Raw genomic sequence first — 57,671 nt, forward strand, 5'->3', positions numbered from 1 at the left:
AGCAGCGACTGGGTGTTGCGGGCGATGCGGCGGGCGAAGTCGTCGGGGAGGCCCAGCGCGGAGTCGAACGGGCGGACGGTCACCGCATCGGCGCCGCCGGTGCCCGCGCCGAAGCAGGCCAGGGTGGTGCGCAGCATGTTCACGTAGGGGTCGCGGCGGGTCATCATGGCCGCCGCCGTGACCGCGTGCTGGCGCATGCCGCGCTGCTCGGCGGGCAGCCCGCACACTTCGGTGACGCGGGCCCACATGGCACGTGCCGCGCGGAGCTTGGCGATGGTGGCGAACTGGTCGGCGGTGGCGGAGTAGCGGAACTCCAGTCGGGCCGCGGCGTCCTGAAGGTCGAGCCCGGCCTCGGTCAGGGCGCGCAGGTAGGCGACGCCGACCGCCATGGTCGCGCCGAGCTCCTGGGCGTCGGAGCCCCCGGCGTCCGTGTAGGGGGTGCCGTCGACGGTGATGAGCCGCAGCGCCGGGTGGCGGGCGGCGTACCCGGCCGCGGTGCGGGCCGCGGCCGCGGTCTCGGCTGCGGCGGAGGCGGAGTCGGCGGGGGTGCCGGTGCGGGCGATGCGGCCGATCGGGTCGATGCCCAGAGAGCCGGTGACGGCGGTGTCGGGGATGTCGCGGTCGGACCAGGCGGTCAGGAGTGCGTCGGCCGCCGCCCGGTAGTCGGCCCCGGGCTCCAGGATGACGGGGGCCAGGTCCAGGTGGACGTCGGTGAGCGCTTCGGCGATGCCCGACGCGGGCACGCCGTGCTCCCCGGCGACCAGCCACAGCGAGGTGACGCCGTTCTCCAGGTCGGCCAGCACGGCCTTGCGGGCGGCGGCCGGGTCGGGGCCGAGGTGCTGCTGGCGGATGTCCCAGCCGGTGCCGACCGCGCCCTCGGGACGGCGGCCCCGGGTGAACGGCGCCAGCCCGGGGAACCCGGCCCCCCGCCCGGCGGCGCCGTCGTCCTCGTCCTCTTCGACGTAGAGCGGGCCGATGGTGAACCCGTCGTAGGTGGCGGAGGCCAGCGACTCCTCGGGGGCGTGTGCCGAGCGGTCGACGTCGACCCCGCTCTTGGCCAGCACTCCGGCCACCAGCTCGCGCCACCGCTCTCGCGTGGCGGCGGGGAATCCGGCGCCCAGGGCGGGGCCCTCCGGGCCCGCGGCCCCACTCTCCGGCATGTTCATACTTTGAGATCGTAGAGAACCGGTCATCGGATCCGCAGCAGCGGGGCACCGGGAAATGTGATCCGCGCCGCCCCTGCCCACCCCTACTCGGCCGTTTCCGCAGCTAACTCCGGTGCGCCGCGGTCCGGGTGTCAGTCGTCGCCGTCCCGGGGCGGGGGCGGTGATCCGTCCGGGCCGCCATCGGCCGGGGCGAAGACGAAGCGCTGGCGGTCCTGGACGACGATGGCGTGGCCGTCGTCGGTGACGGCCTCGACGTAGGCGTCGAGGTCCTCGGCGACGGTCCGCTTCGTCACGGCGTCGAGGACCACCTGGGTGCCCCCGGCCTGGCCGCGGGCGTCGCCGTAGATGTGGCCGTCGAGGGCGAACGCCGGGGAGATGGAGCGTTCGGCGCCGTCGGCGAACTCCCAGCGGATCTCGCCGGTGAGCAGGTCGACCGCGATCATCGGGGTCGCGCCGCTGTCCTGCGGCAGCAGCAGGGTGCCGGTCGCGGCGTCGTGGACGGTGCCGGGGAGGTGCCCCGATGCGAAGTCGCGGCCGCCGGGGTTGGCGCCGGGCTCGGTGCGGGTCCACAGGACGTCACCGTCGTGCAGGTCGTGCAAGGAGAGGACCGAGCGGGCGTCGGGCAGCCACCAGCGGACCAGCACGGTCTCGCGGGGAGCGGCGGCCTTGCCGTCCTCGGCCTCGTCGGCGCCACCGCTTCCGCCCCTGTCCCCGGCCCCGCCACCGCCGTCCCCGTCGGCACCGTCCCCGTCGGCACCGCGTCGGTCCTGGTCGGTGTCGGGGCTCGGGGTCCCGTCCGTGTCGTCGGCCGGGGTGTCCGCGGCGTCCGGGTCCTCGGGCAGCGGGTAGAACCCGACGAGCCGAGGGCGGGGGCGGGGCACCGCGGTCGAGCGGCCGAGTTCGGCGTCGTCACCGGCCATGCCCCACAGCAGGTCTCCGGAGGCGGCACCGGTGCCGCCTCCGCCGATGCCACGGGCCTGCAGAGCGCCGGTGCCGTCGTCGAGCAGCAGCACGTCACCGTGGGCGCCCACGGGCACGCCGAACCGGTCGGGGTCGGCCTCGACGTCGGCACCGTCGTCGACGGCGCCCGAACCGCCGTCGTCCGGCTCGGCGAAGGCAAAGGTCCACAGTTCGTCGCCCTCGGTGTCCAGAACGGTGAAGCGCCCGTAGGGGTCGGCGGCGGTCCACTCCACCGGACGCCGCACCACCACGCCGCCGACGAACACCTCGCGCGGATCCGCGCCGCTCCAGACGGTGGTGCCGGTGTCGTCGACGACCGCGGTCGCGTCGCGCTCGGCGGCGGCCAGGAACAGCACGGGCGAGCCGTCGCGCGCGGCGCCGAAGCCGTCGATACGCCGGTCCCCCTCCCACAGCGCCGCACCGTCGGCTGGGCGCTGCAGGGCGTGCTTCTCCTCGCTGTTGGAGCTGATCAGGAAGGCGTCGCCGAGCGCTTCGATGCGCACGCCCATCTCGTCGTCGAGGATCTCGGGGGTTGCGGCTCCAGGGCCGTGCAGGTAGCGGATCGGCTCGCCGGCCAGACCGGGCGGGGGATCACCCGTGAAGGCGGTGGGCAGCGGGCGGGGCGACCGCTCCTCGGGGGGCGGGACGGGCTCGTCCGGCGTGCAGGCGGCGGTGGCCATGAGCAGAAAGGCACCGGTGGCCAGGGCCATCGATGCCCGTGCCCGCCACCAGGTGCGCATGGCCGCTCACTCCCTCGGACTTCGCCGCCTCCCCGCAAATCCTAGAACGCGCCGACCGCCCCGCATACGGCTGTCATGCCCCGGCGATGCCCCGAGCACGACCCGCGGTCCGCGCCGTTCCGGGACGTGCCGGCGCCGGTCACGCCTCCGGCCCCGGCTCGACCTCGATCGTGGTGGTGCCCTGGACCTCGCACAGCGCCTGCCCGCCGGTGGCCTCGGCCAACCAGGCCTCGAATTCGGGCAGGTCATCCACTGCGAGCGCGACGTCGATCTGCACGTCGGTGCCGTACTCGACGCCGCGCACGTGGTGGCGGGAGTCGCGCAGGTCGCTCTCCAGCCGCCCGGCCTGCAGGTAGTCGACGATCACCGCCACCACCGGCAGGGTGCGCCGTTCCAGCACCCCGAACTCGTCGACGGCGGCGGACACGGCGCCGCCGTAGGCGCGGATCAGGCCACCCGCCCCGAGTTTGGTGCCGCCGAAATAGCGGGTCACCACGGCCGCGGTGTCGGTGAGCCCGCGGTGCCGCAGCACTTCCAGCATGGGCACCCCGGCGGTCCCCGACGGCTCCCCGTCGTCGCTCGACCGCTGCACCCCGCCGTCGGGGCCGACCACATAGGCGGTGCAGTTGTGCGTGGCGCCCCAGTGCTCCTTGCGCCGCTCGGCGATGAACGCACGCGCCTCGTCCTCATCGGCCACCCGCGCCAGCGCGCAGATGAACCGCGACTTCCTGATCTCGACCTCGTGCTCGCCGCCGCGTTTGATGGTTCTCATCGTCGCTTCGATCGTACGCGCCGCCCCACCCCGCCCCCGACCGGTGGCTGCCGCACGCCGCAGGCCGTCGGCGGCGCCGCACTCGGGCGTGCTCCGGTGGAGCCGGGCGGAGGGTGACGGAGTCCTGCCGTGGGGTGGCACCAGAATGGGGGCATGACCGAATCCGGGATCGACGCCGTGGGTGTGCTGGCCGATCCGCTGCGGCGGCGGCTGTATGAGTTCGTGGTGGACAGCGGCGGCGAGGTGAGTCGCGCCGAGGCGGCGCAGGCCGTGGGGGCGCAGCGGACGCTCGTGGCGTTCCACCTGGACAAGTTGGCCGCGGCCGGGCTGCTGGACGTGGCCCGGCGGAAGCTGTCGGGGCGCGACGGGCCCGGGTCGGGGCGGCCGGCGAAGCTGTACCGGCGGGCCGACCGGCAGCTCAGCGTTCAGCTGCCGCCCCGCGATTACGAGACCGCGGCGCGTGTGCTCGCCGAGGCGGTGCAGGCGCACGGGGCCGAGGAGGCACTGCACGCCGCGGCGCACGAGGAGGGGGTGCGGCGCGGGGCCGAACTCCGGTCGGCGGACGGCGGATCCGGCGCGCTGCCCCTGGGCGACCTCACTCGGCGGTTGGAACGGCTGGGCTACGAGCCGACGCCGGATCCCGACGACGCGGAGGCGGTGCGGCTGCGCAACTGCCCGTTCCACACCCTCGCCCTGGACTTCCCGCCGCTGGCCTGCGGAATGAACCTGGAGCTGCTGCGCGGCCTGCTGGAGGGGGCGGGGGCGGAGGGGTACACCGCGCGGATGGCCCCGCTGCGGGAGGGGTGCTGTGTCCGGATTTCTAAAAATAAATCTCATTGACTTAGAAGCTCCGCGCCCGCCATGCTGAACGTCATGTCCGACCACCATCTCGCCCAACTGAACGTGGGCATCCTCAACGCCCCCCTCGACGATGCCTCCATGGCGGGGTTCGCCGACGGCCTCGCCCCCGTCAACGCCCTGGCCGACGCCAGCCCCGGGTTCGTCTGGCGCTACACCGACGAGGGCAGCGACGACGCCACCGCGGCCCGCCCCTTCGGCGACGACCTCCTCGTCAACCTCTCGGTGTGGGAGTCGCCGGAGGCGCTGTGGGACTTCACCTACCGCAGCGACCACATCGACTTCCTCCGCCGCAGGCGGGAGTGGTTCCAGCACATCCGCGAGGCCACATCGGTGTTGTGGTGGGTCCCCGCCGGGCACATCCCGACGCTGGAGGAGGCGGGCGAGCGGCTGGGGCTGCTGCGCCGCCACGGCCCCACCGCCGAGGCGTTCACACTCAAGGACTCCTTCGGCCCGCCCGAAACACCGGCGTCTTCCACAACCGGCACCACTCGCCTGTGAGACGGCGGACACATTCGGTAGCGTCTCTTGCGCAGTCCAGCACGCCGACTTGAACCGAGGAGTCACCCGTGCCCATGACCCGCACCCTTGTCGGAGCCGCACTGTTCTCACTGCTGCTCACCGGCTGCGGACCGACCGCACCCAACGACGACGACACCACCGACAACGGCGACGACGCCGTCGAGACCCCGGCCGACGGCGGCCAGGAGGCGATGGAACCGATCCAGGTCTCCGGCTCCTGGGAGCCCTACGCGGCGGACGCCACCGCCGTCACCTACGACGAGGCGGTCCCCGAAGGGGGCACGGTCGACGTCGACATCCGGTCGGAGGGCCCCGAGGGCACACGCGTCACCCTCAAGGCGACCGGCCTGGAGCCCGACCGCGACTACGGGGCCCACGTCCACACCAGGCCCTGCGGCGAGGAGCCCGGCGACTCCGGGCCGCACTACCAGGACGAGGTCGACCCGGCGGCGACGGACGAGGAGCCGTCCACCGACCCCGCCTTCGCCAACCCCGACAACGAGTTCTGGCTCGACTTCACCACCGACGACGAGGGCGCCGGCGAGGCCACGGCGACCGTCGACTTCCGGGTGCGCCCGGGCGAGGCGAACTCGGTGGTGATCCACGAGGAGCACACCAAGACCGAGCACGGCGAGGCCGGCACGGCCGGGGACCGGCTGGGCTGCGTGAACGTGCCGATGTAGCGCGTCGGCGCCCACAAGCTGGGTGCGGGCGGTGCCCGACCGCCCGCACCCCTCCCTCCTCAGCCTGCTGCCCGACATCCTCCGGCGCGGCGCCGGAGGACAGGCCGCCACCGGGTCGGCGCCCGAGGCGGCGCCCGCCTCGGCCCACCCCGCGGACACGGCCGCGGAGCACGCGTCCTGCCCCGGCACCCGCTGAACGGCGGGGCGGGGGCCGTCCTCCCCCGCCCCGCCGTCATCCACCGGCGCTAACCGGTGATCAGGTGGCGCAGCGCCAGCCGTTCGGCCACCGTCCAGGCGGTGGTCGTGGCCAGGTACAGCCCCGCCGCCAGCGGCACGAACGCGGCGATCGCCACCGTGCCGAACGACAGGTAGGACATCGCCTGTGCCCCCGGAAGGACCGGGGCACCGGACGCGGCGCTCGCGGTGAGCGCGGGCAGGGCCAGCCACCGCCGCGACGCCCAGGCGACACCGGTGAGCACGACCAGCAGCACCGCGAAGACCGCCGACTGCGGGCCGGAACCGACAGCGAGGACATCGCCGAGCGTGGCGCCCAGCGGGACTCCGCCGAGGGTGTGGGTGAGCAGCCCGTTGGGCGCGCCGGAGATGGTGGCGCTGGTGAACAGCCCGTAGAGCACGATGAAGACGGGCATCTGGGCGAGCATCGGCAGGCACCCGGCCAGCGGCGAGGTGCCCTCTTCGGTGTAGACCCGCTGCTGCTCGGCGACCAGCCGCTGCGGGTTCTCGGCGTGCTTCTCGCGCAGGGCGAGCAGCCTGGGGGCGAGCCGCGCCCGCGCCTTCTCGCCGCGGACCTGGGCGACGGACAGCGGGAGGACGGCCACCCGCACGATGGCCGTCAGGCACACGATGGCGGCGGCCGCTCCGGCGGCGCCCGCCAGCGGGGTGAGGACGGTGGTGAGTGCGGTGAGGACGGTGGAAGCGAAGGCGATCGCGGCGGCGATCGGACCGAAGGTGTACATGGGTGAACGAAGGCCCCTCGTCTGGTGAGTGCGGTGGACGCAGGCGAGGTGGCCGCGCGGCAGGGCGCGCGTACGAGGCGCGGGAACGCGGGAACGCGGAGATCGGGAATCGGCGCGGGCACCCCCGCACGAAGGGGGGACCGGCCGGAACGGCGCGGCACGGGTGCCGCCGTTCGCCGCCCTGGGGCTACACGGCCACCGGGACCGCTCCGGGTGCCCGGGGGCGGGGCTTTCCGGGGGCATCGGGGTCGCGCAACGGCGGCGGATCGAGTCCCTCGGAGCGCCGAAGCATGGACCGGGAACGGCCGACCTCGCCGTCGAAGGGCGGCCACGCGCGCAGCCCGCGTACGGCGATCCAGCTCAGGGCGGCGCCGACGGCGACGATGGCCAGCAGGGCGAGCGCCCCGGCCGGGGCGGCGGTGGCCATGAGCGACCACAGCTCGTCGAATCCGGCGAACAGCACGTGGAACAGGGCGTAGATGGCGGCCACGGCCGTCCTCCCTTCCGGACTCGGTGCGGCGCCGCCACGGCGGCGCTCCACTCACCCTAACCGCTGCCCCCGGGTGCCGGGCCGGCCGTCCCGCCCGCCGACTTCCGCTCCTCCGCGCACATCCGGCCGCGACACACCCCTCGGCATCCCCGGTTCGACGTACCGATGGAGGTAAATGACAGGGAGTAGTGATCATCCCGATCCGTAGAGGGAAGGCAACCGTGCCGATCCGCCCAGCGAACCTCGCCACCATGTCCGCCACCATCGCCGGGGCGCTGGCCGGTCTGTCCGGCCCCGAGCATCGGGCCCGTCCGGTGACGGTCACCTTCGAATCGGGACACCGGCAGGTGGTGGAGGGGGGCGGGTGCCGGGTCCTCGACTCCGAACAGGGCGGTGTGGTGTCGATCGGCACCGAGGTGCCGACCCGGTACGCGCTTTTCGCGGGAACGTCCTGCCAGGGCGGCCAGGCGATCGCCACCGGCAGCGGCTCGGTCACATTCGGGGACCCGGTCCTGGCCGGGGCGATCGTCGTGGGATGAGCGCGGCCACGGCGTACAGGCATTCGGAGTTCGACCTGCGAGGCCCGCCATGAGATGCGCGGCTGGCGGAAACCGGAAACACGTCACCCGCGATTCTCCGGGGCCGCCGGCCGTCCTTCCTCCTCGATCATCGAGAACGGCACGAACGGCCGCAACCACAGCGCGCACGCGAAAGTCCCGGACCCGGCCGATGGCAGTGGCCGGGTCCGGGTTCATCGTCCGCGGTTCGACGGACGAACATTGCCCGCGGCCCACCTCCGTGTTCGCCAGAAACCCGCTATCCGGCGTACACGGGTCACACGGCGATGGGCTGCGGGTGGTTCTTCGGAATGGACCTCCCGGGAACCGTCACTCGTCAGGTGATTCGGCGCGCCCCGACGAAGTAGCGGTCGAAGTAGGTGGACATCTTGGTGACCTGCACGTTCCGTCCGGAGCGGGGTGCGTGCACCATGCGGCCGTTGCCGACGTACACGCCGACGTGCCCCGGCCCGCGAAAGAAGAACACGAGGTCGCCCTTGCGCAGGGATGAGCGGGAAACCGCCCGGCCCTGCCGGAATTGGGCGTAGGTGGTGCGTGCGGTGGACTTTCCGGCCTTGCGGTAGGACCACTGCACCAGACCCGAGCAGTCGAACGACCGCGGACCGGCGGCGCCATACCGGTAGGGCTTGCCCACCTGGTTCATGGCGTGGGACGCCGCTGCGGAGGCGACACCCGTGGCGTGGGCAGCCGCCAGAGCAGGGCCCTGAACAGCGGCGTTACTCGCGGGGGCCGGAGCCAGCGCGGCGATCAGCACCACCGCGGCGACGGTGGCCGCCACCCGCGTCGCGGGCCGGACCGCCCCCTCCCGTGCGGATCGCCATCCCTTTCCCACACGACCCATCGATTCCTCCCTCCAAAACCCCGAAGGGCATGCTGCCGAAAATGCACAGAGGATGGATGATCAAAAGCGCAGCCCGGCTGAACGCCGATGGTCGAATCACCGATCAGCGCATGACACAGCTTTTTTTGGCGCGCACTCATTAACGGGCGTGGCGCCCGTGGTGGCCATGGATTGTTTTCGCTCCTCCACGCCTTACCGTTCCGGCCCTTTGCGGCAGAACCGGAGCACGGCCGAGGCCTCCTGCGCGCACTTCACGCCAGAAGCAGGTATAAGCGGTCCGCACGGCGGCGGCAGCCAAGACTCTCCCAGCCACGAGAACCGCGAAATCCAGCGACGACAGGGGGATGGCCGATGGACGCATCCGCGGTCCGTGTTCCGCGGCCCTCCCTCCCTACCACCGGCGAATCCCCGTGTGATATGGGATGAGAGGGACCGAAAGCCCAGACGGCCGACGCTGGAACACACCCACCCGCTGGACGGGCGGCGAGCCCCGCGTGCCGCTGACTTCTCCGCACCCCTGCCGAAGGAGCTGACCGATGTGGGACAGGAGGCGCGGAACCCAACATTGCACCTGAAATCCACTATAAGCAGTCGTCGGCAAATGGGAAAGACCGCGGCGAAAAGAATTTCCGGGAAATCTGCGGAGCTTCACCTGGATCTTCAGCCGAGAGGAGATGCGCGGCGCAGACCGCACCTCCATAAGCCGCTCTTATCGATTCCGAGATCAGCCTCGATTCTTCAGCGGGGTGAGGCCAGTGATCGGTCCGGCACTTCGCCCGTTATGTCCTCGGCCGGTGGAGGACGGGCCGTCGCGTGACGCCGCGGGGTGCGCCGGGTTCCACGGGCCCGGGATCGCGAGGTTGTCCTCCTTCCTGCTTCCCATCGGGGTCGGGCCCGCCGTCAGCCGGCGGCGGGCAGGCCTCTGAGTCTCATCCAGCAGGTGGCGAACGCCTCCGCCCAGGGCCAGGTGCGCTCCAGGCGCAGCAAGCGGCGGCGGGCGTGGCGGGCCAGCCGGGCGGGCAGGTGGTAGAGGCGAAACCGCATGGCCTCCGGCTCCGCGCGGGCGAGGTCGTCGTGGTCGTGCAGGGTGAGCAGGCGCAGCCAGGCGTCCAGGTCGCAGGCGATGTTCGCGGCCAGCATCCAGGCGGTGTTGATGTCCCATGAACGGGAGGGGAGGTTGGCCAGGCCCATCGCCTTGTTGGTGCGCACCCGGTCCTCGACCCCGGCGTGGTCGCGGTGCAGAGCGTCGAGGAACTGCACCTGGTGGGACCCGGGAATCCCCCACATGCGTCCGATGTTGGTCGCGGTGACCGAGTAGCGCCACCCGGTGCGCTTCTCGAAGGCGGTCAGGTTCTTGGCGTGGCGTTTGGAGGGGCGGACCCGGCGCGCGATCAGCCGCAGCCCGTGCGGCCAGCCCTGCCGGGTGTTGAGCCCGGTCAGTTCGGCCACCTCATAGCCCTCCTGCACCTCTCCCTCCTGGGTGAGGGAGGTCTGCCAGGCGTGTTCGGGCAGGCGGGCGATCGCGGACTCGTCCTCGGGCGTGATCTTCCAGCCCACGGTGTAGCGCACCGTGCGCCGGGTAGTGGCCAGCGCTTCGAGGTGATTGAGCAGGCCGTGGGTGGCCCCGGCCCCGTCGGCGCGGATGAGCAGCTTGGCCGCCGAGGAGCCGGGGATCTGGTCCAGGGCGGCCCTCAGCACACCGATGTGGTCGTCGACGGTGTTCGCGCCGGCGTTGCCCGGCCGCAGCTGCATCGCCAGGCACTCGCCGGTGTTGGCGCACCAGGCGCCCAGGGGGTGGAATCCGAAGGTGCCCTTGAACGTGGGTGCGGCCCCGTGCTTCTTGGAGGCGCTGGTGATGACGGTGGCGTCCAGGTCGACGGTGATCCACCCCTTGAGTTCCCGCCCGGCCACACTCAGGTGCGGGAAGCCGCCCGGCCGCAGGTGGAGCAGCGTCCACACGTGGCGGCGGATGTGCTTGCGCGCCTTGGTGATGGCCGCGAGGGTGGGTTCGTCGAGGGCTTCCAGCAGGCGGCGCAGGGTGGAGTCGGAGGCCGGTGGGCCGAAGATGTGCTGGTGGTGCAGGCCGAGCCGTTCGGCTTCCAGCAGGCTGCGCGCTCCGAGTGCGATCGCGATCGCGAGGTGGACGAGGGCTGTGGCCCGTTCCTTCCAGCCGTTGGCGGTGCTGGAGGGGAGCACGTCGGTGAGGGCGCGGGTCAGGCCGGTGCGGTCGGCGAGCTTGCGCAGCAGTACTGCTCCGGCGTGTCCGACCAGGTGTTTTCCGTCGGTTGTGACGGACAGGCCGCGGTCCCAGCGTGTAGGCTCGCTCACCAGAAAGGTGCTCCTGATACTGCGCTTGATGCTTCCTCGACAGTCGCATCCTTGCAGTTCAGAGCACCTTTCGTGCTGTTAACGGGGCAGAAGCTTCAATTCCGCTGAATAGCTGGGGTCAGTGCGGACCGGACGATGACCGGCTCGGCGCGCCGGGCGCGGCCGGGAACGCCATCCGGAACACGGTGCCGCCACCGGGCGCGGGCTCGGCGCGCAGTTCGGCCCCGTGGCCGCCGGCGACCTGGCGCACGATCGCCAGGCCGAGCCCCGAACCGGGCAGGCCGCGGGCGGTCCGGGCCCGGTAGAACCGGTCGAAGACGTGCGGCAGGTCGTCCGGGTCGATTCCGGGCCCGTGGTCGCGCACCGTCAGCTCGCCGGCGGCCAGGCGCACCTCCACTTCCCCGCCCTCGGGGCTGAACTTGGCGGCGTTGTCGAGCAGGTTGGTGACCGCCCGGGCCAGCCGGTCGGGCACCCCGGGCACCACCGTCGGCTCCACGCGCACGTCGAAGCCGACGCCGGGACGGTTGCGGCGCTCGGCGGCCACGCAGTGCTCCACCACCTCGTCCAGCCGTACGTCCTCCGACCGCCCCTCGGGTGCCTCGCCTCGGGCCAGCTCGATGAGGTCGTTGACCAGCCCGGTCATCTCGGTGATCTGGGTGCGCAGGGTGGCGTGGATCCGGGTGCGGTGCTCCGGCGGCAGGTCGCGGGCGAGCAGGTCGATGTTGGTGCGCAACCCCGTGAGCGGGGTGCGCAGCTCGTGGGAGGCGTCGGCGACGAGCCGCCGCTGCGCGGTGACGGAGCGCTCCAGCTCGTCCAGCATGGTGTTGAAGCTGGTGGCGAGCCGGGCCAACTCGTCGTTCCCGGGCAGGTCGATGCGGTGCCGCGGGTCGCGGGTGGCGGCGATCGTCTCTGCGGTGCGGGTCAGCCGCGCGACCGGCCGCAGCCCGGTGCGCGCCACCAGGTACCCCAGCCCGCCGGCGAGCAGCACGCCGATGGCCCCGGCCGCCGCGAGCCGCGTGCCGACGTCGAACACGGTGGCGGCCACGCGGTCGGAGCGGATCGACACCTGTACGGCCCGGTCCTGCCCGATGGGCGCGACGTAGCCGCGCAGCGGGATGTCGCCGATCCGCGTGTCGGTGAAGAACGCCGCGCGCTCCCCCCGGGCGACCTCGACCGCCGTCTCGGGAACCTCCGGACCGCCGCCACCGGGTTCGGGGTCCACCGTTCCCCCGGCGCCGATGATCTGCACGCAGGCGGGCGCCGTCGCGTACGCGCACTCCGCCGATCCCAGCCAGGCGTTCCGGTCGAACTGCCGCTCCACGCGGATCGCCTCACGCGCCAGGCTGCCGTCCAGCTCGCCGTAGAGGGTGTGGCGGACGACGGCGAAGGCGACCCCGGCCCCCGCCAGCACCGCGCCCGCGACGACGACCGCGGTCAGCACGGCCAGCCGCACGCGCAGCGACCACCGGGTCCACACCGGGCCCCTGCGCCCTCCCTCCGGGGAGGAGGCGTCGACGGCGCCCGTCCCGTCGGTCGCGCCTCCGGTGTCCCGCCCATCCGGACCGGCCGTCGACTCAGCCACGCGACGCGCCCCCGCCGCCCGGTGCCGACCGCTCTTCCAGCACGTAGCCGACCCCGCGCACGGTGTGCACGATCCGCGCTTCTCCCCCGGCCTCCAGCTTGCGGCGCAGGTAACCGATGTAGACGTCCAGCGAGTTGGAGTTGGGGCCGAAGTCGTACCCCCACACCCTGTCGGCGATGACGCCCCGCGGCACCACCCGCCCGGCGTTGCGCGTCAGCACTTCCAGCAGTGCGAACTCGGTACGGCTCAGCTCGACGACGCGGTCGCCGCGCCAGGCCCGGCCGCCCTCGGTGTCGACGGTCAGGTCGGCGTAGCCGATCGTCTCCGGCTCCTCGGGGTAGGCGCGGCGCAGGAGCGCCCGCAGCCGCGCCAGCAGCTCGTCCAGGTCGAAGGGTTTGGCCAGGTAGTCGTCGGCCCCGGCGTCGAGCCCCTCGACACGGTCGCCCACGGCGTCGCGCGCGGTCAGGATGAGGATGGGGGTGCGGTCGCCGCGGGCGCGCAGCCGCTTGCACATGGTCAGGCCGTCCATGAACGGCATCAGCACATCCAGCACGATCGCGTCCGGCGGCCAGCGCCGGACCGCCTCCAGACCGCTCCCGCCGTCGCTCGCCCGGGTGACCTGGTACCCGTCCAGTTCCAGGGCGTCGGCGACGGCGTCGCGCACCGATGGTTCGTCCTCCACCACGAGCACCCGTGTCCCGCCGGGCACGGGTGTCCCCCCTCTGCTCACCACCCGACCGACGGTACCCTTCCCCGACCTGCCGCCCCACTCTGCGGGCCCGTCTCTTAGAGAGCTCTTAACCGCGCCGACGACACTGCGGAGGCATCCGCCGCCTCCGGGCCCGCGGCGTCCCGCGGGGGTGGGGCCGCGGCCCGGGGGCGGCGGTGTTCCCGACGGTTCAGGCCCCGGCCGCGGGGAGCCGCATCCGCGGCCAGGTCTCCTCGTCCGCCGCGAGCATGGCGTCCCGGTCGGCGCGCGGGGGCGGGACGGCCACGTCGGTGGTGGCGCGCAGGGCCGCGGCCGCGAGGATGTGGCCGAGGCGGAGGCTGTCGCGTGGGGGGCGGCGGTCGAGCAGGCCCGAGAGGAAGCCCGCGGCGAAGGCGTCGCCCGCACCGGTCGCCTCCACCACCGTGGCCGCCGGCGCGGGGACGAAGGTCGTGCCCCGATCCCCGCCGTAGCAGGTGGCACCGGTGTCGGCGTCCTTGACGACCAGCAGCGCCACGTCGGGCAGCAGCGCCCGCACCGCGTCGGCGCTGCCCGTCCCCCACAGGCTCTCGGCCTCGTCGCGGCCGACGAAGACGACATCGGCGCGGCGGGCCAGGCCGAGCAGGACCGGGGCCGCGTCGGCCGCCGGCCACAGCGCCGGCCGGTGGTTGACGTCGAAGCTGACGCGCGCCCCGCCGGGGCCGCGGTCGAGCAGCCGGTCGACGAGGGCCGAGCAACCGGGCGAGAGCGCCGGGGTGATCCCCGACAGGTGGATGACGCGGGCGTGGGCCACCGGCGGGGTGTCGGCGAGCCCGGGGCCCATCGCCGAGGCGGCCGACCCGGACCGGTAGTAGTGCACGCCGCTCGCCCCGGGGCGCGGGTCCTTCACGTACAGACCGGTGGGGCGCCCCTCGGTGTCGGTCCGCACCGCGCTGACGTCCACCCCGTGCGCGGCGACCGCGCCGGTGACGATGCGGCCCAGCGGGTCGTCGCCCACCCGGCTCAGCCAGGCCGCGCGGTGCCCGAGCCGGGCGAGCCCGCACGCGACGTTGGACTCCGCTCCCCCGGCCGCGATGCCGAGCTCGGACCCCGCGGTGAGCGGCCCGCCGGTGACGGGGGTGAGGACGGCCATGGTCTCGCCGACGCACAGCGCGTCGATGGGGCGGAAGGCCTCCGGAGCGTCATCCGGTCTCGGCGCGTCGGCAATGGGCATCGGGGGAGGCCTCCTCGTGGTGTCGGTGCGGGGCGTCAGGTCCGGTGCCGCAGCGCCCGGCCCGGCACCCGGTCGGTCCGGGCGCCGTCGCGCACCGTGAACTCCCCGTTGACCAGGACGTGGGGGATGCCCTCGGGGGTGCGGCGGGGATGGTCGTAGGTGGCGGTCGAGGCGATCTTGTCGGGATCGAACACGGTGAGGTCGGCGGTCATGCCGGGCCGGATCACACCGCGGTCGGCGATCCCGAGGCGGCGCGCCGGGCGCGAGGTCAGGTGCCGTACGCACTCTTCCAAGCCCAGGACGCCGAGTTCCCGCACATAGGTCTCGAAGTACCGGGGAAAGGTGCCCCAGGCGCGCGGGTGGGGTTTGGCGCCGACGAGGATGCCGTCGCTGCCGCCGGTGTGCGCGGGGTGCGCCATGATCGTGCGGACGTTCTCCTCGTTGCCGACGCGGAGCAGGCAGCCGGTGCCCATCCCATCGTCGACCAGCAGGTCGGCGAAGATCTCGGCGGCTTCGCGGCCGCGCCGGTCGGCCAGTTCCCGGATAGAGGAGCCGACCGCCCACGACAGCTCGGGGTTGGCGACGCCGGTGATGACGACGCTGTCCCAGTCGGCGGGGACCCCGTGGTTGCCGTCGGTGCCCACCACCTCGACCTCGTAGAGGATGCGGGCGCGCTCGGCGGGGTCGCGCAGCCGGGCGAGGGTCGCGGCGGTGCCGCCGGCGTGCGCGCGGCTGGGCAGCAGCGCCCCGAGGTAGGTGGCGGCGGCGAGGTAGGGGTAGGTGTCCAGGGTGACGTCGAGCCGGTCGTTGCGCACGGCGGCGTCGATCGCGGCCAGCACCTCGGGGGCTCGCCCCCTGTTCATCGGGAAGTTGACGTGGCAGTGCGCGAGGTGCAGCGCCACCCCCGCGCGCCGGGCCACTTCCAGGCACTCCTGGTAGGACTCGACCACGCGGGAGCCGTAGTTGCGGTGGTGAGGGCAGTAGAAGCCGCCGGCCGCACGCACCGGTTCGAGCAGGGCGACGATCTCGGCGTCCTCGGCGAACATCCCGGGTGTGTAGGTGAGGCCCGTGGACATCCCCACCGCGCCGCCGGCCATCCCCTCGGCCACGAGGGCGCGCATCGCGTCCAGGTCCTCTGCGGTGGGGGCGCGGTCCTGGGTTCCCATGACGGCCATCCGGACGTTGCCGTGCGGTACCAGGTAGGCGACGTTGGTGGGCGAGCCCGCGTCGACGCGGTCGAGGTACTCGCCGACGCCGCGCCAGGCGTAGTCGAGATCGGGTGTGCCGTTCCACCCGGCCAGCTGCGCCCGGAGCTGGGGCAGGGTGGTGTCGGTGACGGGCGCGTAGCTCAGTCCGTCCTGGCCCAGGACCTCGGTGGTGACGCCCTGGAGGACCTTGGCCTCGTGCTCGGGGTCGGCGAGCACGGCGAGGTCGGAGTGGGCGTGCATGTCGATGAAGCCCGGTGCGACGACCAGCCCGGTGACATCCACACTCCGGCCGGTGGCCCGGGCCGCGCCCGGGTCGGCGACTTCGATGATGCGTCCCTGCGCGACGGCGACGTCGGCGTACCGGGCGGGCGCGCCGGTTCCGTCGACGACGCGGCCTCCGGCGAGTACGACACTCGTCATGCCCTGCCTCCCACCTGTCGCTGCGCCGACCGTGCCGCCCCCTCACCGCGCCGACGGGGTCCCATGGCAAATGTAATGCGCGCCACCGGGAAACCGTTCGCGGCGGGGGCGCATGTCCGAATGCCGAGGCGCGCCGTGTCCGCGACCAACCGCTCCACCTGGGGCGGAATCGGCGATGGTAATGCTGGGGACTCGACGCCGGTCGCGGGTTCCCGCTGAGCTTCCGCAGGCGGCCCACACTCCGAAGGAGACGCGCACCATGACCAAGCAGGCGATCCACACGGACCAGGCGCCCCAGCCGCGCGGCGCCTACAGCCAGGGCGTCGTCTCGGGCGGCTTCCTGTTCACGTCCGGTTTCGGACCGCATGATCCGCGCACGGGCGAGACCTCGGCGTCGGTGGGTGCACAGACGGCCCAGGCCCTGCGCAACATCCAGGCGGTGCTGGCCGAGCGCGGCCTCACGCTGCACGACGTGGTGCGCACCACGGTGCACCTGCACCACCTCAAGCACGACTTCGACGAGTTCGACGCGGTCTACTCGGAGTTCTTCTCCGACCCTATGCCGGTCCGCACCACGGTCGGCTCGGAGTTGATGGACGTGCTGGTGACGATCGACGTGGTCGCCGGACTCCGCGAGTGAACCGCGCGGCCCCTCCGCCGGTCGCGGCGGCGGAGGGGCCGGGGTCAGGCGACGCGGCGGGCGCCGACGAACCGGCGGTCGAAGTAGTCCGACATCCGCACGACCTCCACCTGCCTGCCGGTCCTCGGGGCGTGCACCATGCTGCCGCCGCCGACGTAGATGCCGACGTGGGTCGGCCCGGGATGGAAGAAGACCAGGTCCCCCTCGCGCAGGGCGGAGCGTTCGACCGCACTGCCCTGGCGGAACTGGGTGAACGTGGTGCGCGAGAGGGCCTTCCCGGCCTTCTGGTAGGACCACTGCACCAGCCCCGAGCAGTCGAAGGACTTCGGACCACTCCCGCCGAACCGGTAGGGCTTGCCCACCTGGGCTTTCGCGTGGGCGACGGCGGCCTGGGCGACCTGGCTGGGTGATCCGCCGTCGTCGGCGGTGTCGGCGGTGTCGGCGGCGGCATCTGCACCGAAGGGTGATACCAGACCGAACGCGACAGCCGCCAACAAAGCGGATAAGGTGACCGCTGCTCGGGTCATGGGCCGAGGTCTTCTCCCCTGCGGAATCCGGGTCACATGCGTGAAGGCCGACATTTCCTTCCCCCCATCGTCACGTTCCTCCCCCCGCATTCCCCGAATGCGGCCGGAACAATTTCCAGGGAAACACAGGCCTTATATAGGCGAAGGAATGCGGACCCCCTCGGCGTGTCACGCTCCGATCGGCGCAGCGGACGCGGTATAGGGGCGGCGACGGAGAGCGGGCCGGAGGTACGGTCCGCGGCGCTCAGGCCGCGAACTCCTCCAGACACCGCTCGATAACGCAGGTCAGCCGGTCGGCCAGGTCGCAGGGGTCGAGGTCGGCGAAGGAGGTCCCGCCCTCGACACGCTTGACCACGCCCATGCCGAGCACCACACCGGCCACCAGCGAGGCCCGCGCCCGTGCATGGGGGCCGCCGAGGTATGCGGCCAGCGGCTCGATCAAGGCGTTCTTCAGCCGCTCCTCGTAGACCGACCGCAGGTCCGGGTCGCCCATGGAGTGCTCCAGCGCCCGCTGCAGCGGCGTGCCCGCGCCGAGAACGCGCCGCGCCACGTGTTCGGCCACACGCCGCGGCAGGGTGGCGCGGTCGCCTTCGAGGATGCCGGGAAACGCCGCGTCCTGGGCGATGACCTCGGCGAGCAGCCCCCGCTTGGCCCCGAAGTAGCGGTTGATGAGGGCGACGTTGACGCCCGCGTGGGCGGCGATGCTGCGCGAGGACACATGCTCGTAGCCCTCGCTGGTGAACAGCTCGCGCGCGCTGTCGAGGATGCGCTGGCGTGTGGCCGCACGGTCCCGCACTCGGCCTGAGCACGGTCCGGTGTCCTCCGGCCGTTCCATGTCGATCCTCCGTCGGTGTCCGCCGCTGTTCCCGCCCAGGTCGGAGCGGTCCGTCGCAACCTACCGGGGGTCGCCGGCCAGAGCGCAATCAGGCGACCCGGCTTGACAAGTCAACACTGTTTACTTATACCAGTAGTGATCCTATCGACCCATCTCTCGTCCCTTCGGGGTGCCGACGCATGCCCGCATTCACCTGATCGCTGCGCGGCGGACGGAATCGGGTCGGATCCATCGACATCCACGAACACGCTTGGGGGACACGCGGAGTGGTGGGACGACAGGCGGCCGAGGCCCGGCCGGACGAACCGGCGCAGCGGTCGACCGGGGCAGCGGCGGACGCAGAGCCGATGCCCCGATACACCCGGCGCCAGATCATCGAGGTGCTGATCGGGCTCATGCTCGCCGTGCTCACCTCGATGCTGACGAACTCGATCGTGGGCACGGCCCTGCCCACGATCGTCGGCGAACTCGGCGGGCAGGACCGGCTGGCGTGGGTGGCCAGCTCGGCCCTGCTGACGATGACCGCCACCACACCCATCTGGGGCAAGCTCTCCGACCTGTGGGGCCGAAAGCTCACCTTCCAGATCTCCCTCGTCATCTTCATCGTGTCGTCCGTCGCGGCCGGCTTCGCCCAGGACATGACCTGGCTCATCGTCGCCCGACTCTTCCAGGGCATCGGCACGGGCGGGCTCGCCTCACTCCCGCAGATCATCCTCGGCGACGTGGTGGAACCACGTGAGCGCGGCCGCTACTCCGGCTTCATCGGCGCCGTTTTCGGCGTCTCCACGGTCGCCGGGCCGCTCCTCGGCGGCTTCCTCGTCGACAGCCCGCTGGGCTGGCGCTGGTGCTTCTTCATCACCGTGCCGCTCGCGGTGGTCGCGTTCGTCGTCATCCAGCGGCTACTGCACCTGCCGGTGCGCCCGCGCGGCGACACACGGATCGACTGGTGGGGCGCCACCTGCATCGTCGGTGCGGCGAGCGCGGTCATGCTGGTGCTGAGCCTCGGCGGCAAGTCGTTCGCCTGGCACTCGGCGCCGACCTACGCGCTCATCGCCGCCGCCGTAGCCCTCACCATCGGCGCCGTCGTGGCCGAGCGGCGCGCGCACGACCCGATCCTGCCGCCGCGGCTGTTCCGGGACCGGACGTTCGTCCTCGCGTCCATCGGCTCGATGGCCATCGGCATGGGCATGTTCGGCGTGATGATCTACTTCCCGCAGTACCTGCAGATCGTCAAGGGGATGACCCCGACGGCCTCGGGGCTGATGACCCTGCCGCTGGTGGTCGGCCTGCTCGCGGCCTCGATCTCCTCGGGGATCGTCGTCAGCCGCACCGGCCGGTGGAAGGCCTACCCGGTCGTCGGCATGGTGCTGGTGGGCGCCGGGTTCTACGTGCTGACCCTGCTCAAGGTGGACTCCAGCCTCGTCCTGGTGGGCTTCGGCGTCGGACTCATCGGCCTGGGTATCGGGCTGACCATGCAGATCCTCATCCTGGCCACGCAGAACGCGCTGGACCGGGCGGACCTGGCTGCGGGGACCTCTGCGGTGACCTTCTTCCGCAATCTGGGCGGCGCGATCGGTGTCTCGGCCTTCGGCGCCGTGATGACCAACCGCCTGCACGATGAGCTCGCCGAGCTCGCCGCGAAGGCGGAACAGGCGCAAGCGGCGGCCCGCGCCGCCGGGCAGCAGCCGCCGCCCATGCCCGACATCTCCGAGTCCGCGCTGGGCTCCCCGGCGATCATCCAATCCCTGCCGCCCGCGGCGCACGACGCTGTGATCACCGCGTTCAACAGCGCGATGCACACCGTGTTCCTGCTCGGACTCCCGATCGCCGTCGTCGGCTTCGTGACCGTGCTGTTCTTCCGGCAGGTCCCGCTCCGCTCCGGACACTGACGCCCCCGAGCCCGCTCCCTGTGCTGCCCCGGGATCACCGGCAGGGGGTTGGGTCACAGGTAGCGGCGGAAGCCCTCCGACGAGGTGGCGAAGCCCATGGCCTTGTAGAAGCCATGGGCTTCGTGCCGTTCCTCGTGGGGAAGAAGTTCGATCTTGTAGCAGCCCGCGCGCGCCGCGCGGTCCAGGGCGTCCTCGATCAGGGCGCGTCCCACACCGCGCCGCCGACAGCCCGGGTCGACCACGACGTTCTCGATGATCGCCCAGGGCTGGGCGTCGTGCGTCAGGTTGGCGACCACGATCAGGTCGAGGGTGCCGATGATCTGCCCTCTGCTCTCGGCCACCAGCACACTGCGGTCGGGGTCGCTCTCGATGCGTGTCCACGCCCGGACAGCGGCCGAGGACATACGGACGGTGCCGCCCTGAGCGTGCGTCGCGTCGCCGAGATCCCGCAGGAGCCGCAGGATCGCGCCGAGGTCAGACCGGATGGCCGCGCGGATAATCATGGCTTTCGGCATCGTAGCCGACAGACGACGACAAGGCCGACGTTACCCCACAAGCCGTGACGAAAGGGCGCCGGGGGCGGGGCTGCCGAGCCCTCGTCCCCGGCGCCTCACGGCCCCGCTGACCAACGGTGTTCGTAAACGTGTGTGCTCCGCTTCGTTCCGGAGTCCCCGCGCCCCGTGCGACGCGGTGGGACGCACCCCACCTACGGCTTGATGATGCGAACGCCTTCGGCGCCGTCGGTGGTCTGCGGCTTCTGCGGGGCGGGCGCCTGCGGGTGCTTGTAGATGCCACCACCCGCAGCCGCGGGCGCGGCCGGCGCGGCGGCACCCTGCTCCGGGGAGGGACCCGCGTAGCGGGCGCCCTGCGGGCGCGGCGCGGTGCCCTGGTTCGCCGCCGTGGGAGCCCGGTCGACGGCCGCCTCGGGACCGTTCGGCGACTGCGGAACCTTGGCGGTGTCGGCGTTGGCGGCGTCGTCGGCCGGGCCGCCGCTCTTGGACTCCGGGGCCGGAGCCGGAGCGGGCTTGGACGGCTGGCCGGCGGGGGCCGCCGGGACGCCGGAGGCGCCCGACGCGGCGGTGGCCTTCTCGCCCGACGCCTTGATGTCCTCCTCGGACATGCCGGCCTCCAGCGGCCCGGCCGACTTCTCGGCCTTGAGCAGCTCCTCCAGCGTTTCGTGCATGTCGTTGAGCCGCCGGACCGCCTCGTTGTGGGTGGCGGTCAGGGTGGCCAGCCGACGATCGGCGGTCTCGTTGATCGTCTTCGCGCGCGCCTCGGCATCGCCCAGGCGACGCTCGGCGTCCTGCTTGGCCTGCGCGCGCAGCTGCTCGGACTCCTGCTTGGCCGTGCCGACCATGTCGTTGGCCTCGGAGCGGGCGCTGGCGACCACGCGCTCGGCGTGCTCCTCGGCGTCCTTCTTCCGCTTCTCGGCCTCTTCCTCGGCCTTGGTACGGATCTCGTTGACCTCTTCGTCGACCTTGGCGCGCTTGTCCTTGGCCTCTTCCTCGGCGATGCGCAGGATCGTGGACATGCGCTCGCTGATCTGCTCGTGCTCGGGCTTGACCGCGGCCTTCTCCTTGGCCTCGGCCAGCTCGCGGCGGAGCTGCTCCAGTTCGTCGTGCGCTCGCGCGAGTCGCTCTTGCAGGTCGCGAATCTGGTTGTGGTTGCGGACGACGAAATCGTCGACCTGGCGCTTGTCGTAGCCGTTCTTTCGAACGGTCGGGAAGGCCTCGTCGCGGAGTAGGTTCGGCAGAATGTCGTTACTGTGTTCGTTCATGTCCTAATCAACCAGGTTGGGCGAGTCGGGGAAGGCCACTCGGACCGCCTGACCAGCGTTCCCGTCCGAACCGCCAGAACACATCGGCGACGTGCGATGACACCGATTGCCCCGGGGCTTCGGGTGTACCGGGAGACAGAGGCGCAAGAGCCCGAGTCCAGTGCGAAGCGTGACGTTGTGAACACCGTGGAACCGACCACGGTAGTGGCCGGCCCCCGCCCCCTCAATAACCCGGGCGGGTAGTGGACCGTGCCGACCCATCGTGACCACCGTGCTCATCCTCCTACTAAGGTATGCGGGATCACGCACGCGCGGGGCTGAGTAGGGCATATTTCATCTCCGGATCCGCGCCGACACGCGAGGAGTCGCGACATGAACGGACCCCTGGTGGGCGACGGCCCGTTCGGTTCGCCCGATATCCACCCGGGCGCCTGGATCGCCCCGGGCGCGGTGGTCGTGGGCCGCGTCCGTATCGGCGATGAGAGCAGCGTCTGGTACGCATCGGTGCTCCGCGGCGACACCGAGGACATCGTCGTGGGTGAGCGATGCAACATCCAGGACCAGTGCGGACTGCACGCCGACCCGGGCGAGCCCGCCGTGCTGGGTGACCGCGTCAGCCTGGGCCACAAGGCGATGGTGCACGGCGCCGTGGTCGAGGACGGCGCGCTGGTCGGCATCGGCGCCACCGTCCTGGGCGGCGCCCGGGTGGGGGCCGGGGCGCTCGTCGCGGCCGGCGCACTGGTTCCCCCGGGCAAGACCGTGCCGCCGGGGACGCTCTGGGCCGGCGTTCCCGGAAAAGTCATCCGCGAACTCACCGACACCGATCGCGAAGTCTTCGCCGAGACGCCGGAGAAATACGAACGGTACGCGCGCGATCACCGCGGAGTCACCTGGCGCTAGCGCCATTCTCAGGAACCGAAATCGCCTATACGGACCGTTCCTCATCGGTCAGGGGCCTCCGGGGCTACCCGCCGGGGCCCTGCTCAGCCGCGGCGTTCCCACCGACCGTATTGTGCGGCCACGCTGGGGACATGGCGGGGATATCGCGCGGCCGAATCGGACGACACGCCCAATTCGACACCGATGATGTGATGATTCGGCCGCTGCGCATGACTACTTCGACGCTGACCCGAGAATGGCCCGTCCGAGTCATGCGGCGCGAGGCTACCGGCGCGTAGCCTAGAGTGCGAGGCTGGATATCGGGCCCGAATTTCTCTCGACCCGAGCGGCGACGACCCTGACGACGGCACGGGCAACGGTGTCCGGCCGTACGCACAGGACGGGTCGCGTCCTCCCGCAGCGCTTTCGACGGAGGTGGGCGCGCTTGGATTCCGATATCGACACGCGCCTGCACGACCATGTCGCGCTGGCCGAGATCGAACTCTACGCCGAGGTACTGAGCGCCGTGGCCGCCGCCGAGGAGCGCCTCAGCGTGGAGGAGATCGACCGGGTACTCGGCGTACGCCCCGCCGTACTCGACGACGGGCCCTGCGCGGTACTGCCCGCGGCACCGCCCGTCGCACCGCCCCACTGCGCCGCGCCCCGCCCGCGCAGGTCGCAGCTGCCCACCGGGCCCGGCACCTGCCGGAACTGAACGACCGCGGCGGCCCCTGAGCAGGGGCCGCCGCGGTGCGTCGGGTGGATCAGGCGTTCTCCTTCTCCGGCTCGGCACCGCTCGCGGGTGTGTCGCCCTTGATCGAGCGGAGCAGGAGCTGCGAGACGTCGACGACCTCCAGGGTCTCCTTGGCCTCGCCCTTCGACTTCTTCTCGTTGATCGCATCACCCAGCATGACCTGGCAGAACGGGCACGCGGTGGAGACGGTGTCGGGGTTGGTCGTCAGCGCCTCGTCCACCCGCTCGGTGTTGATGCGCTTGCCGATCCGCTCCTCCATCCACATCCGGGCACCGCCGGCGCCGCAGCAGAAGCCGCGCTCCTTGTGCCGGTGCATCTCCTGGGTCCGGATACCGGGGACCTGCGCCATGATGTCGCGGGGCGGCGTGTAGACCTTGTTGTGGCGGCCCAGGAAGCACGGGTCGTGGTAGGTGATGTTCTCCTCGATCGGCTGCACCGGGGTGAGGCGGCCGTCCTCCACCAGTTTGGCCAGCAGCTGGCTGTGGTGGATGACGTCGTAGTCGCCGCCCAGCTGAGGGTACTCGTTGCCGAGCGTGTTGAAGCAGTGCGGGCAGCTGGCCACGATCTTGGTGGCGCCGACCTCGTTCAGCGTCTCCACGTTCTGCTGCGCGAGCATCTGGAAGACGAACTCCATACCCAGGCGGCGGGCCGGGTCACCGGTGCACGCCTCCATACCGCCGAGCACGGCGAACTTGACCCCGGCCATGTGCAGCAGCTCGGCGATGGCCTTGGTCGTCTTCTTCGCACGGTCCTCCAGGGCGCCGGCGCAGCCCACCCAGAACAGGTACTCGGTGCCCTCGGGGAGCTTGTCCTCGACGACGGGGACCTCGAAGTCCAGCTCGGAGATCCAGTCGAGGCGCTTGTCCTCGCTCATCCCCCACGGGTTGCCCTTGTTCTCCAGGTTCTTGAGCAGGGTGTTGGCCTCGGACGGGAAGCTGGACTCGATCATCACCTGGTAGCGGCGCATGTCGAGGATGTGGTCGACGTGCTCGATGTCGACCGGGCACTGCTCGACGCAGGCGCCGCAGTTGGTGCAGGCCCAAAGGACATCGGGGTGGATGATGCCCCCCTCCTCCTCGGTCCCGACGAGCGGGGCGCCGAGCAGGGAGAGCACGTCGACGTCGGAGTGGGCGGCGTCCTCCTTGGCCTTCTCCTCCAGCGTCTCGGCCGTGATGCCCTGCAGGAGGTAGGGCGCCTTGGCGTAGGCGTGCTCCCGCAGGTCCATGACCAGCTTCTTGGGGGACAGCGGCTTGCCGGTGTTCCACGCGGGGCACTGCGACTGGCACCGGCCGCACTCGGTGCAGGTGGTGAAGTCGAGCAGGCCCTTCCAGGTGAAGTCCTCGATCTTGCCGACGCCGAAGGGGTCCTCGTCGGGGTCGGCCTCCTCGAAGTCGAGCGGCTTCTCACCGGTCTTGTCCATCATCTGCTTGGCCGGGCCGAGCGCGACGCCGCCGTCGGGGTTGCGCTTGAAGTAGATGTTGACCGGCGCGGTGAACCGGTGCCACCCGATGCCCATGGTGAGAATCCAGCCCAGCACCATGAAGAACATCCAGGAGATGATCAGCTTGAACGCGGCCACGAGCGCGAGCCCTGCCTCGCTCGGCGGCAGCACGGCGCCTACGGCGTGCGACACCGGGGTGGCCCACACGGGGAACGGGAAGTCGCCGAGGGCGACCTTGAAGCCGCGGATCACGAAGATGGAGACGAGCAGGCCGATGATGTAGGCCTCGACGTAGTAGGCCTGCCAGTGCCGGGAGTTCTCGAAGCGGGAGGCGCGGCCGAGGGCGCGGGGCCCCTTCACCTGCCGGTAGATCGCCAGGCCGACGATGGCGGCGAGGCTGACCGCGGCGATGACCTCGATGGCCAGGCCGTAGATGGTGAGGTCGTAGATGATCGGGAGGTGGAAATGCGGGTTCCACACCTCACCGTGCGCCTCGGCGACCGTGAACGCCAGAAGCGGGAACGAGATCATCACGAACCAGTGCGCGACGCCGATCCAGCGCCACTTGAGCATGCGCGTGTGCCCGAGTGTCTCGATCAGCGTGGTCGTCAGTCGCTGACCGAAGGGTCCCTTGCGCTCGCCTTCGATCGGGCGGCCGATGCCCACGGTGCGCACCATATGGCGGATGCCAATGGCGAACACGGCCACTCCGACCAGGGCGAAGGCGGTCGTGATGATTCCCAGGATCATGTAGAGCATCGCCCGCGGCCTCCCATCCTGCTGTCGTGCTCCGGTGCGCCACACACCGGAGGTCGATCAAATGTTACTAGCGAGTAATGCCTGGCGGACCAACGGCCCCGCCACTGATCCACACCGGCGCGCCCCCTGGTCCACCTGGGCGGCCCGCCCCGCGCCGGGCGCACACGGCGCGGCCTTCGCAGTGATCAGCTGCCTCCTACGGTAGTGAGCCCCTCCCCCACGGCCGCCACAAAGGTTCACCTCACCCGCGTGTCCCCCACGCCGCCCATCCCGCGCACGGCGGATGATCCGCCTCATCCGGGAACAACCGAGCCGATCCCACCGTTGTACCCGGACGTAAGCAACATTGAGTCTCCTCGACTCAAGTGATTTGACAAAGGCCCCCCGACGAAGCAAACTTTCGCCTGTAAGACTCAACTTTGACGGAGGACGTACTCATGGCACGTGCGGTCGGTATCGACCTGGGGACGACGAACTCGGTCGTCTCGGTCCTGGAGGGCGGCGAGCCCACGGTCATCGCCAACGCCGAGGGCGCGCGGACCACCCCGTCCGTCGTTGCCTTCGCCAAGAACGGTGAGGTGCTCGTCGGCGAGGTGGCCAAGCGTCAGGCGGTCACCAACGTCGATCGGACCATCCGCTCGGTCAAGCGCCACATCGGCACCGACTGGAAGACCGAGATCGACGGCAAGACCTTCAACTCCCAGCAGATCAGCGCCTTCGTGCTGCAGAAGCTGAAGAGGGACGCCGAGGCCTACCTCGGCGAGGAGGTCACCGACGCGGTCATCACGGTTCCCGCGTACTTCAGCGACGCGCAGCGCCAGGCCACCAAGGAGGCCGGGACGATCGCGGGCCTGAACGTCCTGCGCATCATCAACGAGCCCACCTCCGCCGCGCTCGCCTACCACCTGGAGAAGGAGGAGGAGGCCACCATCCTGGTCTACGACCTCGGTGGCGGCACCTTCGACGTCTCCCTGCTGGAGGTCGGCGACGGCGTGGTCGAGGTCAAGGCCACCAACGGCGACAACCACCTCGGTGGCGACGACTGGGACCAGGCGGTCGTGGACTGGCTGGTCGAGCGCTTCAAGAACGCCAACGGCGTCGACCTGGCCAAGGACAAGATGGCCCTGCAGCGGCTCCGCGAGGCCGCCGAGAAGGCCAAGATCGAGGTGTCCAGCTCCAGCGAGTCGGCCATCAACCTGCCCTACATCACGGCCTCGGCCGAGGGACCGCTGCACCTGGACGAGAAGCTCACCCGCGCCGAGTTCCAGCGCCTGACCGCCGACCTCCTGGAGCGCACCAAGCAGCCGTTCCACCAGGTCATCAAGGACGCCGGCATCAGCGTCGACAAGATCGACCACGTGGTCCTCGTCGGCGGCTCGACCCGTATGCCGGCCGTCGTCGAGCTGGTCAAGGAGCTGACCGGCGGCAAGGAGCCCAACAAGGGCGTCAACCCCGACGAGGTCGTCGCCATCGGCGCGACCCTCCAGGGCGGTGTCCTCAAGGGCGAGGTCAAGGACGTCCTGCTGCTGGACGTGACCCCGCTGTCGCTGGGCATCGAGACCAAGGGCGGCGTGTTCACCAAGCTCATCGAGAAGAACACGACCATCCCGACCAAGCGCTCGGAGATCTTCTCCACCGCGGCCGACAACCAGCCGTCGGTGCAGATCCAGGTCTTCCAGGGTGAGCGCGAGATCGCCCAGTACAACAAGAAGCTCGGCGTCTTCGACCTGACCGGCCTCCCGCCGGCGCCGCGCGGCGTCCCGCAGATCGAGGTCACCTTCGACATCGACGCCAACGGCATCGTCAACGTGACCGCCAAGGACCTGGGCACCGGCCGCGAGCAGTCGGTGACCATCTCCGGCGGGTCGTCGATGAGCAAGGACGACATCGACCGCATGGTGCGCGAGGCCGAGCAGTACGCCGAGGAGGACCGCAAGCGCCGCGAGGAGGCCGAGGTCCGCAACAACGCCGAGTCCCTCGTCTACCAGACCGAGAAGGTCATCAAGGAGAACGAGGACAAGATCCCGGCCGAGGTGAAGTCGGAGACCGAGGCCGCGGTGGGCGAGCTCAAGACGGCGCTTGAGGGCTCCGACGTCGAGGCGATCCGTTCCGCGAGCGAGAAGGTCGCGCTGGCCAGCCAGAAGATCGGCTCCGCGATCTACGGCCAGGGTCAGGCCGCGGGCGCCGACGGCGCCGCCGCGGGTGCCGGCGCCGGTGCGGCGGGCGCGGACGCCGGGGCGCAGGCCGACGACGACGTCGTCGACGCCGAGATCGTCGACGAGGACAACGGCAAGCGGAACGGCAACGCCTGATCCGTCCGGTACGCGGAAGTCAAGGAGGCGCAAACGAATGGCGCTGCCGGAGAACGAGAACGGTCACGAGCAGCAGGGTCCGGTGATCCGCGACAAGCGTCGCATCGATCCCGAGACCGGTGAGCTGCGTGTCCCGGAGGAGGCCGCGGAGGCGGCCGCCGACACGGCGGCCGCGGCGGGGGCCTCCCCCGCCGACGCGGCTGAGCTCGCCGAGGCCAAGCAGCAGGTCGCCGAGTTGACGAACGACCTCAAGCGGTTGCAGGCGGAGTACGCCAACTACCGCAAGCGGGTCGATCGCGACCGCGCCGCCGTCCGGGAGCAGGGGCTGGCCCAGGTCCTGGTCGAGCTCCTGCCGATCCTGGACGACATCGGGCGGGCCCGTGACCACGACGAGCTCAACGGCGGGTTCAAGTCCGTCGGTGAGGCGCTGGAGTCGGCGGTCACCAAGCTGGGGCTGAAGAAGTACGGGGAGAAGGACGACGAGTTCGACCCCACCGTGCACGAGGCCCTGACGATGGTGCCGATGCCGGGTGTCACCACTCCGAAGGTGATCGAGGTGTTCCAGCCCGGGTACATCATCGGCGAGCGGGTCATCCGCCCGGCCCGCGTGATCGTGGCCGGCCAGGCCGAGGGCGAGGACGCCGAACCGCAGGAGGGCGCGGACGGGGCGGCGCCGGCCGCCGGGTCCGCTGCGGCCTCCGCCCCGGAGGACGCGGCCGATGCGTCGGCCGCCGAGTCCGGGTCCGACGGCGAGGACAAGAAGTAACGAGTGAGCCGCCCCGGGTGCCACGCGGCGCCCGGGGCGGTGAACCAGCGGATGCAGTGGGCAGGATCGGTAGCAGCGGACCGCACCGCCCGACCGGCAACGAGCGCAAAGCGGGAGAAGGCAGACGTCGATGAGCACCAAGGACTACCTGGAGAAGGACTACTACAAGGTCCTCGGAGTCTCAAAGACGGCCACGCAGGACGAGATCAAGCAGTCCTACCGCAAGCTCGCGCGGGAGAACCACCCCGACGCCAACACCTCCGACCCCAAGGCCGAGGAGCGCTTCAAGGAGATCTCCGAGGCCTACAGCGTCCTGTCGGATGAGCAGCGGCGCAAGGAGTACGACGACGCGCGGTCCCTGTTCGGCGGGGCCTACCAGCCCGGCGGGGGAACCGGGCCGGGCGGCTTCGACCTCGGCGACCTGTTCGGGCACGGCCCCGGAGGCGGCGGTGGCGGGGGTGCCGGTGGCGAGCGGCTGAGCGACCTGTTCGGCGGGCTGTTCGGCGGCCGCGGGCGCACCACGACGCGGTCGCGCCGCGGTGCCGACGTCGAGACCGAGACCCGGCTGTCGTTCACCGAGGCGGCCCAGGGCGTCACCCGGTCGTTCAAGCTGACCAGTGACGCCGCCTGCGCCACCTGCAAAGGGACGGGGGCCCGGGCCGGGTCCGCACCGCGGATGTGCCCCAGGTGCACCGGCACCGGGCACGAGAGCAAGCCGCTGGGAGGGTTCTCCCTGTCGGAGCCGTGTGCGGAGTGCAAGGGGCGCGGGCTCGTCGTCGACGACCCCTGCCCCGTCTGCAGCGGCAGCGGCCGGGGGAAGAGCACCCGCACGGTCCAGGTGAGAATCCCCGGCGGGGTCTCCGACGGCCAGCGGATCAGAATCAAGGGCAAGGGCGCGCCGGGTGAGCACGGGGGACCGGCCGGAGATCTCTACGTGGTGGTACATGTGCAGCCGCACCCAGTGTTCGGCAAGACCGGTGACAACCTGACGATCACCGTCCCGGTGACCTTCCCCGAGGCGACGCTCGGCGCCGACGTGCGCGTGCCGACCCTCAACGGCATGCCGGTCACGGTGAAGATCCCCCCGGGCACCCCGAACGGGCGCACGTTCCGGGTCCGGGGCAAGGGGGCCGACCGGCGCGACGGAACCAAGGGCGACATGCTCGTCACCGTCGAGGTGTCGGTGCCCCAGGCGCTGAGCGAGGACGCCCGCGCGGCCCTGGAGAAGTTCCGGGCCGCGACAGCGGACCAGGACCCGCGCCGTGACTTGGAGACGCGGGCGAAGGGAATGTGAATGCCATGACCGACCGAGGGTTCGGCGAGGACATCCCGGTCTACGTGATCTCCGTCGCCGCGGAGCTGTCCGGGCTCCACCCGCAGACGCTGCGCCAGTACGACCGGCTCGGCCTGGTCTCTCCGGGCCGCGCCGCCGGGCGCGGGCGCCGCTACTCCATGCGCGACGTCCAGATGCTGCGGGAGGTGCAGCGGCTGTCCCAGGACGAGGGCATCAACCTCGCCGGGATCAAGCGGATCCTGGAGCTCCAGCGCGAGGTCGCGGAGCTGCGCGAGCACCTCTTCCACCTGCGCAACGAGCTGGACGCGGCGCGCACCGCGGTGGCCCGGCGGCTGGCGCAGACGGGCCCGGTGGAGAGCAACGAACTGCTGCCGATCCGGCACACCCGGGTGACGATCTTCAACACCCCGCCGACCGTCGACGACGACCAGTAGACCTCCCCCTGCCCTCCGTCGGTCTCGGGAGATCGGTGCGGATCCCGACGTGGATTCGCACCGATCTCCCGAGACCGACGGAGGGCGGAACGGGGCTGGAGCCGATCGTCCGGATTGCACCACCACTACGACCGACACTGCTGTTAGGGGGCGGCGAAGCCATGAACTACAAACTCACGACCAAGAGCCAGGAGGCGCTGTCGTCGGCGATGCGGCGCGCCACGTCGGACGGGAGCCCGCAGGTCGAACCGCTGCACCTGCTCGCCGCCCTCCTGCACCAGGGCGAGGGCATCATCCGCCCCCTCCTCAAGGAGGTCGGGGTGGACCCGGGCCGGTTCGACACCGCGGTCGAGCAAGCCATCGCCGGACTGCCCAAGGCCCAGGGCAGCACGGTCAGCGCGCCGAGCAGTTCGCGGCAGCTGATCATCTCGCTGAACACCGCCGCGCAGCGCGCCCAGCAGATGGAGGACGAGTACGTCTCCACCGAGCACCTGCTGGTCGGGCTGGCCGCCGACGGCGGCGAGGCCGGGCGGCTGCTCACGGACGCCGGCGCGACGCCCGAGGCGCTGCTGGAGGCGTTCGACCGGGTGCGCGGCCCGGGCCGGGTCACCACGGAGAACCCCGAGGAGACCTACCAGGCGCTGCAGAAGTACGGCATCGACCTGACCGAGCGGGCGCGCGCCGGTGCGCTCGACCCGGTCATCGGCCGCGACTCCGAAATCCGCCGGGTCGTACAGGTGCTGTCCCGCCGTACCAAGAACAACCCGGTGCTCATCGGCGAGCCCGGTGTCGGCAAGACCGCGGTGGTGGAGGGGCTGGCCCAGCGCGTCGTCGCGGGGGACGTGCCCGAATCGCTGCGCGACAAGCGGCTGATCGCGCTGGACCTGTCGGCGATGGTGGCCGGTGCGAAGTACCGCGGCGAGTTCGAGGAGCGGCTGAAGGCCGTCCTGAACGAGATCAAGGAGAGCGACGGCCAGATCATCACGTTCATCGACGAGCTGCACACCATGGTGGGTGCGGGCGCGGCCGAGGGCGCGATGGACGCGGGCAACATGCTCAAGCCGATGCTGGCCCGAGGCGAGCTTCGCATGGTCGGAGCGACCACGCTGAACGAGTACCGCGAGCGCATCGAGAAGGACCCGGCGCTGGAGCGCCGCTTCCAGCAGGTGCTGGTGGGCGAGCCGTCGGCCGCCGACACGATCGCGATCCTGCGCGGGCTCAAGGGCCGCTACGAGGCCCACCACAAGGTGCAGATCTCCGACCAGGCGCTGGTGGCGGCCGCGACCCTGTCGGACCGCTACATCACCGCCCGTTTCCTCCCGGACAAGGCCATCGACCTCGTCGACGAGGCGGCGTCGCGGCTGCGCATGGAGATCGACTCCCGCCCGGTGGAGATCGACGAGCTGCAGCGCACCGTCGACCGGCTCAAGATGGAGGAGATGGCGTTGGAGAAGGAGTCCGACGCCGCCTCCCTGCAGCGGCTGGAGCGGCTGCGCGCCGACCTGGCCGACAGGCAGGAGGAGCTCAACGGGCTCATCGCCCGCTGGGAGCAGGAGAAGGCCGGGCTGAACCGGGTCGGTGAGCTCAAGGAGCGCCTGGACGACCTGCGCACCCAGGCCGAGCGCGCCCAGCGCGACGGCGACTTCACCGAGGCCTCCCGGCTGATGTACGGGGAGATCCCGCAGCTGGAGAAGCAGCTGGAGGAGGCGTCCTCGGCGGAGGAGGCCGAGAAGGAGTCGGGCTCCGGCGCCCCGACGATGGTCAAGGACGAGGTCGGTGCCGACGACGTCGCCGATGTCGTGTCGTCGTGGACCGGGATCCCGGTCGGCCGCCTGATGGAGGGCGAGACCAGCAAGCTCCTGCGTATGGAGGACGAGCTGGGCAAGCGCCTCATCGGCCAGTCCGCGGCGGTGGCCGCCGTATCGGACGCGGTGCGCCGCGCCCGGACCGGTATCTCCGACCCGGACCGCCCCACCGGCTCGTTCCTTTTCCTCGGCCCCACGGGTGTGGGCAAGACGGAGCTGGCCAAGGCGCTGGCGGAGTTCCTGTTCGACGACGAGCGCGCGATCGTGCGCATCGACATGAGCGAGTACTCCGAGAAACACTCGGTGTCCCGCCTGGTCGGCGCGCCTCCCGGCTACGTCGGCTACGAGGAGGGCGGCCAGCTCACCGAGGCGGTCCGGCGCCGCCCCTACACGGTGGTGCTGCTGGACGAGGTGGAGAAGGCGCACATCGAGGTCTTCGACACCCTGCTGCAGGTCCTCGACGACGGCCGCCTCACCGACGGCCAGGGCCGGCATGTGGACTTCCGGAACACCCTGCTGATCCTCACCTCCAACCTGGGGTCGCAGTTCCTGGTCGACCCGTCGCTGGAGAACGGGGCGAAGAAGGAGAAGGTGATGTCCGTCGTGCGGAACACCTTCAAGCCGGAGTTCCTCAACCGCCTGGACGACGTGATCATGTTCGACGCGCTGTCCACCGAGGAGCTGACCCGCATCGTCGACCTGCAGGTGGACCGGCTGGCCAAGCGTCTGGCCGACCGGCGGCTGGAGCTCGACGTCACCGGGGCCGCCCGCGAGTGGCTGGCCCTGACCGGCTACGACCCGGTCTACGGAGCCCGCCCGCTGCGCCGCCTGGTCCAGGCGTCCATCGGCGACCCCCTGGCCAAGGCGCTCCTCAAGGGCGAACTCCAGGAGGGCGACACGGTCCGCGTCGACCTCGACGAAGACCACGACACCCTCACCGTCGGCGCCACCCGACCGGAGGCGGCCGCCTCCTGATCCGACCACGGGTCGACGTCTCCGAGGGGTTCCGGCGTGAGCCGGAACCCCTCACCATATGGACTGCTGCCCGATGACGTAGGGTTCGCTCACACGGACTCCTTCGACCTGCTCTCCCATCGGGAAGTCCTTCTTGTTCCACGAAAAAAAGTGGTCGCACCGGGTCAACACAGCAGACGCCAAGTGGACGGCATCATTCGACCGGAGGCGATACCGCCAAGCGAAGTCGATCGCTTTGTCAACCACAAAACGTTCCACGGACACCATCTGTATTCCGGACCGTGCGAACCACTCGTCAATGGCCTTCCGCGCCCGATCTCGCTGCGCCGGACCTATGTCCGAGGATCACAGCCTCCCAGAACAGCCGACCTCGGCACGCAGCAGTGCTGAGGCCACGATTTGATAGTCGCCGTCCTGCCCCTTCTCAATAACGGCGAGGCTGGTCTCGTAGCGCTCCGGGTTCGTATCCTTTCTTCCAAGGATGACGTTGAGGTATACGTCCGAGTCGATGTAGACCCGCTTACTACTCTCCCGCACGCTGCCCCCGCACCCACTCGGTGGGGTCCTCTCCGTCGGTCCACCAGGGAGCGATCCCCGCGATCTCCCGTACGGGCATGATCGGACGGTCCGCCAGCGGCTCCAGTTTCTCGATCTCGAAGGCGACCGTCTGACCCGCGGCAGTGCGCTGAGCAAGGCCCCACGCCGCGACACGCTGCTTGATGTTCCTCAAGACGTCGGCAAGAAGCTCGGGCGGGAACGTCGCGCGAACCGATCGGTTCTGTTCGATGTCGAAGATGCTGACCTCCCGCTTGCTCCCTCTCACATCAAGACGATCGATCTCACCCTGAACAGAATCGAATTCAAGTTTTCTCGCCGCCAATGCGTCCTTCGCATGCTGAATCGTGCGGGCAGCAACAGAGGCCTGAATGAGATGTTTTCCGCCATCGGCCGAGCTGGAAATCCTTACCTCATTTCCCACCTCGTGGCCTCTCGCCACCCGCAGGAGGCTACGGAGCATGTCGACGTCGAAAGCCGGAGGAATCGTTGCACTACTCTCCAGCGCGTTCAGCCCTTCGACCAGCCGCATGCTCGCCTCACAGGCCCGACGCCTGTCCGACTCCTCCCCTACGGGAGAAGCCACGGCCACAGCGCTTCCGACTCTGAGCTCGGTGAGGGCCCATCGAGCAGGGGACTGCTGCCGCCCACCGATATTGCGCTCGGCCCTCTGCACCAGGTCGATCACCTCGCCTGCGGTTTCGAAGAAGACCTTGGCGTCTACAGGCTCATCACCCCGGGCGAGGCTGATCTCCAGAGCAGCCATCTCGGTCGCACCTCCCTTCACCTCTTCTCATCTTGCCCAGTCCTCCCTCGATTGTCAGGCCGTCCTGGGGATCGCTCACCGGCGCGCCCGATACGGGCATGAACGATCCGGGCGAGGGATCGGGGCCCCTCACCACCCGCCTCCGCCCTTCAGGGGCACTCGATGGCCGTCACCATCTGCGCACCCATAAGGCGAGGCTGCCGAGGACGAACCAGAGCGCTATGCCCGCGGCACATCCCGCCGAGGTCCACACGCTCTGGCCGGTGACCACGGTGGCCACAGCGCCCAGGGCCACGCACAGCGGCAGCAGCCACACCCAGTGCATGAAGCGGCGGTTCTGCCGCAGGGCCCGTTCCTCGTAGCTCAGTCGCGTCTCGTTCCGATCGTGGTGATCGCACAGTGTCGGCATGTCCGTTCCTCTTGTGTCGTCGGGGATCCGGTGGATTCGCTCTCTTCGGCGAACACCGGACGGGTCCGGTTCGACCCCTGTGACACGTTGACCACAACCGGACAACCGAGCCCGCCGGTTCACAAACCGCCGTCGGGCTCCGATAAGGTCGTGCAGCGGTCACCGGCGCCCCTGGCGGCGCGGCATGACGACGGGGGGTCGACGCGGCACATCATGGGTGAGTTCATCGGAACGGCGTTCGGCTTCCCCACGGCGGTCTTCAGCTTCATGCTGCTGGTCGTCTTCGCCTACTGGCTCTTCGTGGTGATCGGAGCGGTCGGCACCGACGTCCTCGACGTCGACACCGACGCCGATACCGGGAGCGGCGGCCTGGTCGGCCTGCTCTCGGCCGCCGGCCTCGGCGGTGTCCCGGTCACCGTGGTGCTGTCCCTGCTCGTAACGCTGTCCTGGTTCGCGACCCTGGTGGGAACCGTGCTGCTCGACCTCGACGGGGCGTCGACGCCCATGCTCATCGCTCTGGGGCTGGTGGTCCTGCTGGCGGCGGTGCTGTTCGCCTGGCTGGTCACCAGCGGTGTGGTCATGGGTCTGCGCCGTTTCCTGCCGGGCGCCGACGCCGGTGCCGGTGCTTCCCCCGCCGACTTCGTGGGCACGACGTGCGTGATCCGTACCGGCCGCGCCGACGACGCGTTCGGGCAGGCGGAGATCACCGCGGCGAGCGGCGCGACGTCGATCGTCCAGGTGCGCACCACCGGCGGGGAGGCACTCGCGTCCGGCGACACCGCGCTCGTCTTCGAGTACGACGCCGCGAACGAGGTCTACCTCGTCACCCCGTTCGACCGCTCGCTGGATCCCGGCCCCGGCACCCGCTGACGCGTCCGCCGACGTTCCCCTGTCCCCCGCGCTCACGCCGGCAGCGGACCCGGACGAACCGGCCCAGACCCCGACCCCGACCCGAACAATTCATCCCATGATCCCCGGGAACCGGCGGCCCGGGTACCACGTCCGAATCAACGACAACCGCGGACCGCATCGCCCCCCTCGTTCCGCGGCCCCGGCCAGCGCGCCCGCCCCGTCTTGCCATGGTCGCGCCCTCGCTAGAGAGAACCACTGGATGGAAACCATCACCGTCGGTGTCGGCGTCCTGTTCGCCGTCGCCCTCCTCATCGTCTTCGGTCTCCTCGTGACCATCGCGCGGCTGTTCCAGAAGGTGGAACAGGGCCGGGCGCTGATCATCTCCAAGATGAAGAAGGTCGACGTGACCTTCACCGGTGCGGTCGTCCTGCCGGTCCTGCACAAGGCCGAGTTCATGGACATCTCGCAGAAGACGATGCTCATCGAGCGGAGCGGCAAGGAAGGGCTGATCTGCCGCGACAACATCCGCGCCGACATCAGCATCACCTTCTACGTCGGGATCAACCCGACCGCCCAGGACGTGCTGAAGGTCGCCCAGTCCATCGGCACCGAGCGCGCGAGCAACACCGAGACGTTGCAGGAGCTGTTCAACGCGACGTTCTCCGAGGCCGTCAAGACGGTCGGCAAACAATTCGACTTCGAGGACCTCTACACCAAGCGCGACGAGTTCCGCGACAAGATCATCGAGCTGATCGGCACCGAGCTCAACGGCTACTACATCGAGAAGGCGGCGATCGACTACCTGGAGCAGACGCCGCTGCACCGCCTCGACAAGGACAACATCCTCGACGCCCAGGGCATCAGCAAGATCACCGCGCTCACCGCTGATCAGCACAAGCTCACCAACGAGCTGGAGAACGAGCGCGACAAGGAGATCCAGCGCCAGGACACCGAGACCGCGGAGACCCTGGCCGAGCTGGAGCGCCGCCGCGAGGAGGCCGCGGCCAAGGCCAAGCGCGAGATCGAGAGCATCAAGGCCCGTGAGGAGGCCGAGACCGCACGCGTTCAGGCCGAGGAACGGCTCAAGGCACAGCAGGCACACCTGCGCACCGACGAGCAGCTGGGCGTGCAGCAGCAGAACCAGCGGCGGGAGATCGCCGTCGCGGAGAAGAACCGCGAACGCGTCATCGCCATCGAGTCCGAGCGCATCGAGAAGGACCGGGTGCTGGAGGTCATCGGCCGGGAGCGCGAGACCGAGCTGTCCCGCATCTCCAAGGACAAGGAGGTCGAGGCCGAGAAGCGCGAGGTCGCCGAGGTCGTACGGGAGCGCATCGCGGTCGAGAAGACCGTGGCCGAGCAGGAGGAGAACATCAAGAAGCTGCGCGCGGTCGAGGAGGCCGAGCGCCAGCGCCAGGCCATCATCATCCACGCCGAGGCCGAGGCCCAGGAGAACCTGGTCAAGGACATCAAGGCGGCGGAGGCCGCCGAGGCGGCCGCCAAGCACAAGGCCGCCGAGGAGCTGACCCTGGCCGAGGCCCGCGAGCAGGCCGCCGAGCTCGACACCCGCGCCAAGATCCGGCTCGCCGAGGGCGCTCAGGCCGAGGCCGCGGCCGCCGGGCTGGCCGACGTGCAGGTCCGCGAGCAGGACGCGGCGGTCATCGAGAAGACCGGCCGTGCCGAGGCCGCCGTGATGAAGGAGAAGGCGCTCGTGGAGGCGGAGGCCGTCCGCGAGAAGCTGCGCGCCGAGGCCGAGGGCCTCAACGAGAAGGCCGGTGCGATGGCCGCGCTCGACCAGGTCAGCCGCGAGCACGAGGAGTACCGGCTGCGTCTGGACGCCGAGAAGGAGGTCCGGCTGGCCGGGATCGACGTGCACCGGCAGGTCGCCGAGGCCCAGGCGACGGTGCTGGCCACCGGCCTGGAGAAGGCCGACATCAACATCGTCGGCGGCGACGGCATGTTCTTCGACCGGATGGTCAACTCCATCGGCATGGGCAAGGCCGTCGACGGGTTCGTGCGGAACTCCGACGTCGCGCAGTCGCTGGGCGGGGCGTGGCTCGACGGCTCCTCCGACTTCGGTGCCGACATGGCACGGCTGCTCGGGTCGATCGACACCGGCGATATCAAGAACCTCACCGTCTCCGCGCTGCTGCTGAAGCTCATCCAGGCCGGCGGCCCGGACGCGGCTCGGCTGCGCCAGCTGCTGAGCACCGCCGAGGACCTCGGCGTCGCCGAGGCTCCCCTGGCCGCCCTCAACGGCACGAAGCGGTGAGGTAGCCGGTGACCGATGTGGTGAACGAGGAGTCCGCCCCGGCGGGCTCCTCGGCCCCCGACCCTTCCCACGCGTCCGAACGGGCGGAAGAGTCGACACCGGACGGCCGCGGGCCCGACGGCGCCGACCGCCTCGACACCGGCACCTACGAGGTGCTGCACTCCCGACTGGCCCGGCAGTCGGGTGAGCTGACCCGGCGGGCCGAGGAACTCAACGCCCGCCGACTGGAGGTGTTCGGTGGCAGCGAACTGGACCTGCTCGGCACCGAGCGGATCCGCACCGAGCACAACTGCGTGCCGCGCGACATCGTGTCCGTCGGCGGGCACCTGCTGTTCGGCTACAACGCCGCCACCGGGCGCAAGGCCGAGACGCGTGTCGAGGACGTGTTCGCGCTGCACCGCTTGGAGCGCGACGCCGCCGCCGACACAGGCACAGGCACAGGCACAGGCACAGGCACAGGCTCTCCGGAGGGTGCCCCGCGCCTGGCGCCGACCACCGATGACGCCCTCCCGGAACTGCTGCGCGACCCGAAGTTCGAGCGCGACTTCGGCGAGCTGTACCGGTACTACCGCGAGACCCGGCTACTGCAGCTGCGGCACGTGGAGGGCAAGCTCCTCGCGGTCTTCCAGACGGGACCGCGCGCCGAGGACGTCAAGGTGCTGCGGTGGAGCGTCGACTCCCGCGGCGCGGTGGCCTACCTCGACCCCCGGGGCGAGCGCGACCACGTCTTTCCGCCCTCGCACGACGTCGCGTGGACCGAGGCCACCCGCGACGACCACGTGCTGGGCCGCCACCCGCACATATCCATCCTCGGCGAGATCTTCGTGGAGACCATCGGCGGCGATCTCACCGTCAAGGTCGAGAACGACACCGAGGTCGGCGCGGGCATCTACAGCGAGCCGGTCGCCGAGCCGCTGCAGAGCCTGGCCGACGCCGATGTGTACTACGCGCGCGTCGGCGCACTGATCCTGCTGCGGATCCGCCCGTACAACGAGACCGAGTGGCGCCACCTGGTGTTCAACACCCGGGCCGGGGACGTGGCCCGGCTCGACGGCATCGGGCAGTCCTGCCAGCGGCTCCCCGAGGACCAGGGCATCATCTTCCCCGGCGGGTACTACCTGGCCACCGGCGCGGCGAAAACCTTCGACACCGACGTCGCCGACCTGGAGTTCGAGCGGGTCATCCGCTCCCCCAACGGCGAGGACGTGCTCTACGGCTTCCACTCCCGCGGCGACGGCCGCACTCTGCTGCTGCCCTACAACGTGATCCGCAAGGAGGTCGCCGCCCCGATCGTCTGCCACGGCCACGCGCTGTTCGACGACGGCACCCTGGTGGTGTTCCGCGACGGTGGGGGCGAGCCGACCCGCGTCCACCCGATGCAGGTGTGGCAGACCCCCTTCGTCTCCGACGTGTACGCCGCCGCACAGCCGGTGGGCACCGGGCCACTGGAGCGGGTGGGCAACGCCGAGCTGGTACGCGGGATCTCCGACTGCCTGTCGGTGACCCGGATGGTCGCCGAGATGTCACCGTCGACCGCGGTGTTCGAGGCACTCATCGCCTCGTGCCGCCGGGTGTTCGACCGCTACCACTGGCTCGGCGAGAGCGAGCTGGGCGGTCTGCGCGACCCGCTGGAGCAGGTGCGCGCCACCGCCGAGCAGGTACTCGACGAGTTCGAGAAGGTGCAGGCCCTCACCGGCCAGGCCGCGGCGGCGCTGGAGGAGGCGGAGCGGGGCATCGCGTCCCTGGTCCGGCGGTCGCGCGGGGAGACGCCGCGCTCCGCCGACACCTGGGTGGAGCGGTTGACCGAGCTGCGCCGGTCCCAGGGCCACCTGGTGACGCTGCGCGAGATGCGCTACGTCGACACCGACCGCATCGACCGACTCGACCGCGACCTGACCGACGAGCTCGCCGCCGCCGGGCGGCGCGCCGTGGCGTTCCTGGAGGGCGACGGCGCCTTCGCCGGTTACCATGCCGAGGTCGATCGCCTGGCAGCCGAGGCCGAGGCCATCGCGACGGTGGCCGACGCGGCGCCGCTGGCCGAGCGGTTGGCCGAGCGGACCGAGGGCCTGGAGATCGTCACCGAGGTCGTCGGGGCACTGGACATCGCCGATGCCCAGGTGCGCACCGGCATCCTGGAGCGGATCGGCGAGGTGCTCGGCGGTGTCAACCGCGCCCGCGCCACCCTGGAGGCGCGGCGCAAACAGCTGCTGGAGACCGAGGGCCGGGCCGAGTTCGCCGCCGAGTTCGCACTGCTCGGACAGGCGATCACCGGGGCGCTGGCCGCCGCCGACACCCCCGACCGCTGCGACGACCAGCTGGGCCGGCTCATGCTGCGGCTGGAGGGCCTGGAGTCGCGCTTCGGCGAGTTCGACGACTTCCTGGGCGAGCTCGCGGCCAAACGGGAGGACGTCTACGAGGCCTTCTCCGCCCGCAAGCAGGCGCTGCTCGACGAGCGCGCGCGGCGCGCCGAGCGGCTCGTGGAGTCGGGCGACCGCATCCTGGGCAGTGTGCAGCGGCGCGTCCTGACGCTGGACTCGATCGACGACGTCAACACCTACTTCGCCTCCGACGCGATGGTGGCGCGGCTGCGCACGACCGTCGACCGGCTGCGCGAACTGGGCGACCAGGTGCGCGCCGAAGAGTTGGAGGGCCGGGTCAAGGCGGCCCGGCAGGAGGCGGGCCGGGCGCTGCGCGACCGGCTCGATCTCTTCGACGGCGGCGGCGAGAGCCTGCGGCTGGGCAGGCACCGCTTCGCGGTCAACGCCCAGCCCATCGACCTGACGCTGGTGCCGCACGAGGGCGGCATGGCCCTCGGCATCACCGGGACCGACTTCCGCGCGCCCGTGCTCGACGAGGGCTTCGCGGCGACCCGCCGGTTCTGGGACCGGCCGGTCGTCTCGGAGTCCGACGAGGTCTACCGGGCCGAGTACCTGGCGACCTCCGTCCTGGCGATGGCCGAGTCGGGGCAGGGGGGCCTGAGCCTGGAGGCGCTGCGGGCGGCCGCCGCGCAGGACGGCGCCGACGGCACGTCCTCGGGCGGCGGCGTGCTCGCGCTGGTCCGCGGGGTCGCGGAGTCCCGCTACAACGAGGGCTACGAGCGGGGCGTGCACGACCATGACGCCGCGCGCATCCTCGACGCCGTCCTGCGACTGCGCGACGCATCCGGGCTGCTGCGCTATCCGGCGGCGGCACGGTCGGCCGCCCAGCTGTTCTGGGCGTTCGGGGCCGATGCCGCGCAGCGCGCGGTGTGGCGGACACGGGCCGCGTCCCTGGCGCGCGCCCGCGAGGTCTTCGGTGTGCGCGACTCGGCGGCGATCCGCGCCCTGCACGACGAACTGACCGCGGCCATCGGGTCGTTTTCGGTCGACACGGGGCTGGACCTCGGTACCGCGGGGGCGGACCTCGCCGGGGAGTACCTGTTCGAGGAGGCGGCCGCCGAACCGGACGGTTTCGTCACCGGTGCCGGCGCCCGCGGTCTCCTGGACCGGTTCCGGCGGGCTCTGGGCACTGCGCGGTCGACCACGGCCGCCTCGTTCGACGAGGACCTGAGGGCGCTCGGCGGCGACCTCTCCGCCCGGCACCAGCTGGTCACGGCGTGGCTGCAGGCGTTCGCGAGCACGCTGGACACCGATGGCGCCCAGGCTGACGCCGCCGTCGACGCCGACCTGGCCGAGGCGGTCGCGGTGGAGCTGTGCGGTTCCGAACTTCCGCGGTACGACTCCTCGGCTCAGGTGTCGGCGACGGTCACCGGCCTGCTGGGGTCGCACCCCCGCGTCGCCGACCGGAGCCTGTCGTTCCGGATCGACGAGCTGCTGGCGCGCACCCGCCGCTTCCGCCGCGAGGAGGTGCCGGCGTTCGGCGACTACCAGCGGACCCGCAACGAGCTCGTCGAGCGCGAGCGGCGGCGGCTGCGCCTGGAGGAGTACCGACCCAAGGTGATGAGCTCCTTCGTGCGCAACCGCCTGCTGGACGAGGCCTACCTGCCGCTGATCGGCGACAACCTCGCCAAGCAGCTGGGGGCGGCCGGTGACGGCAAGCGCACCGACCAGAGCGGGCTGCTGCTGCTCATCTCCCCGCCCGGGTACGGCAAGACCACGCTCATGGAGTACGTGGCGAGCCGCCTGGGCCTGGTGTTCGTCAAGGTCAACGGCCCGGCGCTGGGCCACGCGGTCACCTCGCTGGACCCGGACGACGCGCCGGACGCCACAGCCCGCCAGGAGGTCGAGAAGATCTCGTTCGCCCTGGAGATGGGCAACAACGTGCTGCTCTACCTCGACGACATCCAGCACACCGACCCCGCGCTCCTGCAGAAGTTCATCTCGCTGTGCGACGGGCAGCGTCGGATGGAGGGTGTGTGGGACGGCCGAACGCGCACCTATGACCTGCGCGGCAAGCGGTTCGCGGTGTGCATGGCCGGCAACCCCTACACCGAGCAGGGGCGGCGGTTCCGGATTCCGGACATGCTGGCCAACCGCGCCGACGTCTACAACCTGGGCGACGTCCTGTCGGGCAAGGAGGAGCTGTTCGCGCTGAGCTACATCGAGAACGCGCTGACCTCGAACCCGACGCTGGCGCCGCTGTCCACGCGCGAGCGCGGCGACATCGAGCTGCTGGTACGGATGGCCCGCGGCGACGACTCGGTGCGGCCGGACCTTCTGGCCCACCCCTACTCGCAGGTGGAGCTGGAGCAGATCCTGTCGGTGCTGCGCAAGCTGCTGCGGGCGCAAGAGGTGGTGCTGGCCAACAACCAGGCCTACATCGCCTCGGCGGCTCAGGCCGAGGAGTCGCGGACCGAGCCGCCGTTCCGCCTGCAGGGCTCGTACCGGAACATGAACCGGCTGGCCGAGAAGATCGTCCCGGTGATGGACGACGCCGAGCTGGAGGCGGTGATCGACGACCACTACCTGGGTGAGGCGCAGACGCTGACCTCGGGGGCCGAGGCGAACCTGCTCAAACTGGCCGAGCTGCGCGGCACCATGACCGCGGAGCAGGAACGCCGGTGGGCCGAGGTGAAAGCCGGTTTCCTGCGCGGGCGGGCACTGGGTGGGGCCGAGGACGACCCGATGACACGGGCCGTGGGCGCCGTGGGGCTGCTGGCCGACCGGGTCGGGGCGGTGGAGAGCGCCATCGAGCGCGCGGCCGACCGGTTCCACCGCGATGGGGTCCGCTGACCGCGGCCGCGTGTATGACGCGCCTCACGTTCGAGCCACAGCGGGGGCGGTGACCGGGAACCCGGGCACCGCCCCCGTGGCATATCCGGCGAAACCCCCTGCCGCGCCGAGGTTTCCGACAGTCGGGACAGGCCCTGGCAAAACACTACTACTGGGTAGTAACATGGACTTGTTACCAGCCAGTAGAAGTCTGTGCCGACAGCGGCCACGACACAGCGGAGCGCGCCATGACGCACTACAAGAGCAACCTCCGTGACCTCCAGTTCAACCTCTTTGAGGTCTTCAAGCGCCAGGACGTGCTGGGCAAAGGCCCGTTCGAGGAGCTGGACGAGGACACGGCCCGCACCATCCTTGACGAGGTCAACCGGCTCGCCACCGGTGTCGTGGCCGAGTCGTTCGAAGACGCCGACCGCAACCCCCCGGTGTTCGACCCCAAGACCAGCACGGTCGCCATCCCCGAGAGCCTGAAGAAGTCGTACCAGGCCTATATGGACGCCGGCTGGTACAACCTGGACCTGCCGCCGGAGCTCGGCGGGCTGGGCGCACCCCGCTCCCTCTCCTGGGCGGCGGCCGAGCTCATCCTGGGCTCCAACCCCGCGATCTACATGTACTCGGCCGGCCCCGGCTTCGCGAACATCCTGTACAACGAGGGCAACGAGGCGCAGAAGAAGTTCGCCCGGCAGGCCATCGAGAACGGCTGGGGCGCCACCATGGTGCTCACCGAGCCCGACGCCGGGTCGGACGTCGGCGCAGGCCGCACCAAGGCCATCGACCAGGGCGACGGCACCTGGCACATCGAGGGTGTGAAGCGCTTCATCACCTCGGCCGAGCAGGACATGACGGAGAACATCTTCCACCTCGTCTTGGCGCGACCCGAGGGCGCCCAGCCGGGGACGAAGGGGCTCTCCCTCTTCCTCGTGCCGAAATACCTGGTCAACGAGGACGGCTCGCTCGGCGAGCGCAACGGCGCCTACGTCACCAACGTCGAGCACAAGATGGGCCTCAAGGCCTCCACCACCTGTGAGCTCACCTTCGGTGACAAGCACCCCGCCATCGGCTACCTCGTCGGCGACAAGCACGAGGGCATCCGGCAGATGTTCCTCATCATCGAGTACGCCCGGATGATGGTCGGCACGAAGGCGATCGCCACGCTGTCCACCGGATACCTCAACGCCCTGGAGTACGCCAAGGAGCGCAAGCAGGGCGCCGACCTCACCCGGATGACCGACAAGGCCGCCCCGCGGGTGACCATCACCCACCACCCGGACGTGCGGCGCAGCCTGATGACGCAGAAGGCCTACGCCGAGGCGCTGCGGGCGCTGGTCATCTACACCGCCACCCAGCAGGACGCGGTGCAGATCGCCCAGCACAACGGCGAGGACCACAGCCGGATCGAGGCCCTCAACGACCTGCTGCTGCCCATCGTCAAGGGTGTGGGCTCCGAGCGCTCCTACGCGCTGCTCGGCGAGTCGCTGCAGACCCTCGGCGGCTCCGGGTACCTGCAGGAGTACCCGATCGAGCAGTACATCCGCGACGCCAAGATCGACACACTGTACGAGGGCACCACCGCGATCCAGGCGCAGGACTTCTTCTTCCGCAAGATCGTGAAGAACAACGGCCAGGCCTTCGGCGCCCTCATGGGGGAGATCAAGGCCTTCGCCGCCGGTGACAGCGGCAACGGGCAGCTCAAGGAGGAGCGCGCCGCGCTCGCCGACGCCGCCGCCGAGGTCGAGAAGATCGTCGAGATCATGGTCGGCGACGCCATGCGCTCCGCCGAGGAGGTCCGCGAGCTGTACAAGGTCGGCCTCAACGCCACCCGCCTGCTCATGGGCTTCGGCGACGTGGTGCTGGGCTGGCTGCTGCTCCGCCAGGCCGCCGTGGCGCTGGAGGCCCTGGACGGTGCGGAGGGGTCCGACAAGGACTTCTACACCGGAAAGGTCGCCGCCGCGCGGTTCTTCGCCGACCAGGTGCTGCCGCGCCTGGCCGCCGAGCGCAAGATCGCCGAGAACACCACGCTCGACCTGATGGACGTCCCCGAATCGGCGTTCTGACACGTCGGTCCGGGTGACCGCGGGACCACGTCCCGCATGAGCGGGTGAGGGAAAGTACCCCCCTCACCCGCTTTTCGCATACCCGGCGCCGAAAGCCGTGATCCGCGGCCGCAAAGCGGGTACGGGCACAGGGGTTACCACGGAAACCTCACACGACGCGGCGCGGAGGCAAGCGTATGGGTATCGGTGTTGGCATCTTCCTCGCGGTCGTCGGCGCGGTGCTGAAGTTCGGCATCACCGCCGACGTCGCCGGGATCGACCTGGACGCCATCGGCGTCATCCTGATGGCGGCCGGGACGGCCATCGTCGTCCTGACGCTCATCCTCATGGTCATCCGCCGCGAGCAGCCCGACCGTCGGGAGAAGCTCCGCAACGACCCCGACGTGGTCTGAGGGGCCCGCGCCCCGGCGGTCAGCCGGAGCGCGGGTAGCGCCGCAGCAGCAGGGCCAGCGCCACGGTGCCCAGCGCCGTGGTCGCCGTCACCGGAAGGAACGCCGCCTGGAAGCCGGCACCGGCTTCCAGGATCACCCCGGCGAGCAGCACGGTCACCACCACCGCGGTGAACCCCGCCATGTTCACCAGGCTGGAGGCCACGCCGGTGCGCTGCGCGGGGACGCCGTCACGCGCGAAGTCGAAGGAGATCGGCGCCGCCATCACCGACGCCGCACAGGCCACGGCGAAGTGCGCGACGACCAGCCAGACGGGCGGCGGGCCGCCCGGCCACACCGCGATCGCGGCCCAGCCGGCGCTCAGCACCACGCCGAGCCCGATCGCGAAGACGGCGCGCACCCCCGGGAAGCGGCCCACGAACGCCCCCAGCACCGGCGACACCCACAGCGTGGACACCCCCAGCACGGTCAGCACCGTCCCGGCCACCACCGGGGCCATGCCCAGCCCCTCGACGAGGAACGGGTAGCCCCACAGCGCCGCCAGCATCGTGTAGGGCGCCTGCAGCACCACGTGGCTGGCCATACCCACGCGCGGCCCCCGCGCCCGCAGCGCCTCGGTGAGCCGCGCCCGCAGCGACACCCGCTCCTGGGGGTGTGCCTCGGCGGGCATCCCGGCGGGCCGGTCGCGCACCACCAGGAGCACCAGCAGCATCATCAGGGCGGTCAGAGCGCCCGCACCCAGGAACGCCGCCGTCCACCCCACCTGGTGCAGCGCCAGCGACAGCGGGACCACACTGGCCACCTGGCCCAGCCCGCCGATCGTCCCGGTGAACGCACTGACCAGGGCGTAGCGCGAGCGGGGGAACCACAGGGCGCCCAACCGGATGACATTGAGGAAGGTGACCGCATCGCCCAGCCCGATGAGGACCCGGGCCGCGATCGCCGCCTCCACGTTCGGAGCGAGCGCGAACAGGACGACCCCGGCCGTCATCGCCACCAGACCCATCAGCAGGGTGCGGCGCGGGCCGAGGCGGTCGGCCATCAGACCCGTGGGCACCTGCAGCGCCACATAGACGACCAGCTGCACGACGGGCAGCACCGACAGCAGCGCCGGGCCGACGTGGAAGCGCTCCTGGGCCTCCAGCGCGGCCACGCCCAGTGCGTTGCGGTGGAACATCGCCAGGAAGTAGACGCCGACGGCGACGCCCCACACCAGCCACGCGCGGGCGCCGCCCGCCGGCTCGACCGGGGCGGTGCCCGAAGCCGGCCCCCCGTCCTCACGGAGGACCCGACCAGCAGACGTCGGTTCAGCGGATGTCTCTTCGCACGCCCGGTCCCGGGCGCCGACGCTCACCGTCGCGCCCCGAGCATCGCCCCAGCGGCGTCCATGTGCAGCCGGACGGCCTCGCGTACCGCCGCGGTGCCGCCGTCGCGGATGGCGTCCATGATGGCGGCGTGCTCGTCGATGTTGGCGCGCAGCCGCTCGACGGTGCGGGCGCCCTCCTCCATCATCCGCAGCTGCCGGTCCCGCAGGGACTCGTACAGCTCGATGAGGACCTGGTTTCCGGCGGCACGGATGATCGCGCGGTGGAACTCGCGGTCGGCGACGACGAATGCGCGCTTGTCGGTGGCGACGTGGGCGCGCATGACATCGAGGTAGGCGCCGAGCGCGGCGACGAGCTCGGCGCGCTCGGCCTCGGGCGCGGCGGCGGCGCGCTCGGCGGTGAAGCCCTCGACGAGGCGGCGGGTCTCGATGACGTCGTCGATCTCCTGCTGGGAGACGGGCACGATGAGGGCGCCGCGCTTGGGGAAGAGCCGGACCAGCCCCTCGGCCTGGAGGCGGAGCAGCGCCTCGCGCACCGGCGTGCGGGAGACCCCGACCCCGGCGGCGATATCACCCTCGCTGACCAGCTCGCCACCGGCGTAGCGGCGGGCGAGGATGGCGTCCTTGGTGTACTCGTAGGCGCGATCTGTCGCGGACGGCGTTGTATTCATGTTGTATCCAAGCTACGGGAGGTGCGGGCTCCTGCCCAGGTCGCGGCGGTGAACAGTGAGCAGCGACACGCGCCCCGGCGCCGAGGCGGCCAGGGCGCGCACCGCCGTACCGACCCTCTCGAAGGGTTCAAGGCCCGGGCAGGACTTCTCCAACCACGGCGCCGATGGCGGCCGATCCTCGGGGCCCGGGTGCCACCATGGCGGCATCCGCGGCCGCCGTGGCGGCCGCCCGACCGGGTTCATCCCCGTGGGGAAAGAGGGAGTCGCGTTGGAAGCCCCGCACGCCCCGATGGCCTCGCCGCCGAAGAAGCGGACGTGGCGGACGATCTTCTTGACCGGCCTGCTGCTCTGGGCGGCCACCGTGCTGGTCACCTTCGTCACGCGCAACACCAACCTGGTGCCCACCATCGTGCTGCTGGGCAGCTTCCTGGTGCCGGTCACCTTCGTCGCCTGGGCCTACGAGCGCGACTACGGCGGGAACGTGACCGTGGAGCGGCTGTTCTCCGCCTTCGTCATCGGCGGCATCCTGGGCGTCCTTGGCGCCTCGCTGCTGGAGGACTACCTCCTGCACCCCTCCCCTGTGCTGTTCGTCGGTGTGGGCCTCATCGAAGAGGGCGTCAAGCTGCTCGCGCTGCTGTTCATCGCCCGGGACCTGACCCGCCGGACGCTGCGTGACGGCCTCGTCCTCGGCGCGACCGTCGGCTTCGGCTTCGCGGCCTTCGAGAGCGCGGGCTATGCGCTGCAGGCGATGATCACCGCCCAGGGCCTGGACCTGGTCGCGCTCGTGCAGACCGAGATCCTGCGCGGGCTGCTGGCGCCGGTGGGGCACGGGCTGTGGACGGCGATCCTGGGCGGCGTGCTGTTCGCGGCCTCACCTGGACCGCAGTGGCGCTTCACGCCCGGTGTCATCGCCACCTACCTGGGCGTGTCGCTGCTGCACGCGTTCTGGGACTCGGTGCACAGCATCTCCCTGGCGCTGACCCTGATGTTCACCGGTGAGCCCTGGCAGCAGTTCATGCTGCGCATCGGTCGGCTTCCCGAGCCCACCCAGGCGCAGGCCAACCTGATCAACCTGCTCGACATCGTCGGCATGGTGGTCGTCGCGGCCATCGGGCTGTTCTGGCTGTGGGCGGTGGCGACGAACGGCGGGGGCCGCACCCGGGCGCGGGGGGCACGGGAGCCGGACGAGCCGACCGGGCCGGCGGGACCGCCGGGCTCCGGCGGTGGCGGGGAGGCCGGTCCGGTGCGACCGGGGCCGCCCGGCCGGCCGGGCGCTCCCGCCGCGCCGGACCGCCCCACCGACGCGGAGCGTCCAGGGACACCCCGGCCGCCGCAGGAGCCGGACGCCTAGAGAGGGCAGGCAGGCGAGAGTAGGCGATCGAGAGGGGGTGCCACCGCGGTGGCACCCCCTCCGCACGTGTTCACCGGCCGTTCGACCAGCGAGCACGCGCTTGTCAAACGGCGCTTTCACCCGTGGGGCAGGCGAAGCGCTCGGCGAGCGCCCACCGGGGCACCGATCCTCACCCGATGCTCCGGTGAAGTCACCGTAAGCAATTCCCCATCATCCTGCGCATTCGCACCGACACACGACGCAACCGAATCCGGTGACACAGCCGACACCCCACCAGAAACCCCCTCACCCTCAGAACGCCCGATCATGCTCGATCATACATTCGATACGATGACCTCAACCTGCAAAAACAATTTTCAATACAATCAATCGACCGACCCATCGGTGTGACATGGGCAACATTTTTCGGGGTCGACCCCTAGGGGATGGTTCCTGCTACTATCCGGATCGCGAAGGATAACCGGCAGGTAACGACAGCTTCTGTCACCCGTCGCCTTCGTGGAGATCACGGGTCAAGTGCCCGCACCGGTCCGCTCCACCCCCTCGGAGCACCGGAGCGGCCCCGGCCCGGGATCCGGCCGCGGAAGCGTGGCCGCAGCATGGCGCGGCACTCCCCACCGCGGTACCCCGAGAAGCAGGAGACAACGCTTTGAGTCACAGGCGTTTGAACAACCCCAGAGCCGCTCGACTGAAATCGGCGCTGGCCAAGCGGGTCAAGCACCGACCCCGGCATGCCTTCTGCGCCCAGAGCGCGATCGCGGCCCTGCGGGACGAGCTCGATTCCGTGATGTCCCGGCCGATGTACCGCGCCGGCTGCTCCGACCTCGCCGTCATGTCCGTGATGCGGGGCATCAACGTCTGGTGCCGCGACGGCAAGTTCTTCTGGCACGACCTCGTCGGCACGACCGTCGAACACCCCGCCAACGACCCGGCCGGCGCCGCAGCACGGTTGCGCCCCTTCTCCTCCCCCCACCGCCGCAGCTTCGAGCACGGCAGGCAGCACGTCCTCTCGGCCGCCTAGAGCGTGACCGCGCGCAGCGCCCGCGCCACGCGGCCGCGCCGACACGCCACCACGGCCGCTCACGGCCCCACCGCCGACCCCGCCCGGCCGACGCGCATCACGGGGGCACCCATGCGCGACCTCCTTCCTGACCACGCCGGAGACACACGTTGATCTCCGCCCCGGGGGGATGCGAAGTCCACGGTCGTTCGGACGCCCGCAACACGGCTCCGGTTCCCCACCGGCATCGCGCTTCCCCCCACCGAAGGGGGCACCGACCCCACCGACCCGCAACTGAGGCTTCACGGGTGATGCCCGTCCCCGTCCCTCCGTTGATCTCGGGGATACTGGGGTAAAAATCGCCCGCGAGACCCCAGTATCTCCGAGATCAACGGACGCCCCAGGCAGCGACGGCGCAAGAAACGTATTCGTCGCTACTCGTCGTCGGAGCCGCCGGAGTCCGAAGCGGAATCGGCGTCCGAGTCGGCGGCTTCGGCCTCCTTCTCCTCTTCCTCCTTCTTCGCCTCCTCCTCTTCCTTCTTCTTCCGTTCTTCCTCTTCGCGCTTCCGCTCGGCCTCGGCTTCGGCACGCGCGCCCGCGCGGTTGGTGCACACCTCGGGGGCCGCGGCGGACCGGCCGTCGACGGCGACGATGGTGAAGCAGTACTCGGCCTCGGTGTCGTCCGTCGTCACCTGGGCGACCGTCACCCCCGCACCGGTGCGGAGCAGCGTCTTGGGGTGGTCGTGTGAGGAACCGCCGACGACGAAGTAGCTCGCCTTGCCACCGGAGTTGTCCGTCCATTGCACCTGGACACTGCTCAGGTTGTCCTGCAGAGAGACGTTCGAGGGAGCCGACACCTCCGGTAGGGGCTCGGACTTCGACGCCGAGTCGGACTTCTCGTCACCCGCGGCGGACTCCGTGTCCGCCTCGGCGCCGTCCTTCGCCTCGTCGTCCGTGTCGCCGCCGTCGCCTTCGTCGGCCGCCAGCAGCCCCGCCGCCTGCGTGTCGGTGGTGGTCAGCCCGGGACCGGGCCGCGCGACCGCGAGGGCCGTCGCGGCACCGGACACGACGACGATGGAGGCGGCCGCAGCGACGATGTGCAGGTGGCGGCGCCAGCGGGCGGGGCGGTCGGGGCCGGGGTCGGAGAAGTCCGGCCAGTCCTCGTCGTCGCCCCGGCCGTGCGCCGCGCCGTCCGCCGGCCCCGGGAGCGGGGGCGATTCGGCCGAGCCGCTCCACCCCTCCAGCCGGGACCAGGCCTGCTGGGTGACGAGGTCGACGCCCGCCTCGCCGCGGATCCGCTCCAACAGGTTGTGGACGCCGGTGTTCTCGGCCAGGCCGGAAGAGCGGCGGGTGGACCGCGTGTCCGGTTCGGGCGAGGCGGGCACAGGTGCCGGGGGCACAGATGCCGGGGGCGCGGGTGCGGGGGGCGCGGCGTGGCCGGCAGCTCCGGCTGCGTGCCCGGGCTGGCGCGGCTGCCCGTCCCAGCCGGTCCCGGCGGCGTGCGCACCCTGCGTGGCCGCCGCAGGCGGCGGGGCGGCAGCGCCGGGGTAAGCGCCAGCCGGAGGGACAACCGGAGCCTGCGGCCCGGAAGATGCGGTCCCCGCGCCGTACACCGGAGCCGGGGGCTGAGCGGCAGGCGGAACCTGCGGTCCGGACGGTGGGTGTGCCGCTCGGGCCTGGGAGGCAGCGGGCTGCTGCGGCCCCGACGGGGGCACGTACCCGTGCGGGGCCGCGGGCGGGTAGGGAGTAGGCGCCATGCCGGCATGGGGGCCGGACGGCTGCGATGCAGCCGGGGGCGGGGCCGGGGCCGGCCCGGGCGCCGGATGGTGCGTCGGCGCCTGCGGGGCAGCGGGCGTCGCGGTCCCATACGGCGCCGCGGATGGTACCTGAGGGCCGGAGTGCTGGTCGGCGGCGTGCCGGGGCGGCGTCTGCGGACCGGTGGGGCGCTGGGGGTACCCGGGCGTCTCGGGCCGGGGCGGCACCGGCGGCGGTGACCCGGCGGGGGGAGTCTGCTGTGGCCGGACCTGGCCGTGAGACGGATTCGGCCCGGTCGGCGTGCCCGGCGCATTCGGTCCGGTCGGTACACCCGGCGCGGGCGGGGCGGGTGGCGCAGGGGCAGGGGCAGGGGCGAGAGCAGGCGCAGCGGCGGACGCGGAGTCGGGGCGCTCGGTCCACGTGCGCTCCAGCTCGACCGCGAACTCGCCCGGCGTCGCGTAGCGCTCGGCCGGGTCCTTGGCCAGTGCTCGGAGCAGCACGTTGTTCAGCCGCCACGGGACATCTCCGCGCCGAACCGGCGACGCCGGGGTCCGCAGCGCCACGGCCGCGTACTCCTGCGGGCCGGGCGAGACGATGCTGTCGCCGCCGAACGGCGGGTGCCCGGCGAGCAGCGTCCACAGCACGGACGCGAGCTCGTACACATCCGAGGCGGGCGAGGTCCCCGTCGCGCGCAGAACCTCGGGCGGCGCGTGGTAGACCAGCTCGGAGCTGGTGCGGAGCCTGGGTGGCGGGCCACCGATCTCGGCGGTCGCGCCGAAGTCGGTGAGCACGGCCGAACTGGACGCGCGCAGGATGTTGCTGGGAACGATCTCGTTGTGCAGCAGGCCGTGGCCGTGCATGACGGACAGCGCACCGGCCACGGCGCGACCGACGCGCACGACCTCGCGGGGGTGGAGAGGGCCGCTCTGCCCGAGAACGTCGGTGTAGGAGCCGTCCGGATAGAAGGGCATGACCTTGACGGACTCGCCCGTGGACGTGCGCGCGACGTCCAGGAGGGGCACCACGCCCTGGGCTCCGCCGAAGTCGCGGACGCGAAGGATCTCGTCGAACCCGGTGGCATTGTGCATGACCTTCAGCGCGACGGGGGTCTCCATCCGGGCGCTGATCGCCCGGTACACCTGGGAATCGCGGCCGCGGTAGGCCAGCGCCAAGGAGTGGAACCCGTCCACGCGCACAGTGGAACGCTCCCCACCCGACATCACGTGCTCTCTTCCCTCAATCGACCGCAACCATCACACGCCTACCACCATGGCATCTTCCGGGAGGACAGGGCGAAAAAACGGCGGCCGGATCCGGCCGCCGCTCTCGTCCCCTTCTCATCCGCCGGACGAGCGCGGGTCGGGTTCAGCCGGGCTGACCGCCCAGGCCGGACTGCCCGACGGGGTTCTGCTGCTGGGTCACCGGACCGGGGTTGCGGGCGTTTTCCCGTTCCTGGTTGATCTCCTGCTGCTTGTCGAAGGCGGAGTGCACCGCGATGCCCCCGCAGATGAGCGCGATCAGGATGACACCGCCGATCACCGCGGGCCAGACGCGCTGCCGTCGCCGCCAGTAGCGGCTGGAGCCGTAGAGCAGGGCGGCGCGCAACTGGCGCCGGCGCAGGGCGTCGGCCTGGAGCACGTACTGGTCGGCGTTGGGCGTGTAGTGGAACGCCTCGGGGACCATGCCCTCGGAGTTCGCGGGCGCGGTCGGCGCGGGTGACGGGGGTGAGGACGCTGAGTGGGACACGGGAGATGACCGTCTGGTGGGGGCCGGAGAGCGGCTAGAACAGGCCGTTCAGGTACTTGGACAGCTTGCCGTAGTTGTCCGCCGCACTGTCGGTGGAGTCGATCAGCTTGGCGAAGGCGCTGTTGACCTGCTGGAACTGGTTGTCGAACTCGGTGGCCTTGTTCTGGAACTCGGGGCTACCGGAGCCCTCCCACTTGGAGACGGTGCCCTCGGACTGGTTCTTGATCTGTTCCATGATGCCCCGGAAGCGGGTCAGGTACTGCTGCTGCTCGAAAGCGAGATTCTGCAGGCCACCGACGTTGCCGTAGACCTCGAACGACATGTGACTTCCTAACGTTGAAACGGGTTCGGGGGAAGAGGAAGGCGCGGAGTGCGCAGCCAACCCGGCTCACTCGACCGGCCGCGGCGGCTGAGGCGTGCGGGGGAGCCATCGGGCCGACCCGCCTCGCACTCACACCTATTACTAAGGCGTTATTACTTAGGCTTTACCTACGCAGCACTAACCGTTGACCGGCCGGGAGAGGCCCCCGAGCTGGTTCCCGGCCGCGCCGAAGTCGTCGCTGGACTGGGTGTCGGTGGCGTTGACCTGCTTCTGGCCCTCGTTCAGCTTGATGCCGTTGTTCGAGCACCAGGTCATCAGCTCGTCGAAGCGCTGGTTCAGCTCACCGCGCGCCTGCCGGAACTTGGAGAGCGCGTTGCCCTGGAGGGACTGGCTGTCCTTGTCCATGTCCTCGATCAGCCGACCGAGCTGCTGCCACAGCCCCTCAGACGACTCGCCGAGGCCTTCCCCTCCCTTCGAAAGCGCATCTGCCTGAGTCAAACCGACGTGTTCACTCATGAGCTTCCCTTCAGATGAGCACCAGTACAGGGGAGAAGAGGGGCACCGGCCCCTTCACGCGACCCTCAACCCTCAGCAGGCCCCTCGCGGCACACACCGCCGCATACCCGCCGGATCACGCACAGAGCGACACTAATGGCCCCCTGTGACACCGGTCAACGAGGCCGACCCCACGCCGAGCCCGGCTCATGCACGAGCTCCGACGATCTTGTGGTAGGTGTACTTACCGCCCAAATAACACTTCCGTCACCCTTCGTAACCACGCCGCGAAGAGTAAGGGGTCCCATCCCGGCAAACAACAACTCCGCGTAATCACTTTGAGACACACGTCACGATGCTAGGACGGACGAAGGAGAGGGACCATGACAGACGAATCCGGCGGCAACCCCAATGAAGGTTTTGCCATGGGGAACACAACAGTAGAAATCTCAGAAAGCTTCAAGGGCATCGCAAAAAAATTTGGAGATGTATGCGCTGACGCCAAGACAGCCTCCGGGTCAGACCCCGGAGTAAAAGGATTCTCATCCTTTAGCGACGAAGCCCTGGACACGATCAGAAAAGTACAACACCATGGAACCCAAATGGGAGGCAATATGATCGTGTCCGCCGACTCCATTGCTAAGAATGACCAGGAACATATGACCGAGTTCGAGAAGCATGCTTACGGGCTTAATAGACGCGTTAACCATTAGATTTACCAGCACAATAAGCAACTCGCACCACTCCATACAATAGAAGATGAATGCCATGAGCGGATTCGACAAGTCCGAATACGATGACAACACCATAAACCTTGGAGGCCTGAACACCGCTGCAGCAGACTTCGTCTCCATCATTGGCGATATGACCGGGCACTCAGGCGATGTCAAACAGACACTCACGTCAGGTGCGAACAACTTTACGGACATGATCTCCGAGAGCATCAAGTCCGAGGCGGCCTACGACGCCGATCTATGGGCCAAGGCAAGTATGTTCTGTGTCGTTGGGTCTGGAATCACGGAGCTTTGGATTCAGAACATCAAGGACTTCCGTGACAAACTCGACGAACTTCAACAGGAGTGGGACGACTACCCCCCGCCTCCGAAAGATGATAAGTCGAGCTCCAGCGAGGGCAAGAACTCGGATGCACTTGACGCCTATAAGACTGCGAAGCTGGAAAAACTCCAGGAGCTCAAAGACAGAGCAGAGGCAGCCCGCAGCAAGTTCGAGGACGAGGCAAGCGAGCGCAATAGCGACCTCAAAAAGGGAGCGGATGATTTCCCTGTAAAGAAACTTGTAGACGCTGGGGTCCTGGGCTGGGCCGCCTACAATATCCTCGGTCCGGGGCAGCCGGTCCCGATCACAACAAATGGAGAGATCGGAAAACTTCATGCTAGAAGGGCAGCCAAAGCACTAAAAGATGGTAAGAACGTTCCTCCTGAAATCCTTGCGGCCCTTGCTTACCTGAATCAGGTGGGCTTGGATAACCTGGGCACGGAAGAACGTCTGAACAAGGACCAGAGGGACTACCTTCAGAACTTCTTCGATTCACTTGAAGGTCAGTTCGAAGTCCAAGGCCTGTATGCAGGGTTCGAACCTCTTGGGATTCTTGCAGTTCCAGACATTTTGTCAGGGAATGCAGGTGTCCCCGTCCCAGATCGCGAGGAAGCCCTAGCGATTCTCGGGGGTGGACTCCTTACGCTCTCAAACGAAGACCTTGGAGGGGGTCTCGAACTGCTCCCCGAGAGTGTGCAGCGTGTAGTCAATGGCCCAGAATCATACCCGTTCGACTATCACAACAGCGATTATAGACAACATTCGGAATGGGGTGCAGATCTCCGTAAACTGGGTCTCCTCCTTGGCCCAGTCGAGAAGGATATCCAGGGGGGCAAGGAATTTTCTGCCGGGCTAACGACGTCAATCGGAAACGAGCTGGATAAGCACGGCCACCTAACTTACCCCGGCCACAACCTCGATTATTCCAATGACAAGGTACTGCAGCCCATCCTTGATGTTTCTACAAGGAACGAGAAGGCCAATTACGAAATTCTGACTGGTCAATACGAACACTCCCACTATCCATCAGATCCGACGAATATCCTTCGCGGTCTCTACAGGTACCAGTGGGACGATGACGGTCAAGCTGTGCGCGGCCTAACTGACTGGATATCTGACGCTTCAGCGAGCAACGATGCTGAGGAAAGAACCCGCGCCGGCGAAGCAACCGCAGCTCTCATCAAGACACTGACCCAGAAAGATGACGTATTCTCAGCGTTCGCGAACACTGGCGTCGATCTCTCGTCTGACGGCGGTTCAAGAAGCGCCACTTTCACGGAAATGAATCCAGAGATCGCCGATAGCCTGACTGACATCTTCAAATCCTATACTCAGGACTTCGGCAAGAGCATCGATGGCAATAAGACATTTAAATATGGGGAGGAGGGGCTCGAAATAGATTCCCGGGCCCGGGCCCGTTTTCTCCAGTATCTCGTCGCCGACGAAGCTTCAGCTATTCGCACCATATCACTCGTGGAAAAGAATCAATTCGATTCATTTGATTATTATCTTGAAAGGGGAGACAGCAAAGACGGCGACGACACGGTTGCCGGTGACAGCGGCCGCTTGAAGGGGCTCTTGGAGGCCGCTATTTCAAATGAAATGCTCAACCGCTATAACAATAGCGAAGAGGCCGCTGAAGCGTCAGTCGAGCTGAAGAGGAAGGCCTGGGACTTTATCCTCGATCAGGCATCTGGAGAAGCTATCAGCAAGGTACCCGGTGGGAAGGCAGGAGGCAAGATCGCAGAGTTCACAGTAAAGGAATTCGTTACGGATGAGGTGAAAAAGGAGGTCACCAAGATTCTTGATAAACAGAAAGAGGAAATGCTCAATGCTGATCTAGAGAAATTCAAGGCCGATAACCCTGAAAACCTGGAAAAGGTACTGAAGAAGAATTACGATGAGAACCAAATGGTAATCGGTAAGTACGCGGTTGACAGAATGGTGGACCGAGGTGTCATAACCGATAAATACGTCCAAAGCCTTGGGGTAAACGACGCACTCCGGGAGGTTCAGATGGCAATTCCTAACGCGAATGACGAATTCGACCGTGGCGCCAATAGAGTTGAACCAGGGGGAAGTCGCGCCTATGCGATTGAAGGTGACATCGCATCCCAGAACAAAGACTACTACAACCATTCACTGATGACTGAGTCCAAGAACTTCTCAGACCAGAATTGGAACGGATACATGCAGTACGCGGCCGAATATAGTAGTACTTCTCCGGAGGCCTACAAGAACTTCGAAGCTGGCACAGGGCCGACTGGCTGGCCAATTGATCTCCAACCGCAGAAGTAAGGATGGGTTGTGACTAGAGTGGGGACCCGATCCAGCGCAACGAGCTGGTTTGCAACCGCC

49 protein-coding genes (1 of these 49 cut by a window edge) are annotated in these 57,671 nt (G+C 70.0%); 23 read left to right on the forward strand and 26 right to left on the reverse strand.

Features of this window, described 5'->3' with window-relative positions; genetic code table 11:
• The 3 genes from HNR23_RS20085 to HNR23_RS20095 form a co-directional block, all read right to left on the reverse strand.
• Positions 1–1,166, reverse strand: partial view of a methylmalonyl-CoA mutase family protein gene (locus HNR23_RS20085; RefSeq protein ID WP_184077700.1) — the 5' portion only. 784 nt of this gene lie to the left of the window's left edge; only the first 1,166 of its 1,950 coding nucleotides appear in the window; its start codon is at positions 1,164–1,166; its stop codon lies off the left edge, out of view.
• Positions 1,167–1,297: 131 nt separating this feature from the next.
• On the reverse strand, positions 1,298–2,866 hold the full coding sequence (locus tag HNR23_RS20090) for a hypothetical protein (protein ID WP_184077702.1): 1,569 nt from the start codon (positions 2,864–2,866) through the stop codon (positions 1,298–1,300).
• Between the two features lie 139 nt (positions 2,867–3,005).
• Positions 3,006–3,638: a YigZ family protein gene (locus tag HNR23_RS20095; protein ID WP_184077704.1), complete on the reverse strand. Its 633-nt coding sequence runs from the start codon at positions 3,636–3,638 to the stop codon at positions 3,006–3,008.
• A gap of 153 nt (positions 3,639–3,791) precedes the next feature.
• Here HNR23_RS20095 and HNR23_RS20100 point away from each other — a divergent pair, with 153 nt between their 5' ends.
• The 4 genes from HNR23_RS20100 to HNR23_RS20115 all read left to right on the forward strand — a co-directional run bounded on the left by HNR23_RS20100 (position 3,792) and on the right by HNR23_RS20115 (position 5,897).
• A complete protein-coding gene (locus HNR23_RS20100) occupies positions 3,792–4,478 on the forward strand; it encodes a helix-turn-helix transcriptional regulator (RefSeq protein ID WP_184077706.1) in 687 nt (228 codons plus the stop codon).
• A gap of 33 nt (positions 4,479–4,511) precedes the next feature.
• Positions 4,512–4,997 carry a DUF3291 domain-containing protein gene (locus HNR23_RS20105; RefSeq protein ID WP_184077708.1) on the forward strand — a complete coding sequence of 162 codons (486 nt, stop codon included), beginning with the start codon at positions 4,512–4,514 and terminating at the stop codon, positions 4,995–4,997.
• 68 nt (positions 4,998–5,065) lie between these two features.
• Entirely contained in the window at positions 5,066–5,701 is a 636-nt protein-coding gene (locus HNR23_RS20110) for a superoxide dismutase family protein (protein WP_394353792.1), read from the forward strand.
• A 31-nt stretch (positions 5,702–5,732) separates the two neighbouring features.
• A complete protein-coding gene (locus HNR23_RS20115; RefSeq protein ID WP_184077712.1) occupies positions 5,733–5,897 on the forward strand; it encodes a hypothetical protein in 165 nt (54 codons plus the stop codon).
• A gap of 49 nt (positions 5,898–5,946) precedes the next feature.
• On the opposite strand, the gene HNR23_RS20120 is transcribed toward HNR23_RS20115, so the two are convergent.
• Both HNR23_RS20120 and HNR23_RS20125 read right to left on the reverse strand, forming a co-directional pair.
• Positions 5,947–6,678, reverse strand: a complete 732-nt coding sequence (locus HNR23_RS20120) for a YidC/Oxa1 family membrane protein insertase (protein WP_184077714.1) — start codon at positions 6,676–6,678, stop codon at positions 5,947–5,949.
• Positions 6,679–6,865: 187 nt separating this feature from the next.
• Positions 6,866–7,168, reverse strand: a complete 303-nt coding sequence (locus HNR23_RS20125; RefSeq protein WP_184077716.1) for a DUF6412 domain-containing protein — start codon at positions 7,166–7,168, stop codon at positions 6,866–6,868.
• Between the two features lie 221 nt (positions 7,169–7,389).
• Between HNR23_RS20125 and HNR23_RS20130 the strand changes: the two genes are divergently transcribed.
• Positions 7,390–7,707, forward strand: a complete 318-nt coding sequence (locus tag HNR23_RS20130; RefSeq protein WP_184077718.1) for a phosphatase — start codon at positions 7,390–7,392, stop codon at positions 7,705–7,707.
• Positions 7,708–8,062: 355 nt separating this feature from the next.
• Here HNR23_RS20130 and HNR23_RS20135 read toward each other — a convergent pair whose 3' ends face one another.
• The 6 genes from HNR23_RS20135 to HNR23_RS20160 all read right to left on the reverse strand — a co-directional run bounded on the left by HNR23_RS20135 (position 8,063) and on the right by HNR23_RS20160 (position 16,044).
• Positions 8,063–8,587, reverse strand: a complete 525-nt coding sequence (locus HNR23_RS20135; protein ID WP_184077720.1) for a C40 family peptidase — start codon at positions 8,585–8,587, stop codon at positions 8,063–8,065.
• Between the two features lie 900 nt (positions 8,588–9,487).
• Positions 9,488–10,915, reverse strand: coding sequence for an IS1380 family transposase (locus HNR23_RS20140; protein ID WP_343070631.1), 1,428 nt, complete (start codon positions 10,913–10,915; stop codon positions 9,488–9,490).
• Positions 10,916–11,033: 118 nt separating this feature from the next.
• Positions 11,034–12,497: a sensor histidine kinase gene (locus HNR23_RS20145; protein WP_343070632.1), complete on the reverse strand. Its 1,464-nt coding sequence runs from the start codon at positions 12,495–12,497 to the stop codon at positions 11,034–11,036.
• Entirely contained in the window at positions 12,490–13,188 is a 699-nt protein-coding gene (locus HNR23_RS20150; RefSeq protein WP_343070770.1) for a response regulator transcription factor, read from the reverse strand. Before HNR23_RS20150 ends, HNR23_RS20145 begins: the two co-directional genes overlap by 8 nt.
• A 208-nt stretch (positions 13,189–13,396) precedes the next feature.
• Positions 13,397–14,416 carry a sugar kinase gene (locus tag HNR23_RS20155; protein WP_184077722.1) on the reverse strand — a complete coding sequence of 340 codons (1,020 nt, stop codon included), beginning with the start codon at positions 14,414–14,416 and terminating at the stop codon, positions 13,397–13,399.
• A gap of 35 nt (positions 14,417–14,451) precedes the next feature.
• Entirely contained in the window at positions 14,452–16,044 is a 1,593-nt protein-coding gene (locus HNR23_RS20160; RefSeq protein WP_184077724.1) for an N-acyl-D-amino-acid deacylase family protein, read from the reverse strand.
• A 259-nt stretch (positions 16,045–16,303) separates the two neighbouring features.
• Here HNR23_RS20160 and HNR23_RS20165 point away from each other — a divergent pair, with 259 nt between their 5' ends.
• Entirely contained in the window at positions 16,304–16,684 is a 381-nt protein-coding gene (locus HNR23_RS20165; protein WP_184077726.1) for a RidA family protein, read from the forward strand.
• A 44-nt stretch (positions 16,685–16,728) separates the two neighbouring features.
• Here the strand turns inward: HNR23_RS20165 and HNR23_RS20170 are convergent, their stop codons facing one another.
• Together HNR23_RS20170 and HNR23_RS20175 are read right to left on the reverse strand one after the other, a co-directional pair.
• A complete protein-coding gene (locus tag HNR23_RS20170) occupies positions 16,729–17,181 on the reverse strand; it encodes a C40 family peptidase (RefSeq protein ID WP_246421813.1) in 453 nt (150 codons plus the stop codon).
• 274 nt (positions 17,182–17,455) lie between these two features.
• Complete coding sequence (locus HNR23_RS20175) at positions 17,456–18,046, reverse strand: TetR/AcrR family transcriptional regulator (protein WP_184077730.1); 591 nt, start codon at positions 18,044–18,046, stop codon at positions 17,456–17,458.
• Positions 18,047–18,393: 347 nt separating this feature from the next.
• On the opposite strand from HNR23_RS20175, the gene HNR23_RS20180 reads away from it, so the two are divergent.
• A complete protein-coding gene (locus HNR23_RS20180) occupies positions 18,394–19,935 on the forward strand; it encodes an MDR family MFS transporter (RefSeq protein ID WP_246422406.1) in 1,542 nt (513 codons plus the stop codon).
• 53 nt (positions 19,936–19,988) lie between these two features.
• Here HNR23_RS20180 and HNR23_RS20185 read toward each other — a convergent pair whose 3' ends face one another.
• Positions 19,989–20,438, reverse strand: coding sequence for a GNAT family N-acetyltransferase (locus tag HNR23_RS20185; protein WP_184077734.1), 450 nt, complete (start codon positions 20,436–20,438; stop codon positions 19,989–19,991).
• A 203-nt stretch (positions 20,439–20,641) separates the two neighbouring features.
• Positions 20,642–21,712: a hypothetical protein gene (locus HNR23_RS20190; protein ID WP_184077736.1), complete on the reverse strand. Its 1,071-nt coding sequence runs from the start codon at positions 21,710–21,712 to the stop codon at positions 20,642–20,644.
• A gap of 372 nt (positions 21,713–22,084) precedes the next feature.
• On the opposite strand from HNR23_RS20190, the gene HNR23_RS20195 reads away from it, so the two are divergent.
• Both HNR23_RS20195 and HNR23_RS20200 read left to right on the forward strand, forming a co-directional pair.
• Positions 22,085–22,612: a gamma carbonic anhydrase family protein gene (locus HNR23_RS20195; RefSeq protein ID WP_184077738.1), complete on the forward strand. Its 528-nt coding sequence runs from the start codon at positions 22,085–22,087 to the stop codon at positions 22,610–22,612.
• A 424-nt stretch (positions 22,613–23,036) separates the two neighbouring features.
• Positions 23,037–23,306 carry a hypothetical protein gene (locus HNR23_RS20200; protein ID WP_184077740.1) on the forward strand — a complete coding sequence of 90 codons (270 nt, stop codon included), beginning with the start codon at positions 23,037–23,039 and terminating at the stop codon, positions 23,304–23,306.
• Between the two features lie 49 nt (positions 23,307–23,355).
• Here the strand turns inward: HNR23_RS20200 and HNR23_RS20205 are convergent, their stop codons facing one another.
• Positions 23,356–25,545: a (Fe-S)-binding protein gene (locus tag HNR23_RS20205; RefSeq protein WP_184077742.1), complete on the reverse strand. Its 2,190-nt coding sequence runs from the start codon at positions 25,543–25,545 to the stop codon at positions 23,356–23,358.
• Positions 25,546–25,982: 437 nt separating this feature from the next.
• Between HNR23_RS20205 and dnaK the strand changes: the two genes are divergently transcribed.
• From dnaK to clpB, 5 genes are all read left to right on the forward strand, one after another.
• Positions 25,983–27,857, forward strand: a complete 1,875-nt coding sequence (gene dnaK, locus HNR23_RS20210; protein ID WP_184077744.1) for a molecular chaperone DnaK — start codon at positions 25,983–25,985, stop codon at positions 27,855–27,857.
• A gap of 37 nt (positions 27,858–27,894) precedes the next feature.
• A complete protein-coding gene (gene grpE, locus HNR23_RS20215; RefSeq protein ID WP_184077745.1) occupies positions 27,895–28,623 on the forward strand; it encodes a nucleotide exchange factor GrpE in 729 nt (242 codons plus the stop codon).
• Positions 28,624–28,753: 130 nt separating this feature from the next.
• Entirely contained in the window at positions 28,754–29,917 is a 1,164-nt protein-coding gene (gene dnaJ / locus HNR23_RS20220) for a molecular chaperone DnaJ (protein ID WP_184077748.1), read from the forward strand.
• Between the two features lie 5 nt (positions 29,918–29,922).
• Positions 29,923–30,351 (forward strand): heat shock protein transcriptional repressor HspR, encoded by a 429-nt coding sequence (locus tag HNR23_RS20225; RefSeq protein WP_184077750.1) that lies wholly within the window; start codon positions 29,923–29,925, stop codon positions 30,349–30,351.
• Between the two features lie 161 nt (positions 30,352–30,512).
• Entirely contained in the window at positions 30,513–33,131 is a 2,619-nt protein-coding gene (gene clpB / locus HNR23_RS20230) for an ATP-dependent chaperone ClpB (RefSeq protein ID WP_184077752.1), read from the forward strand.
• A 51-nt stretch (positions 33,132–33,182) separates the two neighbouring features.
• On the opposite strand, the gene HNR23_RS27675 is transcribed toward clpB, so the two are convergent.
• The 4 genes from HNR23_RS27675 to HNR23_RS20250 form a co-directional block, all read right to left on the reverse strand.
• Positions 33,183–33,467 (reverse strand): type II toxin-antitoxin system VapC family toxin, encoded by a 285-nt coding sequence (locus tag HNR23_RS27675; RefSeq protein ID WP_184080642.1) that lies wholly within the window; start codon positions 33,465–33,467, stop codon positions 33,183–33,185.
• Between the two features lie 9 nt (positions 33,468–33,476).
• Positions 33,477–33,668, reverse strand: a complete 192-nt coding sequence (locus HNR23_RS20240; RefSeq protein ID WP_184077754.1) for a hypothetical protein — start codon at positions 33,666–33,668, stop codon at positions 33,477–33,479.
• Positions 33,655–34,452 carry a hypothetical protein gene (locus HNR23_RS20245; protein ID WP_184077756.1) on the reverse strand — a complete coding sequence of 266 codons (798 nt, stop codon included), beginning with the start codon at positions 34,450–34,452 and terminating at the stop codon, positions 33,655–33,657. Before HNR23_RS20245 ends, HNR23_RS20240 begins: the two co-directional genes overlap by 14 nt.
• Positions 34,453–34,621: 169 nt before the next feature.
• A complete protein-coding gene (locus HNR23_RS20250; RefSeq protein WP_184077758.1) occupies positions 34,622–34,861 on the reverse strand; it encodes a hypothetical protein in 240 nt (79 codons plus the stop codon).
• A 213-nt stretch (positions 34,862–35,074) separates the two neighbouring features.
• Between HNR23_RS20250 and HNR23_RS20255 the strand changes: the two genes are divergently transcribed.
• The 5 genes from HNR23_RS20255 (at position 35,075) to HNR23_RS20275 (ending at position 45,596) form a co-directional block, all read left to right on the forward strand.
• The gene (locus tag HNR23_RS20255) at positions 35,075–35,731 is read left to right on the forward strand and encodes a DUF1449 domain-containing protein (protein ID WP_184077760.1); all 657 of its coding nucleotides are present in this window, start codon (positions 35,075–35,077) and stop codon (positions 35,729–35,731) included.
• 241 nt (positions 35,732–35,972) lie between these two features.
• A complete protein-coding gene (locus tag HNR23_RS20260) occupies positions 35,973–37,982 on the forward strand; it encodes a flotillin family protein (protein ID WP_184077762.1) in 2,010 nt (669 codons plus the stop codon).
• An 8-nt stretch (positions 37,983–37,990) separates the two neighbouring features.
• Positions 37,991–43,153 carry a DNA repair ATPase gene (locus tag HNR23_RS20265; RefSeq protein ID WP_184077764.1) on the forward strand — a complete coding sequence of 1,721 codons (5,163 nt, stop codon included), beginning with the start codon at positions 37,991–37,993 and terminating at the stop codon, positions 43,151–43,153.
• Between the two features lie 227 nt (positions 43,154–43,380).
• Complete coding sequence (locus HNR23_RS20270; protein WP_184077766.1) at positions 43,381–45,204, forward strand: acyl-CoA dehydrogenase; 1,824 nt, start codon at positions 43,381–43,383, stop codon at positions 45,202–45,204.
• Between the two features lie 176 nt (positions 45,205–45,380).
• A complete protein-coding gene (locus HNR23_RS20275) occupies positions 45,381–45,596 on the forward strand; it encodes a DUF6458 family protein (RefSeq protein ID WP_184077768.1) in 216 nt (71 codons plus the stop codon).
• Positions 45,597–45,615: 19 nt separating this feature from the next.
• Here the strand turns inward: HNR23_RS20275 and HNR23_RS20280 are convergent, their stop codons facing one another.
• Complete coding sequence (locus HNR23_RS20280) at positions 45,616–46,947, reverse strand: MFS transporter (protein WP_184077770.1); 1,332 nt, start codon at positions 46,945–46,947, stop codon at positions 45,616–45,618.
• Positions 46,944–47,588 carry a GntR family transcriptional regulator gene (locus tag HNR23_RS20285; RefSeq protein WP_184077772.1) on the reverse strand — a complete coding sequence of 215 codons (645 nt, stop codon included), beginning with the start codon at positions 47,586–47,588 and terminating at the stop codon, positions 46,944–46,946. Before HNR23_RS20285 ends, HNR23_RS20280 begins: the two co-directional genes overlap by 4 nt.
• Positions 47,589–47,856: 268 nt before the next feature.
• Here HNR23_RS20285 and HNR23_RS20290 point away from each other — a divergent pair, with 268 nt between their 5' ends.
• Complete coding sequence (locus tag HNR23_RS20290; RefSeq protein ID WP_246421814.1) at positions 47,857–48,939, forward strand: PrsW family intramembrane metalloprotease; 1,083 nt, start codon at positions 47,857–47,859, stop codon at positions 48,937–48,939.
• A 649-nt stretch (positions 48,940–49,588) separates the two neighbouring features.
• On the forward strand, positions 49,589–49,960 hold the full coding sequence (locus HNR23_RS20295; protein WP_184077774.1) for a hypothetical protein: 372 nt from the start codon (positions 49,589–49,591) through the stop codon (positions 49,958–49,960).
• Between the two features lie 413 nt (positions 49,961–50,373).
• On the opposite strand, the gene HNR23_RS20300 is transcribed toward HNR23_RS20295, so the two are convergent.
• From HNR23_RS20300 to HNR23_RS20315, 4 genes are all read right to left on the reverse strand, one after another.
• Positions 50,374–52,890 carry a protein kinase domain-containing protein gene (locus HNR23_RS20300; protein WP_184077776.1) on the reverse strand — a complete coding sequence of 839 codons (2,517 nt, stop codon included), beginning with the start codon at positions 52,888–52,890 and terminating at the stop codon, positions 50,374–50,376.
• Between the two features lie 169 nt (positions 52,891–53,059).
• Positions 53,060–53,377 (reverse strand): hypothetical protein, encoded by a 318-nt coding sequence (locus HNR23_RS20305; protein ID WP_246422416.1) that lies wholly within the window; start codon positions 53,375–53,377, stop codon positions 53,060–53,062.
• 97 nt (positions 53,378–53,474) lie between these two features.
• Positions 53,475–53,762 carry a WXG100 family type VII secretion target gene (locus tag HNR23_RS20310; RefSeq protein ID WP_184077778.1) on the reverse strand — a complete coding sequence of 96 codons (288 nt, stop codon included), beginning with the start codon at positions 53,760–53,762 and terminating at the stop codon, positions 53,475–53,477.
• Between the two features lie 177 nt (positions 53,763–53,939).
• Positions 53,940–54,278, reverse strand: coding sequence for a hypothetical protein (locus HNR23_RS20315; RefSeq protein ID WP_184077780.1), 339 nt, complete (start codon positions 54,276–54,278; stop codon positions 53,940–53,942).
• A 362-nt stretch (positions 54,279–54,640) separates the two neighbouring features.
• Here HNR23_RS20315 and HNR23_RS20320 point away from each other — a divergent pair, with 362 nt between their 5' ends.
• On the forward strand, positions 54,641–54,970 hold the full coding sequence (locus tag HNR23_RS20320) for a hypothetical protein (protein ID WP_184077782.1): 330 nt from the start codon (positions 54,641–54,643) through the stop codon (positions 54,968–54,970).
• Positions 54,971–55,025: 55 nt separating this feature from the next.
• A complete protein-coding gene (locus HNR23_RS20325) occupies positions 55,026–57,611 on the forward strand; it encodes a TPR repeat region-containing protein (protein ID WP_184077784.1) in 2,586 nt (861 codons plus the stop codon).
• Positions 57,612–57,671: the final 60 nt, after the last annotated feature.

Origin of the sequence: Nocardiopsis mwathae (assembly GCF_014201195.1) — a bacterium.
Classification (GTDB): Bacteria; Actinomycetota; Actinomycetes; order Streptosporangiales; family Streptosporangiaceae; genus Nocardiopsis_C; species Nocardiopsis_C mwathae.

Bases quoted from the DNA above. Each gene is read 5' to 3' on its own strand.
- HNR23_RS20090 (WP_184077702.1), bottom strand. From the start codon at position 2,866: ATGCGCACCTGGTGGCGGGCACGGGCATCGATGGCCCTGGCCACCGGT.
- HNR23_RS20095 (WP_184077704.1), bottom strand. From the start codon at position 3,638: ATGAGAACCATCAAACGCGGCGGCGAGCACGAGGTCGAGATCAGGAAG.
- HNR23_RS20100 (WP_184077706.1), top strand. From the start codon at position 3,792: ATGACCGAATCCGGGATCGACGCCGTGGGTGTGCTGGCCGATCCGCTG.
- HNR23_RS20105 (WP_184077708.1), top strand. From the start codon at position 4,512: ATGTCCGACCACCATCTCGCCCAACTGAACGTGGGCATCCTCAACGCC.
- HNR23_RS20120 (WP_184077714.1), bottom strand. From the start codon at position 6,678: ATGTACACCTTCGGTCCGATCGCCGCCGCGATCGCCTTCGCTTCCACC.
- HNR23_RS20135 (WP_184077720.1), bottom strand. From the start codon at position 8,587: ATGGGTCGTGTGGGAAAGGGATGGCGATCCGCACGGGAGGGGGCGGTC.
- HNR23_RS20155 (WP_184077722.1), bottom strand. From the start codon at position 14,416: ATGCCCATTGCCGACGCGCCGAGACCGGATGACGCTCCGGAGGCCTTC.
- HNR23_RS20160 (WP_184077724.1), bottom strand. From the start codon at position 16,044: ATGACGAGTGTCGTACTCGCCGGAGGCCGCGTCGTCGACGGAACCGGC.
- HNR23_RS20165 (WP_184077726.1), top strand. From the start codon at position 16,304: ATGACCAAGCAGGCGATCCACACGGACCAGGCGCCCCAGCCGCGCGGC.
- HNR23_RS20175 (WP_184077730.1), bottom strand. From the start codon at position 18,046: ATGGAACGGCCGGAGGACACCGGACCGTGCTCAGGCCGAGTGCGGGAC.
- HNR23_RS20180 (WP_246422406.1), top strand. From the start codon at position 18,394: ATGCCCCGATACACCCGGCGCCAGATCATCGAGGTGCTGATCGGGCTC.
- HNR23_RS20185 (WP_184077734.1), bottom strand. From the start codon at position 20,438: ATGATTATCCGCGCGGCCATCCGGTCTGACCTCGGCGCGATCCTGCGG.
- HNR23_RS20190 (WP_184077736.1), bottom strand. From the start codon at position 21,712: ATGAACGAACACAGTAACGACATTCTGCCGAACCTACTCCGCGACGAG.
- HNR23_RS20195 (WP_184077738.1), top strand. From the start codon at position 22,085: ATGAACGGACCCCTGGTGGGCGACGGCCCGTTCGGTTCGCCCGATATC.
- HNR23_RS20205 (WP_184077742.1), bottom strand. From the start codon at position 25,545: ATGCTCTACATGATCCTGGGAATCATCACGACCGCCTTCGCCCTGGTC.
- dnaK (WP_184077744.1), top strand. From the start codon at position 25,983: ATGGCACGTGCGGTCGGTATCGACCTGGGGACGACGAACTCGGTCGTC.
- grpE (WP_184077745.1), top strand. From the start codon at position 27,895: ATGGCGCTGCCGGAGAACGAGAACGGTCACGAGCAGCAGGGTCCGGTG.
- dnaJ (WP_184077748.1), top strand. From the start codon at position 28,754: ATGAGCACCAAGGACTACCTGGAGAAGGACTACTACAAGGTCCTCGGA.
- HNR23_RS20225 (WP_184077750.1), top strand. From the start codon at position 29,923: ATGACCGACCGAGGGTTCGGCGAGGACATCCCGGTCTACGTGATCTCC.
- clpB (WP_184077752.1), top strand. From the start codon at position 30,513: ATGAACTACAAACTCACGACCAAGAGCCAGGAGGCGCTGTCGTCGGCG.
- HNR23_RS20245 (WP_184077756.1), bottom strand. From the start codon at position 34,452: ATGGCTGCTCTGGAGATCAGCCTCGCCCGGGGTGATGAGCCTGTAGAC.
- HNR23_RS20250 (WP_184077758.1), bottom strand. From the start codon at position 34,861: ATGCCGACACTGTGCGATCACCACGATCGGAACGAGACGCGACTGAGC.
- HNR23_RS20255 (WP_184077760.1), top strand. From the start codon at position 35,075: ATGGGTGAGTTCATCGGAACGGCGTTCGGCTTCCCCACGGCGGTCTTC.
- HNR23_RS20260 (WP_184077762.1), top strand. From the start codon at position 35,973: ATGGAAACCATCACCGTCGGTGTCGGCGTCCTGTTCGCCGTCGCCCTC.
- HNR23_RS20270 (WP_184077766.1), top strand. From the start codon at position 43,381: ATGACGCACTACAAGAGCAACCTCCGTGACCTCCAGTTCAACCTCTTT.
- HNR23_RS20275 (WP_184077768.1), top strand. From the start codon at position 45,381: ATGGGTATCGGTGTTGGCATCTTCCTCGCGGTCGTCGGCGCGGTGCTG.
- HNR23_RS20285 (WP_184077772.1), bottom strand. From the start codon at position 47,588: ATGAATACAACGCCGTCCGCGACAGATCGCGCCTACGAGTACACCAAG.
- HNR23_RS20305 (WP_246422416.1), bottom strand. From the start codon at position 53,377: ATGGTCCCCGAGGCGTTCCACTACACGCCCAACGCCGACCAGTACGTG.
- HNR23_RS20310 (WP_184077778.1), bottom strand. From the start codon at position 53,762: ATGTCGTTCGAGGTCTACGGCAACGTCGGTGGCCTGCAGAATCTCGCT.
- HNR23_RS20315 (WP_184077780.1), bottom strand. From the start codon at position 54,278: ATGAGTGAACACGTCGGTTTGACTCAGGCAGATGCGCTTTCGAAGGGA.
- HNR23_RS20320 (WP_184077782.1), top strand. From the start codon at position 54,641: ATGACAGACGAATCCGGCGGCAACCCCAATGAAGGTTTTGCCATGGGG.
- HNR23_RS20325 (WP_184077784.1), top strand. From the start codon at position 55,026: ATGAGCGGATTCGACAAGTCCGAATACGATGACAACACCATAAACCTT.